The sequence below is a fragment of the Vibrio sp. KUL78 genome (assembly GCF_059725505.1).
In genome coordinates, this window is the sequence record NZ_AP045838.1 from 517,393 (window position 1) to 575,063 (window position 57,671).

The following is a 57,671-nucleotide window of genomic DNA, read 5'->3' on the forward strand; positions in this document are numbered from 1 at the left end:
CCGTGGGCTATGCTCTATTGCAAGCAAAGATGTACTGGGAAAAACCATCCCCAAAGCACGACGCGGTCGCCTGAGCGGACTGAGTGCCAGCCTTTCAGGTATAGTGACTCTGCTTATCACTGGCAGCTTGCTGGCTTTGCAGCAAACTTCCCTCACTTTTATTATTGCAATGCTCGTGACAGCGAGCCTTTGCTGGCTATTAGCCGCACTGAGCTTTGGATTGATAAATGAATATGCTGGTGCAACAGAAGGCGCCAATAACGGATTCAAAGTCGCTATACAGAACCTCAACCTATTGCGAAACGATACGCAATTCCAATGCTTTGTCACTGTACGTGCATTACTGATGGGGTCTGGATTGGTCGCCCCATTTATCGTTTTGCTTGCAACACCTCATACCGATTTTTCCGGTGTTCTTCTTTTTGTGATTTTGACCGGACTTGCCAATCTTGTCAGTGGTTTATTTTGGGGCCTCCTTGCAGATAGAAGCAGTCGCTATGTAATCCTACTGACTGCAACTTTATCAATTTGCATATTTCTGTTCGCAGCCTTTTTCCACACAGTGTTAGAACCCGCTTTGTCATCAATGATTGTATTAGTCGTGTACCTAACACTCTATTTCCTTCTTGCTATCACACATCAAGGGGTTCGCCTAGGTCGCAAAACGTACCTTGTAGACATGGCGGAAGGTAACAAACGAACCGATTATGTATCGGTCAGTAATACGATCATTGGCGTGCTCCTTCTGGTCTACGGGATAATTAGTGGACTCATGGCACAGTGGAATATGACTGCAGTTCTAGTGTTATTCGCATTAAGTAGCTTCGCAGCCTTTATCGTAGCTTTGAAACTAAAAAAGGTTTAAAGCTAACCTAAGATCTAAGAGCCTTATGAGTATCGCGAAAAGACTCCATTGGAATGAAAAGTAAATTACAACAACACCGGGAATGAGATATCATTGAAAGCCTAGTCTTCTTAAATAAACGCTCTACTTTTTCCGAGAGTAAACATGCTTGAAACCTTGCTACAGTCTGACTTAGTTAAACAGCTCGCCATCGCAGTCATTCTGATTGTTGCGTACAAAATAATTGTTAAAGTGGTTCACTCTTGGATTAATACACTCGCGACAAGTAAACAAGTTTCTATCCAACGAAAACAGTTCATCCTAAAAGCGTTTAATGTCGCTGCTCTTATCGTTTTTGGCGCTCTCTTTTTCATACTTTTGGGAATCGGGTTTGGTGACATCGCGCTATTCTTGTCGTCCATTTTTGCTGTATTGGGCGTAGCCTTGGTTGCTCAGTGGTCCATTTTGAGCAATGTGACTGCTAGCGTGCTGATCTTCTTCGTTTTCCCGTATCGAATTGGTGACAAAATACAGGTAGTTGAGAAAGATGCTGACATTCGAGGAAAAATCATAGATATAACGATGTTTCATGTACTTATTCACCATGAAAGCGGGGAACAGATTAGTTACCCAAACAATTTGATTCTGCAAAAAGGCGTCGTAAAGCTCACGTCTGATGAAAGAAGTCAGGTGATGACGCCACAAGCACCACTTCCCAAAGAAGAACCCACGAATACAGAGACGAAGTCGTAAGTTTAATGATTTACTTATCAGCGCGCGCTCGAATGTAGTTATCAAAAAGAATAACAAAAGTATTGGGCGTGTAGTCTCGGTATATACCCGCCTTAAAGTAAGGTCCAACACAGTCCAAGTAGCTCGTTGGACCGACGTAATCGACAACGATGACGTCGTCAATCATGACTTTAAGGTAGCCCTCAGTGCTTGGCGTCCACATTACTTTAATATCAAATTGATACCAACGATCTTTTTCAATTGGCTCACTTAAATAATGGCGGACTCGAGTCATACCCTCTTTGTTGTGTAAGTTCACAGGGAGGTCGCTGGTTTGTCCTCGAATTAAAAAGCGATCATTCCGTAGCTCTATACCTAAATTAGGGCTTCGACTTATCTCCCCCAAGTGTAGATCCGGTGTAGCATGCCATTGGGCGATAAGAGCCCGTACGTCGTCAAACTCCCATTCCTCGGAGATAAGCGTTCTAAATCGATAACGCATTTCCGTATTAAATGGTGCTTTATAGCGCTCATAAACTTCAGCCCGGTAGGCATCACCCGTTCTCGTAGCAAATACATCATCTTCTCGGACTTCTACTCGCAGTACGTTGTGTTCCTCGTTATGCGGATCGGGAACAAGTGTCGCGGAGTGTGCATAGGAGAAGTGCTGCCCCCAATCCGTTAGGTTGGAAAAATCCACCGATCTTTCATATTGTTGGTTCGAGGCATCGTGGGACGTTGGACACGCCAAGCTTCCACTAAAAGCAGACATGGGAGCCCAATAAAGTATCTGCACGCAAAGCAATACTACATATCTAATCATGTTGAGAAGACGCTTTATAACAAACGGTAAATTGGGCTTAATTCTATTAGAAATGCGTCACTAAAAGTAAGTCACATGGCGGATTTTTTAGCATTACATCAACCGTACTCCCCGTCAAAAATCGAGAAACGCTGCCTCTTCTGCATGCCCCCATGACCAGCAACGAGGCTTTATGAACTTTGACTATCTCTGGGAGTGCAAACTCTGGGTTGCCACGCCCAAACACTATCGGTATTTGATGAAAGCCTTTATCTGAAACAAAATCCACAACGCCTCGTTTTTGACTCTCAAGAATTTCACTCTTGTATTCATTGAGGTACCCCGCCACAAAACGACAATACGCAAGTTCGATATTCATATTAAGTAGTTTCGCGACACTTTTACCGGCTTCTACTACGGTCTCATCGACCTTAGCATCTTTATCTTCTCTGTGCAGAGGATCAATGGCAGCTAACGCCGTGCTATTTTGAACCCACGATTTGTCAGTGAGTAGAAGTGCATTTCGATCGGCCTTTGCCAGAACAGACAAAAGTTCAGAGGTAACGCGAATAGAGGAGTGGTCAACAAGGAGTGGCAAGTTCTCTGAGCTCACAAAGTCCGCCAGCATTTGCTTGACCCAATGCCTCCCCTCTAACCGAATCAAATCGAGCTTGCAATCTACACCCTCTTCTTTGGAAATGAGATCAACCTTCTCGAGAACTTGCGCACTCCAACGTAGATAACTGTCACTCAGGCTTTTTCTTCGTCTGTCTTCTGAAAGCAGAAGATCGAGAAAGGTGTGATCTTCACTTCGCTGATAGTCTTTAGCAAAGATGCAGATTGAGCTTTGTGTGGCAGCAGCTAGCGTTAATGCTTTAATTAAAACTTTTCGCGATGGGATAGCGGTCGTGTTAGACAGCAACTCAACTCGAGCCATGCAGTACTCCTTAACTAATTTGACCGATTATCAATCGTGACTTTTGAGAGTAAATTAATAGGATACTTAAACTATAGAGCAGCCAGAGCAAAGGTAGGGAAATAGTCGTCAAAACTATCTGATAATGAAGATAACTATTCTTTATCGAAACTACTCTTTATCAAAACTATCGACGACAATCGCACCCATGGAAGCTGGCATTGAAATCAGAAGGACTCGTTTGAAAGCAACCGCTGGATCATCCAATATAGGTAGCTTATCAAGGCATATCAGTATCAACGCAACAACAACCATGGTAAGCGCATAAGCCCAAAACACACGAGACACAAAAGCCAGCTTACGCATGACAATGTTGCGTTGAAACACTGCTTCATAGGTGTACAAAGTAACAAAGCATACCGACAACAACACAATCATTAGCAAGTTGATTGCGGGGAGCGTTGCCCCTAGGTACCAGGCCTCTTCTGAAAAAGAAATGGGCATACCAAGGGCGAAAGCGCCAACAAGTAATTGACTCACATCTTCAAAGTTAAAACTAGGCTTCATGATTCACCACAAGTGTTTAAAGGCAGTCTAACACGCTAATTATTCAACATTCAGTTGTCAAAACTCTCTGATATCATGAAGCCTAGCCGATAGAGGTTAAGTTAGCGACTAAAAACTAGGCTACACCTTTTAATCCACACGCATCTCTTTCTGGCTCAAATAAAGCTTGGTGTACAACACCGAGCGCTTGTTGATACTCACCTTCTTCAACAACATATTGCACGCTGACATTACGCACCGGAGCATGCAAAGCAACGGGTGATATACCAGCCTCTGCGAGCGCTCTTGTTCCTATAGATAGCGTCTCAGTCGAGTCTATTCTTGTACCAATAGCCGACACCATAGACACAACCCGGCAGGAAACTTGCGCTTCTGGGTAGTTCTTTTTTAACCGCTGCTTAACCTTATCGATTGTTGAAGCAGAACCGCATAAATAATAAGTCAGCGAGTTAGCCGTCATTTCTTTGCTAATGACTTCAAGCGTCATTGGCTCGATGATTGTCATCAAATCCAGGCTCACTTTATCGATATGGCAAGCGTGGCTCTGATCGAATAACTGTAAAGCATGAACCTTGGCTTTTCCTGCGACAATTTCTACACTTTCATCGTCTGAGGTGTAGTGTTCTGAAATGAGGGTGCCATCGTGGTCAGGCTCAAATGTGTTTTTTATCTGCAGTTCAATACCGCTTTCTCGTAGACAAGCAGCCGCTCTTGGGTGAATAGCCTCCATGCCAAGAGATGCCAACTGGTCTGCGACATCGAAGTTCGTTTCACCCACAGGCTTGACGCTTTCTGCACCCACCACCCTCGGGTCAGCTGAGCTCAGATGATATTCTTTATGGATGATAGCCAGATCAGCATTGGTAACGCTAGCAAGGCGACTAAACGTCATTTCACTGTAGCCTCTGTCGTATAACGACATCACACCTTGTTTTGACGCTGCATAACCAGTGACAATGGGTAACTCAGTTTTTATATCTATTTTCTCAAACGCTTGCGATATTGCTTGTTCCAAGCTTTCCGGCAAGGTCTCAGCATCCCAAAGAGACAAGTCGACAAACGTAGCGTTGATGCCCATTGACTTGAGTTTCAGCGCAGTATTATAAGCACTGTGAACTTCACCGAGCGATGCCAAAAACTCTCGAATTTCTGGTAAATAATTGCTGAGGTCAAACTGACCATATTGGCACACCTCTAATAGATGCATGATACAACGTCTAGCTTCGGAAGCGCGAGAGCGGATAAACTTGTCTGCTGCCATCCGGTCCATCGGATCGGCAAACATATGGTCATTGGTCAACAGCATGCGTTGCTCAACGGTGTCCAATTCGTTAATCCAGCGCTCATCACCACTTGCAACTAAAGAGTAAACTCCGGGTTTGCCGGTTCTTTTACACTCCAGTAAGGAATCTGTGAGCCCGCCGTACGCAGATACGACGAAAACCCGATTGTAAAGAGAGCCCTCTGTCGCAGGGCGAAGGAGAATGTTGTCCAGAACGGTGTCAAATGCGGACATTGATGTACCGCCGATTTTCTCTACGGTATAAGTAGTCATAATTAGCCTATTTTGTAGTTTATTGGGATAAAGATGAAATGTTTTCGCTCAGTCAACGAGGGGGTAAACCCCGTTTTCATCATGAGTTTCTTTCCCAGTAATTGGCGGATTGAACACACAGGCCATGACCATTTCCTTCCCCTTATTTGCCTTGAGAAAATGTTCATCGTGCTTATCCAAGACATAAAGTGTTCCCGGTTTTATTGAATAAGTCTCACCGCCTACGATCTCAATTTCTCCCTCACCTTGAATACAGTACACTGACTCCAGATGATTCTTGTAGTGAATGTGCGTGGTTGTGTCCGCGTAAATAGTCGTGATGTGGAACGAAAAACCCATGTTGTCATCTTTGAGTATCATCCTCAAACTTTCCCAAGTCTCAGACGCTACGCGTCTCTCGCTATCACGACACTGCTCTAATGTTCTAACTATCATGATTTTCCCCCGTTATGATGCGTTTTTGTAGTGCTTGGCAATGACAGAGTTAAACGCGGACTCAAACCGATTTAATCCTTCCTCCAGCTCTTCCGCCGTTATGGTTAGAGGGCAAAAGAACTTGACGACCTCATCATTTGGACCGGCAGTTTCAATCACCAAACCTTCTTCAAAACAGGCTGTGGACACCTCTTTTGCCAAACGTTCTGAGTGAAACTCAATGCCCTGCATCAAGCCCTTACCTTTTCTTCGAATCACATAGTTTGGGAAACGCTCCAGTAATCGATCAATGAAACTTGCGATGGTCTTGGCGTGTCCGCCGATGTGCTGTGAAAACTGGTCATCAAGCCAATAGGTTTCTATCGCTTTGGCCGCCGTGACAAAGGCGTGATTATTGCCTCTAAAGGTGCCGTTGTGCTCGCCGGGTTTCCAAATATCGAGATGTGGTTTCAACAACACAACCGCCAACGGTAAACCATAGCCCGAGAGAGACTTTGATAGCGTAACAATGTCAGGCTTTATTCCTGAGGTTTCGAAACTAAAGAACGTACCGGTTCGGCCACAACCCGCCTGAATGTCGTCCACAATGAGCAGTACATCATTTTCTTTGCATATCTCAGCTAGTCGCGAGAGCCACTTATCTGATGCGACATTAAGCCCACCTTCCCCTTGAACCGCCTCGACTAAAACAGCAGCAGGCTTGTCCAAGCCAGAAGAGTTATCGGCGAGCATGGTACTGAGTAGTTTTAACCCATCGATGTCAGCGTAACCTTCAAACGGCAGACGCGTGACATTGGCTAACCCTGTACCGGCGCCATTTCGATGGTGTTGGTTGCCTGTTGCGGCAAGCGCTCCGCTGGTGCAACCATGGAAGCCGTTAGTAAATGCCACAATGTTGCTACGCCCAGTTACATTTCGTGCAAGTTTTAAAGCTGCCTCGACGGCATTAGTACCAGTCGGTCCGGTAAACTGAACTTTGTAAATGAGCCCTCTCGGCTGCAGAATGTGCTGCTTTAATGCCAGCAAAAAGTCTGCTTTCGCGTTGGAGTGCAGATCAAGACCATGGGTGAGGCCATCTTTTTCGATGTAATCAAGCAGTGCCAATTTCATCACTGGATTATTGTGCCCATAGTTCAATGAACCTGCGCCAGAAAGAAAGTCGAGATACTTGTCACCCGTATCAGTTTCAAGCCAGCTACCTTTAGCTTTGTGAAAAATGACCGGAAAGTGGTTTGAGTATGAGCGAACGTTGGATTCTTGCTTGTTAAAAATATCCATAATAAGTGCTGTAGTTATCTCCTTTAGTGAGTGTTTTTAAGTAAGATTCGATAGAGATGTTCGGTTTCGTGTTGACCTTCAAAATGTACGTCATGATCGAGGAAGACTGAGACATTCCCCTGCTCCCCTTTCTCTTTTTCAATCCCACGAAACAGTGACCAAGACGCTAGATTGTCTTCCGTAATGGTGGTTTCTATCGCGTTGATTGAATGAAGGTTCTCGCGTTCCAAAAGACGACTAAGCATCTTCTTAGCAACGCCTTGACCTCGAAAATCGCGATCAACCACGACCTGCCATATGAACAACGTACTTGGCTGGTTCGGTTTCAAATAACCCGACACAAAACCAGCGAGGCGACCTTTGTAAAAAGCAGCAATCGATGTGTCTTGGAAATGTATTGCCTGTAGAAAATTGCAATACGTTGAGTTGTCATCCAGCGCTTCGGTCTGTGCCACCAGCTTGTTAACCTTCAAGCCATCCTCGGCACTTGGTGCTTGTAAACGCCAGAGCTGCTCATTTTGATCCGTTTCCGTATCAACCAAACCCTGTTTGATAGCCTTGTTAGTAAACTGCATCCCACCCTCAATTTGGTTAGTGCTCTAATGTTTTTGATTACTAAATACTTCGTACACTAAGCATTTAGATAAATCATTATGACTGCTTTATTGCGCATAAAATCAAACGAAAACATGAAAAACGTGACGCAAGTCACACTTTTTAAACTAGAAATAATACTTAGATGTCTAAGTAATTTCGAGATGTTACGATCACGCGAGCATTGTGCTAAACAAACACCTGACTATAGTAAAACTAACTAAACACAAAACCGGGAAGAAGAGATGAGATTACTCTTGATAACAATAATGCTAACGCTCCTTTGGCAAGGTCCGGCTCTGGCACAATCCACAAAATACTCTGATTCTGAATTGCTTGATCGCCCCCTGATGGAGCGATACATACTCGATGAACTCAAATCACTAAGACAAGACCAACAAGAACTTGAGAAAAGACTAGTCGTTCAAATCACTGACCGAGAGCTAGCAGTGGCTGATAAGTCACTGAACTACGCCAATGTCACTGTCACCTACTTCTTCTACATCATTGCTGGCGTAGCTTCTTTAATCGCGTTTGTTGGATGGCAATCACTGCGTGAATTTAAGAACAACACGAAAGAAATGGCAGACAAAAGGCTCGACGCTATTGCGAGCGAATATGAAAAGAAATTTAGTGCGCTAGAACGAGATCTGAAGCGAAAGACTAGAATCATCAGCGAGAACAACAAAGAGATTGAGCGAATCAATGAGATACATAACCTTTGGTTGAGGGCTCAGAGTATGCCAACCGCTGAGCAGCGTATCGATGTCTACGATGAAATCTTAACGATTCGCCCCGGAGATCTTGAAGCACTCACCTATAAGGCTGATGCTGCTATGGAAATTAGAGAATATCACTGGGCACTCAGTCTATGTAATCGCGTCCTCGACTTAGACAACACCAATGGCCCTGCACTCTATCAGCGAGCCTGCGCGTATTCTCGCCTTGGTGTTGAAGAACAAGCGATAGAAGATTTAGAGCTTGCTATTGAAGCGAGTCCATCGATTCGAGAATTGATCAACACAGAACCCGATTTGGAAGGACTTCACGGTAATCCGAGATTTGATGCGCTATTAGAACAAACGAACCTATTAGAGGGACATGGTCAGAAGGGCAACTAGTGCTAAATTGAACAGTGTCCATGAAGAAGCGATTAATAGAGGTGGTTAGTCGAACGACATGACACTGTCCAGTTTGTTGTTTCAACGTTGACCAAAGCCGTATCACCCAAAACTTACATTTGTTGGTAAAGCTCTTAGAACGAGGTGGGCTACTAAGTGATCATATTTGAAGCTCACTTATTGTAGTAGAGTGAAATACTCCCTCCGCGAAGAGAAGAGCCGTAGTTCAAGTTGATACCTACTCCGACATTTTCCACCCAGTCTAGGTCTACTGGGTTATTGAACAGCCAACCAACTGACATCTCGTAGTAATGATTGGTAGAGAGTTCGCTCTGGAGGTCCTTTGATAAGTCGACACGCTTCAAACCGATAAAGGGAGTACTAGAGCCATCGAAGTAATCTCGACTCCAAGTAAGCTGGTTTGTTACATACCAACCCATAGGTTCACTGATATGCCCCTGATTGGCGTGTCCCCAAGCATAACCTCGAAAATAACTCCAGGTTGATGCAAGCGCCCAATCCCCCCAAGCCACCGGAACATCGTACTCAAAGCGCACAGAGGGCTCAACAATGGTCGACCATGCTGAAGTATTAAAAAGGCTACCATCAAAAAAAACTTCAATGCTCTCAGACTGGATGCTATTAGCCGAAAATTGATTACTGTAATGCATAAAATGATTGTTAATCTTGGACGTTACGCTGAAGTTCTCATTCCATTTGTATCGATAGCCATAACCCACGGCCAACCCCAAAATTGCTTCGTCGAGCACATCCTTTGCCCCCGAGTCATCGAATAGGCTAAATTCGCTTTTGGTTCTGAGAGAGTACGCTCTCAGAGAAAGGATGTGAGCCCCCTTGGAACTACTAGAGTCGAATGTTCTTTTATAAGGTAGAAGATATAGAGACTTGTTTTTTCGTTCAGCAAGAGCTTGGTCACTACCTAAGTTTTCATTGTTCGTGTTAACGATATCGTTCGGATTAAAACTGCCTACACCAAACTCGATCGCTTCACTATCTGTCAACAACACGGCTGCAGAAAACCTTTGAGCAAGAATATCTGCAACTTCATCAGAAAGTGGAGAAGCTGTAACACCTTCGAACCATGTAAACACCAACAAACAGGTGGCCACATTCAAATTGCCAACAAAATGCACATGTGCCTCCTTGCACAGTAATCAAGGTAAATTCTACTAGCTCCCCCCACCGAATCAGTTATTCTTCATCAGTGTCGTGTTGAAACTCTAATAGGTCTCCTGGTTGACAACGAAGATGAGTACAAAGAGCGTTCAGCGTAGAGAGTTTTAACGCCTTCGCTTTACCATTTTTTAATACAGACAAGTTTTGTTCGGTGATTCCAATGAGAGCAGCTAACTCTTTAGAGCGCATCTTTCGCTTGGCTAACATAACGTCAATATTGAATACTATCATTACTTCTATCCTTCAGACCTTATATCGTCAGCTTATTTTCTTCGTTGATCTTTGTCGCAAGCTCCATGACTCTGCTTACACAAAGAACAACCAATCCTGTAATAAAGCTCGTTAAATCGTTATCTGAAGGATGGATTTCAACACTCCAATCACCGTTTACATAAGTTAGAGCGATCGACAGCGAAACGTCCGAAATAACCGTAACTACAGGTGTTAAGAGTAACAGTATCCCCACTCGTTTGATAAGTTTGGCATTGTCCAATTCAAAAATCAGTTGTTCTGCATAAAGACCAAACAACTTAGCTAAAGTTACGAATATCATCGCAAACTGAAGTACAGGTAACATCGCGGGAACCAAGCCCCAAAGCGACCTTTCCAAGCCAATAGGGGTAGATATATCAACAGGGAAAGAGGCATCTATCCAACTTGGTGAGACTAATGTTGCCATAAACCATAAGAAAACGCTGCTGATGAGGGCTAAAGCGACCAAAGCATATATCGCAGTTCTTGTCACTTTTGCCAGTTTCGTTATTGAAGATTCCATTGAACCTTGAACCTTTTTAGAGAATATACTCATAAAAGTCTGACATCTAAAACCATACAGTCAACTTAAAAGTTAGACTAAACAGTGATTCAAGCCGACTTAAATTCCAGGCTGAGTATTCAGAAGACAAAAAATGATTCACAGATGTAATCTTAGTTTTCATATGCAAAAGGCATTCATTTCAATCAAAGATGCACTCGTTCACGCCTAAGAAAAAACTGTCTAAGGTTTGACCCACTTCGTCTCAAAGAATATGAATCAGTCGCATAAATCCAACTTCATCATAAATATTAATCAAAAACAATGTGTTACATATATACAACCTTTACCTCTCACCCTCGTAATGATGTCACGTTTCTATCTCTTGTAGCTCATAAGACACTGGCAACAGGTTTACTTATGTAGCCCTAGTTCCTCTCCCCCCCCCCCCACTATTTTTAACCATCATTACTAATGACAACCATAAACTCAGTAAAAAGTTATTGCATTGCGATAATTTTTTACCTAAAGTGCGCTCACATCAGGTACAAACTTCGTCAAATTACGACGAACAAATCCTGGCTAGTAGCGAGGGAGTAAGTAGCAACCTAGAAACAAAGAAAAGCATCAATATTTAAAGACCGTTCATTGGATGACAGCCTTAATGGTGTACACGTGAAGGACTTGGGTTTTTTGACCCAACTACTAATCAATGCATTTACTTATAGGAATCGCATCACATGAAACTGCTATTAATATTAACTATTCTCGTATTTCCGATCGTATCATTCGCTAAAAATGTGAATGATTTTGACTTAACTTTTTCTGGCTGGAGTCATCACATACAAAATAAAGGCCTTAATCAAGACAATCAAATAGTTGGTTTCCGCTATAAACAGCTTGAAGCATTTACTCTGATAAATAGTTTTGAACATAGAGCCTATGGGGTAGGATGGTATCCTCAATGGGCTATAAATGACTATATAAACATGGGTATTCAAATGGGTGGAATGACTGGCTACACAAAAAAAGAAAACCGATTTCAAGTCGGTGGTATAACACCATACTTTGCCCCAGCTGTAACTTTTCGTTATAAGCATTTTGGTACAGAGGTGGCTTTGTTCAATGATGTGTTGGTTTTCTCTGCAAAATTAATGATCTAATTTCTACTGTATGAATTTCTAACGTAAGCTTTATTAAACTTTAAAACAATAGCTATTAAAGAGCAATACACTACAAATGATGGCTCTTACATTATTAGCATTTAAAATAACAAACAGCAATCAGAGAACAGTATATAGATATTAATATTAAGAGTAACTTAACATCATCCCTTTTAATAATTTAAAAATCAAGACATAGATTAAAACCTATGCATTCAATCATTACAGTACAATTTGATAATAAATTTTTTTCAAGGAAATACTATGAACAAATCATTGATCGCACTCTCTCTTTTATTTTCGGCGGGTATTCAAGCAGCTGAAACCGGATTAAACGGGGATCAGTTTTCAGGTTTACACGTGGAACTACTCAAAACTGGATACACTGCTAAAAGTGACTTGGAGGGCGGAGCAAAGGTTCAACCACTTATGGGTTGGGGTCTGCAGGCGGGTTACGAGCTAAACGGTATGCACGATTTTGTCGCTTCCATTTCTCGCCAAGATGGCGACCTAAATGATGGCACTCACACCAATGTACGCCTTGGCGGTAATGCTTATAAATTGGCGTGGAACTCTGGGTACACCTTTAATGTTCTTCCTAAAGTTCTGTCAATAAAGCCTTATGGCATTCTTGGTTGGACATGGTTAGACGGCTCGGCAAATGGCGGCGGCGAAACTTTCTCTGATAAAGAAAGTTCATACACTTATGGTATTGGTGTTAAGGCGAATGTTTTTGAGGACTTCACATTGGGTGCCGAGTGGTCACGTGGGGAATTCTACAGTTCAGACATGGATACGATTACCCTTATGGCTGGTCTTAAGTTTTAATTATGCTCAAGCTTGTCCCTTTACTAATCTTAACTACGCTACCATGTCACGCATTTAATGACGATCCAGACCAGTATACAGGGTGGAATATTGAGCTACTTAAATATGGAACTGTCACAGAGGCAAAGCTTCACGACTTCGACCATGAAGCAAAACCTTTATTTGGGTGGGGAGCTCGTATTGGTTATGAATTCGATGGTGTCAGCACCATTCGGGTCTCCGCAGCAAAGCTTGATGGTAGCATTGATGGGAGTGGATTTGCATTACACGATACCGACTATCAAGCAGACTGGGTAATCGGAAAAACGTTTGACATATTTCGAGGACAGCTATCATTTAAACCTTATGGCTTCGCAGGGTGGCATTGGGGGGAAGGTGAAGTATAATAACCAAGTACAAAAAGACTCTGGTTTTACTTACGGATTAGGATTGCGATTTAATGTTATGAGAAATCTTATCTTAGGTGCTGAATGGAATAAAACTAAAGTCGTAAGTGAAAAACTAGACTCCGTTGTATTGTCGGTCGGATTTAAGTTTTAATTCTTTATTTTTGTAGAGATTCAATTCCACCCTTCAGGGGGTGGTTCCTAGTTATGCTACCGACTTAACAACCAATCATTTTAATCCGTTACAGCAAAGCGCACCTCATTCTTGTTTTTGAGAAATGAGTTCGCATTCACCAAGTGTTCCATAACCTATAGTTTTAATAACCCACTAGTAAAAGAATGAATGATATGAATAAAAGAATACTCTCGCTCCTTATCGCCACCTGCTGCTCAGGTTCGTTCGCACAAACAGTTCCCTACGGTGATCAGTCCATAGATCTCAGTGACAACATAAACCCCGGCTCTGACTTCAACCAGTATGTTAACGCAGATTGGGAGTCAAATGTAGACATACCATTAGGCTACCCATTCCGCAATGCTTTCGTGGATGTTCACCTAAAGACACAAAAAAATTTACGTACCATTGTCGATGAGCTGATTACTTCCCAAGTATCCGCCCTAACTCATGACGAAATGAACATCGTTGACCTGTATAAAAGCTACATGGATGTCGAAGAAATAGATCGCCTTGGTCTCTCACCTGTAAAAAAGACGCTTGAGGAGATTGAAACTATTAGCACTAAGGAAGAAGCCGCTGCATTTATGGCGAAAGCTAGTGTCGGTTCTTTTGTAGACATGATGGTCTCTCAAGACGAAAAGGAGCCAACAACCAATCGGCTGCACATTATGCAAGGTGGCCTTTCAATGACTCGCGCTTACTACGTCGACAAGGGTGAAAAAATGGACCGTATTCGCAACGAGTACTTATCTTATATCGCCACGATATTTAAAGCGCTCAACTACCAAGACGCCGCTGAACGCGCACTGTCAGTCTTTGAACTTGAGACGGTCTTAGCGCAAGGCTATTGGTCTAATGCCGAAATGCGCGATGTTGAAAAAACGTACCGCCCTCTGAGTCAAAAAAAGCTACAAGATCTTGCTCCTGATTTTCCATGGGCTTTGTATTTTGATGAGTTAGGCCTCAGTGAGAAAGCTCGAGATAAAATCATTGTGATGACCGACAGTGCCGTGCAGCATTTAGCTAAGGTCTTTGATGGTTCAGATATGGGTGCATTACGAGCTTATCTAGAGTTTCACTATGTCAATGCATACGCTCGCTTCCTACCAGAGCCAATATCTACAGAACACTTCAAGTTTTTCAGTGGAGTGCTTAATGGTGTAACGACTGACAAACCCCGAAAAGAGACGGCACTTCGAATCATCGATGAATTCTATGGTGAGAAGCTGGGTATGATTTACGCAGATCGATACTTCCCAAAAGAAAATAAACAAGAGATGACGAAACTTATTGGATACCTGCAAGACGCATTTGCTGAACGTTTCGCGGCTAATGAATGGATGGATGCAGAAACGAAAAATGAAGCGATTCAAAAATTAGATCAATTTACCGTTAAAATTGGCTATCCCGATCAATGGCATGATACTTCGGACGTTAAGTTCTCTGCAAATAGTTTGGTCTCTAATATTGAGAGTATTAAACAACGAACAGCCAAAATACAATTAGCTAAAGTCGGCAACCCTGTTGATTCCTGGGAATGGGATATGCTGCCTCAAACAGTAAATGCATACTACACACCAACGTCCAATGAAATTGTATTCCCCGCCGCAATTCTTCAGCCTCCGTTCTACTCTCCGAATGTCGATATGGCATTTAACTTTGGAGCAATCGGAGCAGTTATCGGCCATGAGATTGGCCACGGCTTTGATGACCAAGGACGAATGTTTGATGGCCGTGGCGTATTGCGAGACTGGTGGACTAGAACGGCAAGTAAACGCTATAAAGTAAAAACAACGCAACTGGATAAACAATACAGCGAATTTGAGTTTGATGGTCTGAACATTGATGGAAGATTGACACTTGGCGAAAACTTAGGAGACCTAGGCGGCCTAACAATCGCGCTTGAAGCATACAAACAATATTGCAAAGACACCTATCCAAATGGAAAAGCACCGGTGATCGCTGGCACAACTGGCGTTCAACGCTTTTTCTTAGCATGGGCACAAGTCTGGCGTGAGAAAGCTACCGTGGAAGCAATTAGGTCAAGAATCCTCAGTGACCCCCACGCTCCCAATCAGTTCCGTATCAACGGTATTGTTAGAAATATTGATGAGTGGTACGAGGCGTTTAACATCACTGAAGACAGTAAAATGTATTTAGAGCCAGATGCTCGTGTGAGAATCTGGTAGAACGTAGAATATGGAAGGCAAAGGAAAGCCTCCTCGCTAATGAACAGTGTATTTCTCTATTGCACCATTCGAACAGAATACCAAATCGCCTTAACTTGAAATGTTTTGAGGCAACATACCGCGCTTCACGCACACCAAACCTTAGAAGCACGTTCAGCGCTCTCAACCAATCAGAAACTAGTTCACACCTTTCTCACTAGTCTCTTGTTCTACCGACGGTGCATCGTCTGCGCGATTGCGCCAAATCTTATAGCCGCGGGCCTGCATACTTTTACCCAACAAGTGGGCTGCGACGGGTGCAGTTAGGACGATAAACACCATAGTGCCTATCACCCGTGATAGCACTGTCAAATCATGAATAGACAAGGCAACAGAGAAGAGTATGGCAGCAAGCCCAACAGTACCTGCTTTCGTTGCAGCATGCATACGCGTATAGAGATCGGGCATGCGCAGAACGCCAATACTCGCGACCAGAACTAACAGAGTTCCGAATATTAATAGTAGCGCGACAACCACTTGCATTACGACCCTCCTGCTTGTTTGTCTTTAACAATTAAACGAGCAAACGCGATTGTGCCCAAAAAAGCGACCAATCCTAAAGTAATCGCAATATCAAGTAGCGACGTTTGCATCGTATCGAGGGTCACTATGGCAATGAATCCAATGGTAATGAACGCTATTAGGTCCAAGGCAACGACTCGATCTGCCAATGTTGGCCCCTTGGCAAGCCTCACGAAAGACAACACCAAGCTCACTAACAAACCCACATAGGCAAACTGGATACTCATTTGAACGAACTCACCCACGGGTCACCTCCAATATTCTTCTCTCCATACCTTGCTTAATACTTTGGATAACCTCTTCATGCTTTGGTGCAAACATCGCGTGAACCACAAGATGCTTCTTGTCCTTCGTAACATCGAGACAAAGACTACCTGGAGTTAACGAAACCATATTGGCAAGTAAGGTTATTTCCACGTCACTCGTGGCATCCAATGGGACATAAACAATGTCAGGGTCACTTAAGTGCGTTGGCGTAATGACATCCCACATCACTCTTGCAACTGACACTATCATCTCGTAGATAAAATAAACAAAGAGAGATAGCGCCGCCGTAAAGCGGCTGAAATAACTCGTTTTTAACCCAAAAGGCTGGCTAAGGCGCAAAGCAAAGAAACCGACAATAAATCCAATAACAAAGTTACCGCTGCTGTAGCTACCGTTAATAAGCATCCAAGCGAAAGCAAGAAACAAGTTAAGCAAGAAGTAACTCATAATCGGCCTCCTAACACGGCATCTACGTAGGCACTGGGTACTAAAAGCTGGTTTGCAGCCCCCATGGCGAATTGAAAAAACGGCTCTGCGGCGAAGCCAATCACCAAGCTGGTTGACGTCAAAATAATAATGGGGGTGTAATACAAGAGTTGAACAGCCTTGGGCAGAGTCACCGATCTCGTCTCCTCAGGCTGAGGCTTCCAAAACGCCTCACTCCAAATCTTGGTCATCGAAAAAATGGTCAACAATCCGACGACTAGAGCGGTTGCAGCGAGCATGTAGTGTTCCGTATGAAGGCTGTCTTTGATAACCAAAAACTTGCCCCAGAAACCAGATAAGGGTGGAAAACCTGCTAATGAGAAGGCTGGAATAATAAATAAGAAGGCCAGCAGAGGCATTGACTTATACACACCACCAAGCTTGGACAGTTGACTGGAGCCATATCGGCGCTCGACAAATCCACCAATCAAGAACAGGTTGGCTTTCACTATGATGTGATGAACAATATAGAAAATCGCCCCCGCTAGTGCTAACGGCGTGTAGATAGCTAACCCCATGATCATGTAGCCAATTTGACTGATGATATGAAACGATAAGATGCGCTTAATATCGAACTGAGCGGCAGCTCCCAACACGCCCGTTAACATGGTTAAACCTGCTACCCATATGAGTAGCGGTTGCCATCCACTCTCCGCCAGTGGAAATACCAAAGTAAACAGTCGAATAAGCGCGTACACCCCTACTTTAGTCAACAAGCCCGCAAACAAGGCAACCACTGCATTCGGCAAAGTGTGGTATGACGCAGGTAACCATGAAAAGAGCGGAAACAATGCCGACTTAATGGCAAACGCAAACAAGAACAACACTGAGAGCAGAGCTTGGGTTTCGGTTGGTATTGCTTGCGCTTTGGTGTGTAAATCTGCCAGATTGAGAGTGCCCGTTGCACCATACAATAACCCTATCGCTAGCAAGAAGACCAACGTAGAGACCAGATTAAGCACCACATACTTGACTGCCCCATCGACCTGAACTTTTCCAGCATCCAGAACCATCAGACCAAATGAGGCTATCAGCATCACCTCAAACCACACATAGAGGTTGAAGATATCTCCGGTGAGGAAAGCGCCATACACCCCCGCGAGCAAAACATGTATCAGCACGTGGTACATGCCGTATGAAGGTTTATCTCTAAGATCGGCCATCGCGTAGAAGACACAGACGGCCCCTATTATTGCTGTCACTAAAACCATGGCGGCACTGAGCAAATCAGCTACAAACACGATTCCAAAAGGTGCTGCCCATTGCCCGAATGCCACCGCTTGAGGCCCACCATTGAGCACACCAACTAGCAAAGCTAACGCGATACAAAACGTGATGCTGACGCTGATGCCGCTCACGTAGTCCAAAACACGTAAATGGCGTCGAGCAAAGAATGTCAGTATCGATGTCAGCAGTGATATGACAACGGGTAACGTCAAACCTAGCTCTGTCATGAATCCTCCTCAGAGCGGGTTAGTTGCTCAACATCTGCACTCCCTGAATCCTGATAAGAGCGGTAAAACAGTAACAAAGCAAACACCAGTAAACCAAATCCAATCACGATCGCAGTCAGAACTAAGGCTTGTGGTAATGGGTTTGCGTAGCCCTCTGGCGGCAATACGTCATTTGCGTCGATAAGCGGCGCCACGCCGAAAGTTAGTCGACCGCTAGTAAATATTGCTAGGTTAACGGCACTGCTAAGTAGTATTAATCCGAAGATAACTCGCAGATAGTGGCGCTCCAACATCAAGTAGATACCGGCTGCGACAAAGATACCTATCACCCCACTCCATAGTATTTCCATCAGTCGAGCTCCTCATTCACTCGTAGCAGCATCCCCATCACTCCACCGATAATCGCCAGGTAAATACCGACATCAAATAGCAATGGCGTTCCAAGCGGCACGACTTCTTTCCACCACAAACCCGTGAGGTACGGCAGACCCACTAATAAACTCATTACGCCAGACAAAGCACTCACTGCAATGCCCACCATCGAGATGCCAAACGGTGAGTAATACAAGCGTTCCCTTACGTAACTTGGCGATTCAGCAAACATAAGTAGAGACAGACCAATAACGGCGATAAGTGCGCCGATAAAGCCGCCTCCCGGTGCGTTGTGACCTCTCAGCAACAGATAGAGTGAGAACACCAGCATAAGCGCTGCGACAATGTGCGCTGTAGTGGCGAAAATGAGCGAGTTGATCTTGTTCATTTTATGAGCGCTTGTGTTGACTAAACTTGCGGCTGATAGCCCCGCGATAACAACAACCACCACCTCGCCAAAGGTATCGAAGGCACGAAAATCAACCAAAATCACATTCACAATATTGCGCCCATGACCACCAGGCACACTTTGCTCTGCAAAAAGAACTGCGATAAGCTCGTATCTATAGGCTGGGAAGTGATCGTAACTAGCAACATAGTGACTGCAAAGCCAATGAAAATAGCGACGACTGCGTGCAGTGCTCGACGTCGACGTGGATGTTTAGGAACGGTTGAGAACAACGGTAAATGGCGCATTAACAGTGCAACGAAGACCACCAGCAGCGTCTCTACCAATAAGAGAGTTTTGGCGACATCCGGCGCGCTGTAGAGCATAAAAACCAATGTCGTCATAAAGCCAATCACACCTAATGACGCGACCGCTAAAAGACGAGAGGTCGAAACAATACAAAGCAGTGCAGAGGCAATCATGATCGCAGCAATGACGACCTCGAAATAGCTAAGTTCAGTAAGATCAGATGACCAATTAACATTCCCCAACGAGATATGACTGAACAGCAAGATCGCGAGGACAGCAAATGAGGTGAGCACGTAGCCACTCAGCTTTTTATGTTGAAGTAGATTAGTTTGCCATTTAGCAACGCCGACCAAGTATGCCATGAATCGATGGAACACAGAGTCAGCCACGGGTGTTGTTACGCCACCCCTATCCCACCATGTTTGTGCACGGCCTGATAACTTGTAAAACAAGACCCCTAAACCCAAAGTAAGCCCGCTGAGGATCAGAGGAAGGTTTATGCCTTGCCATAGTTTGACGTCGCCGACTAGAAGATCGGGTGAGACAGTTTGCACGCCAGGGGCCACAATATTGCTATTAAGCCAACCAAGAGCCAACACAGGTAAAGCGATGCTACCCAGTGCTAGTAAGGCTGGCGGTATCCAGAGCATGAAACTCGTCTCTACCGGCTTTGCTACTGCAGCTCTCTTTTCTTGAGAACCGTGAGGTTTTGAAGAAAGAAACGGTTTGAAAATAAGTGACATTGCTAGCGACACCATAAGTGCGTTGACAACAAGCAGCACCAGCAAAATCCATGTGTTGACCTCAAGTAGCGCCTTGTACATGTACTCCTTGCTCAAGAACCCCATAAAGGGTGGGATACCAGATTTTGATAATGCCGCAATAGCAGCAGCAATTAACGATATAACCAGCACGCTTTTCAAACCGCGAAGCAGCCGAATGTCTCGTGTCCCTGTCGCTTTATCTATATTGCCCACGACCATAAACAGTGCTGCTTTATAAAAAGCGTGAGCAATAATCAACAGAAATGCTGATACCAACGCGAGTTCGCTACCGATACCCAGTAGCAGCACCAGCATGCCCAACACTACATTGGTACTGTATGCGAGCATCAGTTTGAGGTCCGTTTGCCTTACTGCCAGCAGCGCGCACCATAAAGCGGTAAACCCACCCACTGTTGTTAGGGTATAAAACCAAACGTCTGATTCCGAGTAGACCGGTGACAATAAAGCTAACAAGAATACGCCCGCTTTCACCATGGTCGACGAATGCAAATAGGCACTGACTGGCGTGGGTGCTGCCATCGCATTTGGCAGCCAGAAATGAAATGGAAACTGAGCAGATTTCGTTAATGCGCCGAGCATGACCAAAACCATCGAGGCGTGGTAGATCGGCGCTTGTGTAATCGCCGCTTGCTCAGAGATGATCACACTAAGTTGAAAACTGCCTGCGGCTTGCCCCAATAGGATGAGTCCCGCAAGCAAAGCAAGCCCACCAGCACCAGTAACGATCAGCGATTGCAGTGCATTTTTTCTCGATTGCTCCTTTTCATGGTTAAAGCCGATAAGCAGGTAGGAAGTAAGTGTGGTCAGCTCCCAAAATACGAACAACAGAAGGATGTTGTCACTCACCACAACACCTAACATGGCGAGCATAAACAGCGTTAGATAGCTGTGAAACAACCAACGATCTTTTGCCCCTTTTAAGTAGGCATAAGCATAAAGCTGAACCATTACGCCGACACCAGAGATCATTGCCGCGAACAGATAAGATAAACCAGTGAGCCTAAAGCTAAGATCAATCCCTAAGCTAGGCACCCACGCTACTGTCCAGCTCAATCCTGATGGCTGATAACAATAAGTCAGTGCAACCAGAACCCCCGCTGGTAGGATGGCAAAAATCCAAAGCGGTTCTTCCCTTGCTGCGGACTGCGTAACAGGTACTCGATTTATCCCATTGCTCATCATCTTGCTGCACTGTGCTCCTAGTAAACATCGAGTAGCTAGTGCACACGGAGGCTCACTAGCTTTCTTGGTGTAATGGTTATCAGTATTTAGCTTTCAGCATCAAACTGAAGAGAATGGCATCAGAAAACTCTATCGGTAGGGCCTGAGGCAAGTGTATCTGGGTGGGGAGCGATCAAGGTTTTAACGAGCTCGTTGTGTTGCTCCATCAACTCGAAAGCGTTGTAGGTGCATTCACCTATGTCGTTTCTTGGGCAAACGTGTGTTTGATGGCGTTCTATCAGTTCAGTATTACAATGTGGACAGTAGTGCTTCATGATATCCTCCTGTGATTACTCACAAAATTGTGTTGCCAAGTCAGTGTTACTACGCTTGATTAACTCAGTTCTCCCTCTGGTTCTCAAAGATGTTATAGGTGCTTCAGCTTTCTATTGGTGTCTTGAAGCCCTGCGGCTTGAGTGCGACCAACGAGCAGTGGATCGATTGAAGTACGTTTTCTGCCGTGTTACCGATCACAAATCCAGATATACCCGTTCGAGCGACAGTACCCATCACTAACACGTCTACATCACGCTCTCTTACACACGTTGGAATCTGATCATCCGCTTTTCCGTGAAGATGGTGGATGACAATACTTCCTTTTATTCCCGATTCATCAATCAAAGCTTGAAGCGCGTCTTGATGTCGAACTCTCTCTTCTTCAACTTCTTTCGCCACATCTTCATGCTCGATCTTGATCCAGGTGTTTCTGTCTATATAATTTTCCATGTAGTGTTGCCAGCACGAAATAACATGAAGCCTACTGTCGCAACTATCCGCGATCGAACGCGATAGTTCTAACAGCCGCAGGGCTAAGGCATGTTGTTCCTGTGACGTAGCGACAGGGTCAATCGCAACCGCTACCCGTCGTTTCTGCTTGGGCTTGGAGGTAGGTCTATGAAGCCACACCGGGCTTGGACATTTACGCAGCAACGTCATGTCGATCGCTTTGAAACCATCGCCACCATCGGTGATTGGTTCCGCTTCTTTGATGACTAAGTCGTTGTGGTTGTTGAGAACATGCCTAATGATGCAAACCGCGGGCTGTTCGCTACTTTGAACCTCAATCGGAAAAAGCACCTCATCATCTGACAGACCAACGTCATTTTTGGTTTTAATCACGCTTTGGTTCAGTGAGTCTTGCAACGAGCTCTCATAAGCATGCTGATATTCGGAGAGATCATCTGGAAAGGTGGGACTGGCAATCAACCCCTTAACTGGAACGCGATTGTTGGCCGCCAGCATAATCGCCTGCGCCAGTGCATCACTGTGTCCCGGCAAACCTTGGGTAGCAAATAGTATGTTCTCAAATCGTCTCATACACTCCTCCTTGGTTGCACAAATATTAACCAAGCCTACCCCTTAATGGCTAGTTAACAATTGTAACCATAAATTAACAAGTAATAGTCATTCTCATTAAAAGACTGATTGTATGAGACAAAAAATTCCGTTGGTAGAGTGTAAAAACCAAAAAAGACAGGCCTCAGCTTGTCTTTTTTAGTTGGTCTTTTTAGCGTTTCTTACCGCGATTAGCGTGTATCTTTAGTTTCGCCTTCATCTTGCGCTTATCTGCGCCTCGACCTCTTCGGCGTGGTGCTCTATCAGGATCTATTTCTGATTCTGGGCTTGGTTCAAACCCTGCTAGCCATTCTTGAGGTAAGCGATTGTCGAGCAAACGCTCTATCGCCTCTAACAAGTATTGTTCATCGTGGCTCATCAGCGAAACGGCAAGACCTGCCTGCCCTGCGCGTCCTGTACGACCGATGCGGTGAATGTAGTCTTCGGCTTTATACGGTAAGTCGTAGTTCACCACTTGCTCTAGCTGTTGGATATCCAAACCACGCGCTGCAACATCGGTCGCGATCAATGCTCTCACTGCGCCCGACTTAAAGTCGTCTAGCGCTTTTTGACGTGCTCCTTGGCTCTTATCGCCATTAATGGACACCGCTTTAATACCATCTAACTTGAGCTCTTTAGCAAGTGCATCACTGCCTTGCTTGGTTTTAGTGAACACAAGGACCTGCTGCCAGTTACGGGAGCCAATCAAGTAGGCAAGCAATTCGTGCTTACGCTTCTTATCAACGGGGTAAACCATCTGTTTTACTGTGTCTGCCGTCGAGTTCGCTGGCGTAACTTGAACCTCTACTGGCTGATTCATAATACGATGCGCAAGCGCTTTAATACGCTGCTCAAAGGTCGCCGAAAACATCATGTTTTGACGCTCTTTTGGTAGCCGTTTTAGGATACGGTTAAGGTCCGGCATAAAGCCCATGTCTAACATGCGGTCAGCTTCGTCTAGCACTAGGTATTCACACTCGGCGAGCGTCAAGTTACGAGTGTGCTGATGGTCAAGGAGACGACCCGGTGTTGCCACTAGAATGTCGGCACCACCACGAAGATTCTTAGTCTGCACACCGATGCTAGTGCCACCATACGCGACAACCACTTTTAAATCGGTTGATTTGGTGAGCTGAACCAGACTATCAAAAACCTGTTGAGCCAGTTCACGCGTTGGCGTGAGTATCAATGAACGGATTACCTTACTCTCTGGCTCTCTCGCTTTAGGCTCATCCAGCAACTGCTGAATCAATGGCAATCCAAACGCTGCGGTCTTACCCGTACCTGTTTGTGCACCTGCCAGTATGTCTTTGCCGTCCAATACAAAGGGAATGGCTTTTTCCTGAATCGGTGTCGGCGACGTGTAGTTTAGGTCAGCAAGGTTTTGCTTTAACGTATCGTTAAATGCAAAAGCATCAAAAGAGGACTGCTCACTGGCAGTATCGAGTAAAGTCTTGTCTGTCATAACGTCGCCAACAGGAAGTATTCAAAAGGGTCGCGAGTGTAACAGAAACCAAGCGCTAGGTTAATGCTATTCTCGCCTAACTACTTGCGAGTTTGTTGTTTTGCCTTCTCTAGCACCTCAGGGTACAACTGATTGAAAAACTCTGAAAATTCTTGATAGTGCATTTCAAGTTGTTCACCACACTCTGCCAATGGTGCCATGCGCATGCTACGCAAGGACATACGCTCCAAGGCAAACTTGATGTTATCGAACTCTTGATACGACTCTAGCCAGCGCCCTTGCCACATATGTGTACTCATTCGAACAAATCGATCAGGTAATGGTGCAGGTGTCCGCTTAATGGTCAGTTCAGCATTATCAACAAACCGAATGAGAGACTGGTGATGAAATCGAGACCAGTGTTTTGCAAGGCAGTGATCCCAAAACATATCCATCGCAATCGGGGCGAACCGTTTTAAGTCAGAGTCGAACAAGGTTTTACACTGCTTCATAATGAAATGGTTGTCAGTGTATGAATCTACAAATCGATGCAACATGATGCCTTGGGCAATATCGTCTTGATAGTGCTTTGTTGGGTCACCTTTGACAAAGTCTCCCAATAAGTTGCCTAATAAGCTACTACTGCAATGCTCTGCGATGTGTAAGTGTGCGAGAAAGTTCATAGCTCTCCATATATTAATGCTTTACATCATTGTGAGATGCTAATCTATCGACGTCAAATGAAGGTATGCACTCGACTTCGCATTCAACCGTTATATCGAGCAAAAACCTCGAAAAAACAGAAGTCCCCAAAAGCACGCAAATTTGCCAACTTCGCTTACCATTTGTTTTTTAAGGACTTTCATAAAATATTACAGATAACCACAACCAATTGAAACCGACCTCACATTCATTTGTATGATTAAATGTTTCAGCCGTTACATTTTTGAAGTACATCACACCAGTGAATTCTTATAGGATCGCCGCCATAAATTTATGGCTCGCTAATGCTGCCATTTTCAAAGACTTATCTGGTGTAATTAATGGAACACTTTTCATATCTGATTTCTTTTAATCATTTATTGTTTTCAATGGTGGCTGTTGTCATCATGGTTCTGCTTTCAAGAACCATCGTCGCTAATACTAAGTACTCAGCTGTTTTAGTTATCGTTGTACTTGGTCTGCTTATGGGTACCTTGTTTGTAAAAACAGGTCTTGCTACCCCGGGACTTCAAGAGTTCCCAGCTATCGTGCTTTTGAGCCAAACGACCGTCATTGCCTTGATCGCAACATTCTTTGTCGGTGGACAAGAAATCCGTCGCCTGCTTTCAAAGGAGACAGGTCACGTTGATGTGTTAGCTGTCCCTGCAAAGAATGAAGTTTTCTTTGGCACCACGAGTACTCAATTCGTATACATCATTCGCGCGTTTGTATTGCTGATGGGTATCGAGATGATTTCAGCGTTACTAACAGGTCGCAGTGCTTCTCACCCAATGGGTGAATCCTACCTTGCGATGGCGTACCTGTGTATCGGTGTTGCCATCATCTTCGTCGATAGCAAAAAAGAAGTCGCTAAGATGCGTACCTACCTATTCAAGGGTGTGGTCGAGGTTCTGACGATCGTCATCATTATGATGTTGTCGCTAAGACTCTCTCACCTAGTTGCTAGTGTGATTGGTTTGCCGCAAATCTTCTTCGCGATGATCATTTCATCTGGCTTAGGTATGTTGCTTCCACATTGGAAAGCAGGCCCGACACTGAACTCACTGTTGTTTGCAGGCATCCCAGTTCTACTAACCGGTACTTTCTTGGTTGGTGGCTCACACATGCTTGAAGCATTTAGCATTCCAGGTCTACAAAGCGTTATCGTTTATGGCTTTGCAGGTCAAATGTTCTGGATGTTTGGTGGTCTAACTATCCTTATCTTCCTAGCGAAAGCGAACCACGTTCGTAACCTAGCACCAGGTATGGCAGGTGGTTTATCTCACTCAGGCTTAACAGGTGCATGTACTGCTGGCGACTTCGGCTACACGGCAGCAGCGCGCGCTCCAATCATGATCAACATTCCATTCCTTGGTCATATCTTTGTATTTACTATTCTTGCAGCAAGTGCAGAGCGTGGCGCGTTGCTTGTTGGTTGGACACTGCCTCTCGTGCTTGCAGGATTGGCTTGTGTGTACCTTGCAACCAAGAACCTTCGCAAAGCAAATGGTGACCATGCAGTTGAAGTAAAAGGTCTGATGCAGTTCTCGTTTGGCTGGCAAATTGTTGCGGTATTCGGCAGCTTCACGATTCTACACTTCGCAGGTATGCCTATTGAGCACGCATCGATGGCAGCAGCTTCTGGTCTGTCTCACTTCGGCTTGTTCGCGGCAACACAAGGTGGAATGTTTGGCGATAGTGCGGCAAGCATGATCACCTTCATCTTCGCGACACCATTCTTGGTGCATCCGTTGGTATTTGGTCTGTTTGGTAAAGCAACTGAGAACAACGGTGAAATGTCGAGCAAAGCGGTACTTATTATCTTCACTCTTGGTACGATTGGTGTGCTTTACTCAGCACTTTCGATCTAACGCTACTTTATGGACCTAACCTTCGGGTTAGGTCCTCATTTACGTTTTACATTCAAACGAAAAGCTCTGTTTCTGTGACTAAGGATTTCACTTCTTTAATATAAGAGGGTTCTGATGTTTTCTACTTTGCATTTTGTCATCACCACTTTACTCGCCATCACCTGCGCTAAAGCGATTGGTGTTAGTGATGGTGATATCTCTGTTCTCGCATTAGTCATTCCAGCGCTATGGATACTGCCACGTAAAGGTGCCAGTGGACTTGTGCTTCTTGCTGGAATGCTCTGTTACGGGCTCACGCTACCCCATCAATCCATCTCTCTATCTGTGACGCAATGGACGCTGTTCCCACTGCTCTTCGTCGCATTCTCAAAACGCAGCAACCGTAACGTCCGAATCATTACCGCCGCCATCGTTAGTGCCTTACAAACGGGCATCATGGTCAGTCAGATACTCGGAACACTCGATGGCTCTCCACTGATTACTCTGGTTCAAATGGTCTCTATTTGTGTCATCTGGTGGGCGGCGAGACGCAAGAACACTTCTCGCAAGCAAAATTGGTGGGTATTGGCACTCATTTTACCGCTATGGTTTACCGATCAGGCTTATACCATCGTCGTCGCTCTTTCCATCACTGGTATTATTGCGTCACTTGAAAGCCTATCCGAGCTAAAAGGCTTTCGCTGGAGTAAGCTCATCTATTGGACTGTGCCAGCGGTTGGCTTTGCAACCTTGGTGGTATGGTCAAAGGTCGAAGTACCCCATCAAGTTGTTGTCGTATGGATGTGTTTATTGGCAACCGCATGGATGACAGATTACATTCTTCGCAGTATGGAAGTAGAAGCTAGACGGGGCTAAAACAGCCTCGTTAGCCACCTCATGTGTAAATCTAACGAAACACTCATTAAAAATCGAAAATTCGCCACGTTATCGACATAAGTATCCATAGAAGGCTAACATCGCCGCCAATCATTTGTAACAACACGCCCCTTTTGGCGTCTATAAATTGGAATTTTCTTTATGGATAAAGATCATAGCCTGCGCGAGAATTTGCTCGCCCTAACGCTCGGGAGTGCTTTGGTATCTCTAGGCGTTATCTTCTTTAATCAAGTTGGCTTGTTAACAGGCGGAACAGCGGGTCTTGCCTTGTTTATTACTAAGGTCACCACGCTTAGCTTCGGACAGGTATTTTTCGCATTAAACCTGCCTTTCTATATTTTGTCAGTCACCCGCATGGGGTGGCAGTTCACCATCAACACCTTTATCGCGGTTAGTATCGTCTCTTTCGCTGTGGACCACTTACACCACGTCATTCAGATCTCGCACATTGAGCCTATATATGCCGCGTTAATAGGTGGTGGGTTAATCGGTATGGGCATGCTTGTCATCTTTAGGCATAAGATGAGCCTGGGCGGGTTCAATATTCTGGCGCTGTTCTTACAAGAGCGATTCGGTATCCGTGCGGGCAAAGTGCAAATGGCACTGGATTGCTCCATCGTTGTTCTTTCCCTATTCGTCGTCGATATCTATCTGATTGCACTCTCTGTGTTGGGTGCTATCGCAACCAATCTTATCTTGGCGATGAACCACAAACCTGGGCGTTATCAACCCGTACAGAGCGGCGCATAAATGCTAAATAGATGGGCAACGTCAGACCACAAACTGGAACTGCGTTGTCCACTCTCCTTTGGCATCTTTGCTCACATCCATTTGCAGTAAATCTCGCTCACTTCCGCCCCACCACTCGTTACCTGTTTTGCCTTTCAGATAAAGTTGCGTCGTCAACAACTCTCGTTGATTCTGCCAAAGTTTTACATGTATGTGCGGAGGTCTGCCTGTGTAGGGGACTGGAAATAGAGTCCTAAATTGAACCTGCCCTCGTTCATCACTTTGAAGTGCGCCAAAACCTGCGAAGTTTTTGTCGAATCTCTCAACGTTAGGTTGCCGTGGATGGTCATAAACCCCTCTTCCATCACACTGCCAGATCTCAACTCTCACATTAGAGATTGGATTGCCTTGAGGATCTACGACTCTCCCAACCAAATTCATGCTTTCACCTTCGACTTCATCGCTCTCTATAATCAAATCTGAGCGAACGGGAATAGTCGTCACTGGGTAAAAGGGACCTTCTGCTTGAGATGGCGTTTTTTGTAGTTTTGTGTTTGCCAGTACCGGGCTAGCAACAAACACAGAGCACAATGCTAGGAAATCACGTCGTTCCATCTGTCCAAACTCCACATTAATGATAATAAAAGTGTGGTACGGATTTAACCTCTTCGCGAGTTCAAAATTGCTTAAGAATCTATCAAGTAGAACGTGAGCGCCGAGTTGCCCTACTATTCGAAATGTTTTTCTGTCATTATGAACAAATGAAAAGCCTGACTAGTAGTGGTAAGGCAAACAATGTCACGAGACTGAACATTTTGGCATCGACTCACTTTTCATGCCTAGTCAGTGACGATAAAAACATCCCAGTCGAAGGAGTAGAATCAGCGATGACTTACGAAACAAAAACCATGGAAGTACCTGTTGCTATCGCAGACCGTGTACAGGCGTTGATCGACGGCTACATTGCCAAAGAAAAGTTTAATGCTGAGCGACGCGAGGTCGTAAACAACCTACTCGCTATGGATGGACTGAGCTGTGAGATGGCGGTGTACAGCTTACCTCAAGATGAACTGATGGATACGCTTCGTTTTGTGTATGAGTTGTCTGGTACCAACAGTCGATTCGTCAAAAACATCCTAACGCAAACGCGTGAAAACCCAACGAAGAAGCTTTCTGACTCTCAGCGTTCTTCAGCAAAAAGCTTACTGTTCAACCTACTTAACGACCCGTCAGTGGTCTCTGCAATGAAAGAAATGCAGTAATTGAGCTTTACTTTAACGAAAGGTGGCAGATGCCACCTTTTCTCTTCTTAGCGCCATTTCATAAACCTTCCTAATTCCCCCAAAAAACTACCTCCAATTAACTAACGAAATTCGTCACTATTTCCTGTAGACTACGCCCTCACTTTTTCTAGGGGTATGGTCGTGACACGAGATCAGTTTGAGTTATTAGCACCGGGCGGTGATGTAGAATCAATCAAAGCAGCAATTGCAGCGGGTGCTGATGCGGTCTACTGCGGTCTGGATCGTTTTAACGCGCGTAATCGCGCCGCTAACCTGACACTAGATAACTTAAATGGCGTTCTCGAACTGGCTCACGCCAATCAATGCCAAGTTTTCCTTACCCTTAACGTCCTAATTCTCGAGAGTGAAATTGCAGCGGTAATGAGGCTACTCGCCCAGTTAGTCGAAACAGACATCGATGGCGTTATCGTTCAGGATCTTGGCTTAGCCTATCTTCTAAAACGCCATTTCCCTACGTTGGATGTTCACGCATCAACTCAGTTAAATACCCACAATACAGGGCAAATTGAGTACCTTAAGAAGATGACCGCGAGTCGCGTCAATCTATCCCGAGAGTTGAACATCGATGAAATTGCTCATCTCGCACACTTTGGTCATCAACATGACGTTTTGATGGAAGTGTTCGTTCATGGCTCCTACTGCATCGGTTTTTCTGGTCTTTGCTATATCAGCTCTGCTCGCAATGGCGCCTCAGGCAACCGCGGTCGATGTAGCCAACCATGCCGAGAGCAGTATCAAACCACTAAACAAGGTTATGACTACCCGCTAAACCTCAAAGACAACTCCGCATTTGGCGATCTACAAGCGCTTGCCGATGCTGGCGTGTATTCGCTCAAGGTGGAAGGCCGAATCAAAAAGCCACATTACGTTTACACAGTCGTCGACAACTGGCGTAAGCAGATTGATCGACTGTGTGACGGTGAAACGCTATCGCAAGACACAACTGAACTCTACACAGTGTTTAACCGCGATTTTTCAAACGCGTTTTTGAAAGGGGATTTTGGCAAAAGCATGTACATTGATAATCCAAGAGATAATGCCGTCACGCATTTCTCAAAGGTCTATCAATGCACCAGTACCGATGATGTTCAAAGCGTTAAAAAGCGTCTGTACGACAAGAAAACCGATATTATCCAACATGTTGATGCCGAGATCGCTAAGATGGACATCAACTCAGATCGCCCGAAAGCCAGCTTAAAGGGAGTCATCGAAGCTCCAAAACTGGCAACGCTTCCGAATAACCCTGAGCTAACCGTGACCAAGCCTCTCTCTGTATTGATTTCAGAACGAGAGGATGTAGTACTCGCGCTTGAAGACAATGTCGATGTTTACTTTCAGCTCCCTATGGGGCTAAAAGCAGAGCTGCCTGCGATGATGGCTCTGTTTGAGAGTAACCCGAGATTAAAACCATGGTTCCCTGCCATTTTGATCGGCGATGATTATGAAGCGGCGAAGGTGTTTCTCGAGACTATCAAGCCCTCTTTGCTCATTACCAACAACTCCGGTGTTGGCTTTTATGCGCAAAGCAATGGCTTGGCGTGGGTTGCCGGTCCACAAATGAACACTACGAACTCATACACACTCAAGTGTCTTGAAGAAGAATACTCGGCCGCTGGCGCATTTTTATCTAACGAGTTGAGCAACAAACAGCTTCGCTACATTCGCAGACCTAATCAAATGCGTACCTTCTACAGCGTGTACCACCCAAATACGCTTTTGACTAGCCGTCAGTGCTTGTTCCAACAAACTGAAGGCTGTAAGAAGATCAAAGTCAATAAGGGTTGCTTGCGACGCTGTAACAAGCGCACCTCTATCATCAACCTGAAAGACAATCCTTACGTGGTTCAAAAACAAGGAGGCTCGCACAACTCTATCTACAGTGATTTGAACACGTTAAATTTAGATGTGCTTAGTGATCATCGTGATCTCATCACGGATGTATTTATTGACCTACGAGACATTCAAACCGAAACCAAGGTAATAGGTAGTAAGCTTGATATCATCAGTGCATTCCAAACAGAGTTGACTCGAAGCGTTGATGAATCATCGAATGCTGTCACAACGCTGATCGCACCGACAAGAAACCAACAGTATCAGAAAGGCATCTAGTTCGGCGTGTCCAGCTACTAACGGCTAGCTACTAACGACTAGCGACAAAGCCTTAACCTACTGAGAATCGGAAGTAGAGAGCTTTTTAATATGAACAAAGAGCTCCTCTGCCTCCGCTGTGAGTTTAGAGTACATCCTGATATCGCCATTTCTCTGAGCACGCATCGCTTGCTCTAGCAACATTGAGTGTCTTTTCTTTAGTTTTCTCGCTGGATCTCGTTTTAAGAATGAGAACATCGTTAACTCCGTTTGATTGTGTTGTCTGATTTACGAAGCTTTATCACAAACAGATTCATCTCCAACGATAATCACGCTACTTTCTCTATATCTCGTGCACTCGTGCTGGTTGAATTTATTGCTCTAATCGCTTGAAGGAGCGAGAAAAAGAGACCATCATGGACTGTAGGGTAAACAGAGATACCACCAAACACCCCAACCCTACCTATTCAAAATTTTTTCCAAGAGCGAGATACCCTAAATGGTTGATTTCACCAAAGGCACATGGATTTTTGAACCCGAAACCAGTCAAGTGACGGACACGTCTGTGTCGATTACCACAGAGCCGGAAACAGACTTTTGGCAGCGCTCATATTATGGCTTTAGGAACGACAACGCCCCAGCATTATTGCTTGAGTCTAGTGATAACTTCTCATTCACCACAAAAGTGAGCTTTCAGTATCAGTCTCAGTTTGATCAATGTGGGCTAATTATCTATTTGGATAGTGAAAATTGGTTCAAAGCATCCATCGAATATGAAAACGAGTCATTTTCTCGACTCGGCAGTGTTGTGACCAACCTTGGTTATTCTGACTGGGCGACAACGGATATCCATCTCCCTAGTGAGATCTGGTACCGTTTAAGCCGACGTGGTCCTGATTTTTTAATCGAATCCTCGCTTGATGGCGTACATTTCAAACAAATGCGTATTTTTCATCTTCATAAGCTAGGAGAAACAACGACAGAAATGGGTAAATGCAACCCACCAATGCCGACGAAATCATCGGTAAAATTTGGTGTGTATGCGTGCAGCCCGACACCATCTTCGTTTACCGCAACTTTCACTGATTTCACTCTAGAGCCAAGTCAGTGGCTTGCTCACCCAGCTTGATATAACATTATGATATTCCTATTTATTAGGAAACACTTGGACCTTCTATTAACAAGGAGACTTCATGTTAAATTCTGAAACGGCGAAAGCAGTCATTGATCACGCCCTCTTTCTCGGCGCTGATTTCGCAGAGCTTTTCGTCGAACACCATCAAACCAATTCTGTCCAGATCGCGTCTGGCGAAGTCGATAAAGTGAACTCTGGTATCGATTTCGGTATTGGTATTCGTCTCTTCTTTGGTCACAAAGTGTTGTACGGCTACACCAACAACACTGATGAGGCTGAACTAAAGCGCGTAACGTCACTACTCGCAGCAAAAGACAAGAGAGAGCAAATCGCAACAGCGGGCGCTTTGAATCTAAACCGCTACCCAGTTCAACACGGGTGCCGCTTGCCACTGAGCAAAGACGCCAACTTGGACTCAAAAATTGCGTTTCTACTAAAAACCGATGCAGCAGTTCGCGCAGAAAGTGAATACATCACGCAGTTTATCGGCAGCGTTCTGCAGCGAGAGCAGCAAGTATCTATCTTCAACTCAGAGGGCTTACACGTTGACGATACACGGCATTACATCCGCGTGTCGGGGAACTCCGTGGCTCAAAAAGGTAATGAGCAATCCTCTGGAATGGAAGGTCCAGGCGCACTAGCAGGCTGGGAGTTTAGTGAGCAGGTAGATGCGAAAGAACTCGGCCAGACCATCGCCCAACAAGCACTCGTTAAACTCGGTGCCGACGCCTGCCCATCTGGTGAAATGCCTGTAATCATTGGTAATGGATTTGGTGGCGTTATCTTCCACGAGGCCTGTGGGCACTTACTCGAGACCACCTCTGTCGCCAAAAAAAGCATCCGTCTTCCATGACAAAATGGGTGAAATGATTGCGCATACAGCGGTAAGTGCCGTTGACGATGGCACGATGACTAATGAGTGGGGCTCTATCCATGTCGATGATGAAGGCATGCCAACGCAGCGTACTCAATTAATCAAAGACGGTCAGCTCACTAGCTTTATGGTTGATAAAATGGGCGGCATGAAAACCGGCTTTGAGCCAACCGGCTCTGGACGCCGCCAAAACTACAAGTTTGCGCCAACGTCGCGAATGAGAAATACCTTTATTGAAACTGGCGAACATTCACTAGACGACATGCTAGCGGGCGTAAAACGCGGCATTTACGCAAAAAAATGGGTGGTGGCTCAGTTCAACCAGGTACTGGAGAATTCAACTTCGCGGTTCGCGAAGCGTACTTGGTGGAGAACGGCAAAATCACTAAACCGCTTAAAACCGCGACCCTTATCAGTACTGGTCCTAAAGTACTCAAAGAGATCAGCATGGTAGGTAAAGACATGGCGCTGGCACCAGGTATGTGTGGCTCTGTTAGTGGTTCAGTACCAACAACGGTTGGTCAGCCTTCGTTAAAAGTGGACAACATTCTAGTGGGAGGCGGAAACTAATGAGCCAAGACAAACAACTTCTCAGCGCTGTTGATTACGTCCTCTCAGAGGCAAAACGCCAAGGTGCAGAAGCCGACGTTATCGTCAATCGCAGTAACAGTTTCTCACTTAAAGCCAACCAAGGTCAGCTAGATGAATACAAAGTCAGTTCAAGCCAAGTACTTGGTGTTCGAGTTGTCAAAGATACACGTATTGCAACTAGCTATTCTGAATCATTAGAGGAATCCAGCCTAGATTTGATGCTCACCAACGCGCTTCAAAGCGCTCGTTTCTCCAAACAAGATGAGCACCAAACGATCAGTTGTGTAGATAGCAAGATCACCACGGATATTGCAGAAATCGCGCAACAAGATACAACGTCTGCAGATGACAAAATCGCTCTGTCTCTTGCACTTGAAAAAGGCGTTCTCGCCTTACCTCATGCTTCAAGCGCTCCTTATAACGGTTATGCGGATGGTGAAAGCCAGCTGATTCTTGCCAACACTCAAGGCACGCTATGTCAACACTTTGAGCGTTCGTTTAGTTGCTACGCTTACACTTTGTTCGAGAGAGACGGCAAGCAATCGATGGCTGGTAAAGTGTCGGTTGGTCGACGCTTTGACGAACTAGATCCTAACTACTGTATCGAACAAGGCTACAACCTGGCACGTGACCTCCTTGACGGCGCACCGGTTGCTACTGGTGAATACTCTGCAATTTTTGATGTTGGTGCACTAAGCAGCCTATTCGGTGCCTTTGGCAGCGCGTTCTCTGGTGTCAGTGCAATGAAAGGCATCACACCACTAGCGAATAAGGTTGGTCAGTCTGTTGCCAGCGAGCTAATCACACTAACCGACGCAGCGTACATGCCAAACGGCATGGCCATCGCCGCGTTTGATAGTGAAGGCTTTGCAACGCAAGACAACATCCTAATCGCTAACGGGCAATTAAGTACCCTACTTCACAACAGCCACACCGCCAGCTACCTTGGTGCAGTCTCAACGGCTAGCGCGGCGCGCGGTGCAAAATCGAGCTTAGATGTTTCCACAAATCACAAAGTGATTGCTACCGGTCAAAGTAGCGCCTCTGAAGTGAAAGCTGGAGAGTATTTAGAGTTGGTTGAACTGCAAGGCGTGCACTCTGGTGCTGATGTGGTCAGTGGCGATTTCTCGTTTGGCGCTAGTGGTTTCTTATGCCGAGATGGTAAACGAGTACAACCCGTTCGCGGTATCACTGTAGCGGGTAACTTCTACAAGATGCTGAAAGAGATCGATGCAGTTGGGGATACACAGCTTGCGAATGATAGCCGCAGTTTCTTTGCACCTGATGTTAGGTTTGCAAGGTTGAGTATTGGGGGTAAGTAGTAGATTGAATGGCTTAGTGGCACAAGACCGTTTGCCACTGAGCCTAACTTGATCAGTAAATAGCCCAAGATATCGTCATTCCTGCGCAGGCAGGAATCTCCTCACAACGAGCGCCAACCTGTTTGAATAACTCAGTTTTAGACTACGTCGTGTCAGCACCGCTCAAACCTCTGTGATGTGACCTCTTTTACCTTGCTTAAACCTATTGACTTTCATACGCTTTGAGCGCTTGTAGCAACAAAGGCTTAACGACGGGATAGATTTGATTCAAGCGCAACTGATAGAAATCAAACGCTTCCTTCCATGACTCTTCGTCCTGCCAGTTAAGAGTGATTGTAGGAAGTGAAATTCTTAGCTTATCTGGGATAAATTCAGCACCCTCAGGCAGCAGTGATATCAATGATTCTCGCCTATTGTACAAGAACTCAAACAAATATTGTCCGAGCGAGTCATTTCTAAATCTAACAAAGACACCCACCTCATCGGGTTTAGAGCGGTAGGTAGTTATCCAACTGTTGTACGTCCGTGGTGGTAACTCAAACCATAGGTGCCCCTGAGTCGAAGGAGTTGGTAGCCTAACACTGGTATCTTCAAGCTCAAGATAATCAAGCAATGCACTCCAATACTCATAGGAATGGCCAGAACTCTTATTTGTCGCCATTTCATTTTGCTCGTCGGAGGATTCCAATTTCTCAGTAATTTCACCACTTACTTGATTAAACGAAATCACTCGACGCTCGGTAATTTCAGTCTTGTGCATGACTTGAGGGTTCACCAGCAGTTGTTCACCTGCCATGTGGAAAATCTGCATCTCAACCATGGCAAAGGAAAACTCCATAGATGCATTGGCATTAAGAAAGTCTTTTATTTCGAAAGCCCCCTCTCGAATACCATCGCCCACAACCAATAATAAGAAACGACCTTTCGAGAGGTTTCGTTGAACCGCATCAATGAATGGGGCTTCCGAGACTTTATGCCCACCAGACTTAACCACTTCAAAAAGAGACTGCCCACCATTAACAGCACCAACCTTAGTATCGAGATCGTTGTAGCTCCAATTCATCAAGTCTTTAGCGTAATCGAGTATCTGCCCTATTACTTCTCTGCGAGATTGAGGGTTCCGATAGAGTTTAGTTTCCACGATGACCAATCGACCCGACGGCGTCACATAGATGCAGTCCACTCGCCCCGATTTCGTGGCTAGCTCCATACACACTGGTACGGCACCAGTGTAATCTGAATCAATTTCGTAAAAAGGTAACAGGTCAGCGTTAGCAAATATAAGTCGCTGTAACCATTTTTCGTCGTAGACACCTGTAGCTTGCAACTCAACTCGTTGAAGCCTATGAACACCATTGTCTAGAGATACTATGATTGGACCACTGTTCACAAAACAACTCCGCTGTTAACTAAAAACGTTAAGGATAACAAACCATAAGGTTAGCCCAACTTGCTACTTTGTGGCGTTTGGGAAGTCTCATTTTGCTATCTGACTTACTTATTTTATTGGTCAGCGAGCAGTGCAACACGCTTATACAGTCACGCTCTTGGACTATCATTATGCAAAGGTTCGTAAATCAACTCACTTTTAGTCGATTCTAAGCCGACTGATGTGCCTAGCTCGGCTCTGCCCCAAATCAAGTTGAGCGTCTCTAATCACACGCAATGCTCTTAACTGGCTTAATTTTTCTTATTGCTCTCTAGGCTTATATCATACCCGAACGTTACAAAGGCCTATACTGTTGGGGTGTTAAGCATTTTGTGAGAAAGCATCGATGAGAAAAGAATTCGAACGTTGGATGGTAAAACAAGAACGGAAAAAACCCAATACGGCTTATCAATATGCACAATCTATCGATAAGGTATCTAATCACTTCTCTACCCACACCCAACAAAACATTGATCTATATAGAGTTCTTGATGTGGAAATATTGAGAAAGATTAAAGATGACTATTCCTTGCATGGAAAGTTTAGCGAGTTTGGAGGAAAGGGAAACGGAACAATAAGAAATGCAGTCGCCACCTATTACAGGTATCGTGTTGAATGGGCGCTAAACTCATCGATTACTACAAATGCGGCTGAAGAGGACTCTGTAGCTTCAGATAGCGAAAGTAAAACTTCAGAAGATGACTTAACGTTCAATCTTTCATACGAGCGTGATCTCCAATCCTCAATGATTCTTCAGATAGACGCTCTATTTCCCGAGTATCAAATTTATGGTGGGGAGAGCTTAGAAGGCGTTGAATTTGCAATAAACGGAAAAAGGATCGATATCCTACTAGAGCACAAAGAGAAATCGGAGCTATTAGCCATTGAGCTTAAAGCAGGTATTGGCGATTTTAAGGTCTTTGGACAAATTGCTATGTATCTTGGTCTATTAGAAGAAAGGTTTCCAGACCTCGATTGCTGTGGAGTTATTGTGTGTGGCCAAGTCGATGAATCGTTAGCGCTTGCTTGCAAAATGAGCGATCGCGTCTCTTTAAAGCAATATGAGATGCAGCTTGTCCTGACAGATTACAACCCTGGTTAATCAAGTGATTCAAAATTAAAATTGGTCAATAAGCGTGCTGACTAATGAAACACTCCTCTGCCCCATTATGAGTTACGAAAAATCGTACCTTGTGACTTACTATGAGTGTTTGCCATAAGAAACCAAATCCATAGATGGATTATTGCGCCCGGCTTTGTACCGAGAACACTAACCCCGAACGAATCTAAGGTAGAACGCACAATAAAATACGATTTGGTACTTAATGGACATCTAACTCCAGTCAAATGGTGATCTGAGAGCTATCGATCTTTTAGTTTAAGTACTTCATCTATAAAAAACTGCATCGCTGAATTAACGGGCTTTTCCGTCCGCCATATCAGGTCAGAGTACCAGTGTGCTGTGTCTTCGATCTCTAAATTAAACTTGTCTATCTCGCTATTTCCTAGTGCTTCACCACATAAAAATAGCGGCATAATCGCCCAGCATGAACAGTGTTTAACTAGCTCCAACATCTCATGTAAGTTGTTACAATAGGTCACTTTATTACTTATGTTATGCCCCTCACTCAACCTTAAATCTTTTAGGAAGTTTACTGATATCTGTCTTAGGCCACGAACCTGATGCATGGTTAATCGCTTGCCTCCCAGTTCAAGATCTCGAGACGCTACATTGGCTATTTGAAAGCTAAATGCTCTAGCAAAAGAGAGTTCATGAGGTATGGAAAAGGTACCGATACTGAAGCCAATATCTGCCTGACCAGTCAATACCCAGCTCCGAACTAACAGGGGATCACCAGTGAGTATTTTGACCTCAAGTGTCGGGAATCGAAGAAAAAGTTGCTTGTAAACTTGCGATAGCTCGGCCCCGCGCAGCGCGGTATCGATTGCCAGAGTAATTCTGCTAGGCTCGTCTTCTAATAGACTGCTTGCTTTCGCATCAAAATGCTCTAACTCGCGTAATACAGAGCGTGCATGGTCGTAGAGCTCTTTTCCTTTTTCGGTCAGTTCAAGGGAGCGGGGCTTTCTAATAAAAAGCTCAAAGCCTACCTCACTTTCCAAATTTGCGACCAATCCACTGATGGTTACAGCGTGTTTTCCCAAACTGCGGCTGGCGGGCTTAAAGCCACCCTTATCTATGGTTTCCACAAACGCACTGAGTTGTTCAATTGACGTGGGCATTGGGCACCTTCATCATAAAAGCTTTAGGGTAGGTTAAACCTATCCTTGGGGGCGTGGAGAGTCAAATCAAAGTGCATAATAATCTGTCTCATCCAAAGAGTTGCTTCAATAGGTGAAGTAACGGTAATTAATCCAATAGGTATCAAGATGGCATTATCACGCACTTTTAAGTTTGCACCAATTGCTCTAGCCCTAGTAGCTGGCAGTGCACTAGCAGCAGATTTTTCTCAAGAAGAGTTGGCATACATGCCAGCTAACACTCAAATTGAGCTTTTCAAATCTGGGATGATCACTCCTGTTGATGTAGTTGAAGCGCAAAAAGCTCAATACGACGCAACAAACGACGTTGTAAATGCAGTGACTTACGAGCACTGGACTAACGCACTAGAAGCTGCTGAAGAAGCGACCAAACGATACCAAGATGGTACCTACCGGCCGCTCGAGGGGGTAACTTATGCAGTTAAAGATGAACACCACGATAAAGGCTGGAAAGTAACTTTTGGTTCTAAGTTACATATGGACGATGCGCCTATGGACCATGCTGACCCGATGGTATCTAAGCTAAACGAAGTAGGTGCAATTCCAGTAATTCAAACAACAGTTCCTGAGCTGTATTTCAACTGGGTAACCAGCACTGATGCATGGGGAACATCACGCAACCCATGGAACCCAGATTTCGCTGTAGGTGGGTCTTCTGGTGGTTCTGGTGCAGCGGTTGCAGCGGGTTACGCGACTATGGCAACGGGCTCTGATATGGGTGGCTCTATCCGCATTCCTTCTTCTTTCAACGGTCTTTATGGCCTGAAACCGGCTGCATTTAGCGTTCCTAATGCAACACTTTACTCGTACTTTTCAGGTAGCGGTCCAATTGCGCGTAGCTTTGAAGATATGGTGATGATGTATAACGTGATGTCTGGCCCAGATGCGCAGTGGTCGGTACCAACGGTAGGCAAACAAGAGAAGTTAAGCAAAGACATTGAATCGTTGAAAGGGATGAAGATCGCTTACATCGGTGATATGGGGACTAGCCCAATGGCTGACTATGTTGCCGAAGGTATGAAAGAAGGCCTAGAAGTACTTCGCAAGCAAGGTGCGACTGTCGATGTGGTTGATTTTGATTTCGAAATGCAAATGGGCTTGCTAGAAGGTATTTCTAACCTAGCATTCTCTGGCGCTATGGGCGCACCAATGATGGATGGCTACACTGGTGTAACGGACAAAATGACTACCTACACTGGCAAACTACTGCAAAAAGCAATCGATCACCGTGAAGATTACGATGGCCGTGCTCAAGCTAAAACTGAAGCAGAAGTTCAGCGTATGTGGACTAAGCTATCACAAGAAATTTACTCTCAAGGTTACGACCTAGTGATTGCACCAACAATGCCTACAGTATCTGTACCAGCAGACTACAACTTCATGACTGATGAGCCAATCAAAGAAGATGGTCACACCTATGACAACGCAGTTGGTATGATGTACACCCTGCCATTCAACCTGCTAGGTTGGTTGCCAGCGGCTAGCGTACCAGCAGGCCTAAGCCCAGACGGTGTTCCATTTGGTATGCAGATCATTGGTAAGCCAGATGACACAGCAACAGTAGTAAAAGTTGCAGGTGCATACAGTAAAGGTGCTCCTAAGTTCTTTACTAAAGACCTAATGCCAAAAGGCGTTAAGTAAGCCGAGTAAAACTTAAGAAGCAGCCTCGCCAGTATTAGCGAGGCTGTTTGTTTGATTCTAAGAGTTATTCAAGGTGACTAACTTCAGTGGTAACTCTGTGAAGGTTTTGTCCATCAGCGGTCAAGTCTTGCTTTTGGCTAATTGTGATTTGTTATAACTTAGCTAATCCGTTTCTAGCTAATTTAGCCACACCTAAAACACGGAACTGTCCAGAAACGTTTTTAAAATTGATCAAACTCTACTGTCCTCCGACAACAATGGCCAGATAAAGAGCGAGCATAGGGTCAGATAGAGTTTAAAAGTAGGCAGTGGTTAGGGGGAGTTGGTGATCTTAATTACACATCCCTGTGTAACGTTTTCTGAATGTCAGTTGGCTTTAAATCGCTTTATAAATTTACTTAAGCGTGGAATCAGGCTAGGCACAGTCGGCGCATCGGGAATCTCATTTACAAAAGTCATAAAGCGCTGCGCTTTACTTTTATCGCCTTGAGCAGTCCCTGCTAATATTGCTTGAGCTAAAATTACATGCTCAGCAGTAACGTCCTTATTCGAAAATTCGTGAATCAACATAGAAAATCCTAATAAGTATAAATACAAATGCAATAATACAATATATTGAAGTTTGTATCGATAGCTTATGGCATTCATCAATGTCAGATTTGTGCAAAAGCAAGACAGTGAACTTAGTGACTTTCCATACTTATACTAATTCGTGATTTGCTAATACTAGGTTCGCCGAAACTCATTCTGTCCAAAAGCAAGTTGAAAGCCTCACGCAACACCAGTTCGCACATTTTAACTTTGGGCGCCCGCGTTAACTAGATTCCGCACCAAGTGCGGAATGACGATCAATTCAGCTTGAGTGCTTCTTCCACTTTGGGTGTACTTTGCACTAATCACATTTCTTGCCTAAGCAGTGGATATTGTGTGCCTACGACGAACAACTATAATGCGTCACCCCACCCACATCGAAAAGTTCCAACGGTCTCAATCGATAAAACTTCCCTTCAACCTCTTTCGATTGCTCCCCATAAGGTTCACCAAACAAAGCTTGCAACTCATGAATCAAACCAAACTCCCCTTGTTCTGCTTGTTTATACGCTGGCACAACTAACCACTCACGCCAAGTATACTTAGGGTTCACGCGCTGCATTTGCGTCGATAACTCCTCCTCACTAAGGGACGTATCAAGCTTGCTTCTCCATTCCGTTAACCAGTCACTCCAATGGTTCATCAGTTCTTTATCTGGAGACGTATAGAAACTGGCTTCAAGCTCAGTAATGGCAGTCGGAAGGTAAGACAGCTGACGGAAGAAGATCGTGTAATCCACATGTGTCATCATCATAAGTTTAAACAGCTCTTGAAGAAGATCACCGTCGAACTCTACAAGCCCTAGCTTTGCCGTCCACATTTCGCTCAGTTTATCGTGCATCACTTGTGCGAAATCATCTTGAATCTGGCCCAGCTGTTCTAGCGCTACCGAATCATCACGAATCAAAGGCATTAATGCCGAGCAAAAGCTTTCGAAGTTTTTCTCCGCAGCTTGAGGCTGGTTGAAGAATGAAAAATGACGACCACCGCCAGTCCAAGGCTGGTAATAGGGTTCAAAGCGCTCAACAAAACCAAACGGCCCGAAGTCGAGTGTGAATCCCCCTATCGCACAGTTATCACTATTGAAGTTCCCCTGGCAGAATCCGACCCGCATCCAGTGAGTCACTAACGTTGTGAGTCTGTCACGAAAAGCCGAGGCAAAGGCGAGTAGTTTTTCTTCGGCAGGTAATTTGGTATCGATTTGATCTGAATACTCACGCTCAATAGCGTGATCGACGATCATCTCCAGTTCACGCATCGCTTCGGGGTGAGCGTCGCTGCGAGCTCTGCGTCCAAACAGCTCTAACTGCCCTATTCTTAGAAATGACGATGCCACACGAGTCGATATCGCCACTGGGTTGGAAACCATAATATCTGGGTTTTCTGAATGAGAACCCTCACGATACCAAGGTCTATCAACCTTTTCTGACTGAGAGGCAAACAAGCAAAGTGAGCGCGTTGTGGGAATACCTAAGCTGTGCATGAGTTCTTGAGCAAGAAACTCTCTCACGCTAGAGCGAAGTACCGCGCGTCCATCTGCGCCTCGACAATAAGGAGTCGGACCGCCGCCTTTCAGTTGCATCTCCCATCGCTTATCGTTGAACACCCCTTCAAAGATAGACATAGCGCGTCCGTCACCGTATCCGTTACCCGTTTTGAATGGGCATTGTTCAATGTACTCAGTACCGTAGATAGAAAGCGCGTATCCCGTCGCCCAACCAAACTTTTCCATTGGTTCCGGTACCTGGCTCAACTGGCCTGAGAAAACGTTTCGGAACTCGTCAGTGAGCGCTATTGCATCATCTAAACCAAGTTCTTCAAATAGTGTATGACTATGAGCAATGTAGATTGGTTCAGCAATAGGTGTGGGTTTTACTGGAACAAAATGTCCTGTAAATACCTGCCTTAGACTATGGTCATTTCCAGTGCCATCAGAGTCAGGATCGCGGTTAAGCGACATCATCAATGAGTAGTCTGCACCTTTGGCAAACTCTTCAATAGTAGTGATTGCTTTGATCGACTTTTTCTGCGCTCGTTCACTCATCCTAACTCTTTAATCCCTTTGATAATTTTCAATCTCTGCCAGCATCATACGGACAGTCTAGCAATAAGTATGACTTTTATCTTAATAACTAGCCAACACTCAGTCTATTAGCGTAATATGTCATACAAAATTCCCTCTCCTTTCTGCCATTTAATACGGAATCTCAATGACTCAAGGAATTCGCTATAAAGTCATTCTTCTCGCCTGCCTGATCATCAGTGTTGGTCAACTTAGCATGGGCTTAGTCTTTCCCTCTCTGCCTTGGATCGCGAAAGATTTCAATATCACTCTAGATGAAGCACAGTTACTAGTAGGTATCTACCTTCTGGGCTTTGGACCTTCACAATTTTTATATGGACCTATTTCTGACGCTATCGGTCGAAAAAAGGTATTGCTGACCGGTTTAGTTATCGCTCTCTTAGGCTTAGTGATGATCATCTTGATGCAAGACTCTTTCAAAGGCATGGTGCTTGGTCGATTCTTGCAAGGGGTGGGAACGGGTTGCTGCGCGGTACTTGCTAGGGCGTCGACGCGAGATCAGTTCAGCGGAGCGGATCTACCGCTGGCTATGTCATACATTGCAATGGCAGCCTCGATTACACCGGTTATTGCGCCTGTGCTTGGTGGATTTATCAACTTTCACTTCGGCTGGAATATGGTCTTCGTGTCGCTGTTTAGTTATGTGGCACTAGCATGGGTTGCAATCGCGATTCTGTTCAAAGAAACAGTGGCAGAGAAGTCATCCATACCCTCTCCTAAAAAGATGATTATTCAATATGGAGAGCTTCTACGCTCAAGTTACTTTATGAGCTTTGCCAGTATCGGTTGGCTCAATTTTAGCTTGATGATCACTACGGTCTCCGTCATGCCGTTTATCATGCAAAATCAAATTGGAATGAATTCCGATGAGTATGCGTTATGGGCACTGATCCCTGCCCTCGGTATGATTTGTGGCACTACAATTTGCAACCGTGTCCGTCCAATCATCGGCAGCAAAAAGATGCTGTTGTGGACACCTGCTTTGCATGCCACCGCAGCCCTGTGGTTACTATTCTGTCCACTAGAGCCTATCTACCTCATGCTGGGGCAACTGCTTATGATCTTAGGGAATGGTATTGCGCTGCCTTGTGCACAAGCGATGGTTATGCTGCCTTATAAAAAACAAGCGGGCGCAGCGGCTGCGTTATCAGGTGGTGGACAAATGATCGTCTCTTCGATTGTCAGTATGTCATTGGTACAACTTGGATTGAGCCAACCGTGGCACTTATCTATCGTCATTGCGGTGTTCGCGGTGATTACGCTAAGCAATGTTATTAGAGGGTTCAAGGTCGCTCAGCCCGCTTAAGGCTGAGCTTAGACTAAAACTAAATGGTTTTTACGCTGTCGCGTACCACTAATGACGGCTCGAGTTGAACCACATCAGGAGCAAGATCTGTCTTATCGATTTTCGCAAGCAAGGTTTCAACCGCTGCTTTACCTAGTCGGTATTTGGGTTGGTGGATAGTTGTAAGCGATGGTGTCATGTATTTAGCGATGTGAATATCATCGTAGCCAATTATAGAGAGTTCATTGGGAACCTTAATACTCTTGGCATGAGCAACATTTAGCGCCCCCATCGCCATCATGTCATTACAGACAAATAGTGACGAAGGCAGAGGCCCGCGCTCAATCAAGGTTTCAAGCGACTTAGCGCCACCATCACACTCAAAATCTGATTCGATGATCCAGTCTGGATTAATCTCAAGATGATGCTCTTTCAGGGCTTTCTTGTAGCCCTCATAACGCATCAAGGCTTGATGGCGGTTAAGTGGACCAGTAATACACCCTACTTCTTTATGACCATTCTCGATCAAGTGTTTTGTCGCAAGGTATCCGCCCAGAAAGGAGTTGTCTTGGATCTTGTCACTTTCGAAATGCATCGGCCCCCAGTCCATAACTACAACCGGAATTGACGGATACTGCTCAAAGATATCGAGCTTCTCACCCGCTAGTGTCGCACACATCAAAATCAGTCCATCTACACGCTTTTGAAGCAAAGTATCGATAGAGGCTTTCATGCGCTCAGTATCACCTTCGGTATTACAAAGGATGAGGTTGTAGTTTTGATGATAACAGCTGCGTTCGACCCCTTTTACTACCTCTCCAAAAAACGGGTTGGTTGAGGTAGTCACTAACATTCCAATTGTTCGTGTACGATTCATTTTGAGGCTACGTGCCAACGCAGAGGGTGCGTAATTGAGCTCTTTCGCTGCGTTGTTCACGCGCTCAGAAATCTCTTCACTCACGAATCGTGTTTTGTTGATGACATGACTCACGGTCGACGTTGAAACGCCCGCGAGCCTTGCTATGTCCTTCATCGTTGCCATTGGGCAAGGGTCTCCACTGCTTCTTGTTATGTTTATACGCTTAGAGTATGCCGCTAAGCTTATTGAGCTAGAAACTCTTTTACTTCATTCAGGGTAGGAATGGAAGTCTGGGCACCAAATCGAGTCACTGAAATCGCTGCCGCAGCGTGAGCGAACACAATCGCTTCTTCGATAGGCTTTCCGTCGATGAGACCAGTAACTAACGCGCCGTTGAAGGTGTCACCTGCCGCTGTTGTGTCTGTCGCCTCTACCTTGAAGCCAGGGATACGCTCACCACGACCATTTTGGCTAAGCCAAACGCCTTTTGAACCAAGGGTGATCATAACGATTTCGATACCCTTGCGATGAAGCGCGTTTGCAGCTTCTTGTGCTGAATCATCGTCTGTAACGGTAATGCCCGTTAGGACTTCGGCTTCGGTTTCGTTTGGTGTGATGACATCAACACAAGAAAGCAGAGAGTCTGGTAGAGCTCGAGCTGGTGCAGGGTTAAGCACAACGTTGGTCTTTGCTGCTTTAGCGACTTGCGCTGCGTATTCAATACCTTCGATTGGTGTTTCTAGCTGCGTGAGTAGGTAACTCGCGTTTTCTAGCAGACCTTTGTGTGGCTCTACACGAGCTTTTGTTAGCTTGGCATTTGCTTCTGCTGAAATACAGATGCTGTTTTCACCACTGTCGGCTACTTGAATCATGGCAATACCCGTCGGTGTGCCTGGTTCTAATTGAACACCCGCGATGTTGATACCATCAGATTTGAATGCTTCGCGAATATTGATACCAAAAGCGTCATCGCCCACACAAGCAATGAAACCCGTATCGCCGCCGAGTCTTGCAGCAGCAACCGCTTGGTTAGCGCCTTTGCCACCTGGGATGACTTGATAGTTTCCACCATGCAATGTTTCGCCTGGGCGAGGGAAAGAAGGAACTTGCAGTACATGGTCTGCATTCACACTACCCAACACGATGAGTTTATTCATACTTTGTTCCTTTTTAACTCTTTTATGTAGATAACTTGGGGTTGCCTTTGGGTGGCAAGCCGAAGGTATCTGGTTGTTTATTGCGATGCGTAGCTAGCGTTAGTTCTCCCCCTTGATAAGGGGGAGCTACAGGGGATAAAAGCGCTGAAGCTTAACTCACACGCACTACTCAAATTTGCTTCGCAAATTCAAGAGCACCCCTCCTAGCCTCCCCTTATAAAGGGGAGGAACATTAGGCTGGCTCCTATCGTCGCCTCGCCTATTCATTAACAGCTCTTAGCTCTCCCCCTGATAAGGGGGAGTTGGAGGGGGTAAATGCGCAGGAGCTTAACTCACACACACCACTTAAATTTGCTTCGCAAATTCAAGAGCACCCCTCCTAGCCTCCCGGCTACGCGCCCCGCTTTCAAGGGGAGGAACTAAAGGCCAGCTCCTATCGTCGCCTCGCCTATTACTCAGCTACAACTTTAAGAGGTACTGGGATGTACTCTTCTACTTTCTCGCCTTTCAGTACTTTATCAGCTGTTTCCACACCTAGTGCACCGATCATATCTGGTTGCTGTGCAATCGTAGCTGCTAGCTTGCCGCGTTTAACCGCCGCCATGCCATCTTCAGTGCCATCGAAGCCAACGATCATTACGTCTTTACCCGCAGCTTGAACCGCACGAAGTGCACCCAGTGCCATTTCGTCGTTTTGTGCGAATACCGCTTGTACATCTGGGTTTGCTGCTAGAAGGTTTTCCATTACGTTCAGACCTTTAGTACGGTCGAAGTCAGCGGGCTGGCTAGCAAGTAGATCCATTTCTGAACCTTTAACTGCGTTCATGAAACCTTCACCACGCTCACGTGCGGCTGACGTACCTGCGATACCTTCTAGTTGGATAACTTTCGCCTTCTCACCTACTTTTTCCATGATGTAGTGACCTGCCATTTCGCCACCAACTACGTTGTCTGATGCGATGTGACTTACTACGTCACCACGGCTAGCGCCACGGTCAAGCGTCAGTACAGGGATGTTCGAGCGGTTTGCCATACGGATAGCATTCGATACTGCATCAGAATCAGTTGGGTTGATAAGAATTGCTTTAACGCCACGAACCGTCAGATCTTCGATGTTTGATAGCTCTTTGCTTGGGTCATTTTGCGAGTCCAAAACGATTAGGTTGTAACCTAAATCCTTGGCTTTCGCTTCCGCACCTTCTTTCATCGTTACGAAGAACGGGTTGTTAAGCGTAGAGACAACAATCGCCATCGTGTCTTGTGCTGATGCAGCTGTAGACATAGAAGCAGATAACACGGCAGCAGAGATTAAAGTGGCTAGTTTTTTCATCGTTTTAGTCCTTTGTGTAGGGGGGCGGCTCAACTCATTGTCGAGCCTGTTATTGTAAATAATCTAGTGTTAATCGAGGTTACTTGTTTTTGTTGTCCACCAGTACCGCAAGCAAGATAACCACTGCTTTTGCGATCATTTGGTAGTAAGAAGAAACATCCAATAGGTTAAGAGCGTTGTTCAAGAAGCCGATAATCAAAGCACCAATCAGCGTACCCATAATTCGGCCTTTACCACCCATCAAGCTGGTACCGCCGAGAACAACCGCTGCAATAGCGTCGAGCTCGTATCCCATACCCGCTGTAGGCTGAGCCGATGACAGGCGAGAGGTAACGATAATGCCAGCCAGTGCAGCAAGCAGACCACAGATGGCGTACACACCAATCTTCACTTTGTCGACATTGATACCAGACAAACGAGTAGCGGATTCGTTGCCGCCTAGCGCATAAACGTAGCGACCAAAGCGAGTGTGGTTAAGTAGGTACCAAACAGAAGCGAATACGACGACCATAATCCAAACTGGAACTGGGATGCCTAAAGCGTAACCCGTACCAAACCATGCGAACGCATCAGCCGTATCGGTAAAGCCTGTAGAGATTGGACGACCGTCGGTGTACACCATGGTCACGCCACGCAGAAGGGTCATAGTCACCAAAGTGGCGATAAAAGCCTGAACCTTACCTTTGGCAATGATAATACCGCTGATTGCGCCAAGAGCGGCACCAGCTAGAAGCGCGGTTGGAACCGCGATCAATACCGGGACTTCCATCGCTATCAAACTGGCAGCAAATGCACCACAAAGCGCGAGCACTGAGCCCACGCTCAAGTCGATACCTGCGGTTAAGATGACCAAAGTCATACCCACTGCGATAATGGCATTCACAGAGGTTTGGCGAAGAATATTCAGAATATTATCGACGGTGAAAAAGTTCGGGTTTAGAAAAGACACCACGATAATTAGGAAGATCAGCGCAATCAGTGATTTTTGCTCAATCAACCATTCTTTATTGAAAAGAGGCTTCTTGTTTTCCATCTCGACGCTCATCTCTTTGTTGATGGTTTTGTTGTTCATGCTGCTTCCTCACTTACATTTTTACCGACAGCGCATGCTAGTAGTTTCTCTTGGTCTGCATCTTGAGCCATAAACTCGCCGCTTATATGCCCTTCATGCATCACCAAAATTCGATCGCTCATGCCAAGTACTTCTGGCATTTCAGATGACACCAAAATGATGCTCATGCCATCTGCTTTAAACTTGTTGATTAGTTGATAGATTTCTTTCTTGGCACCAACATCCACACCGCGAGTTGGCTCGTCCAGAATAAGCACCTTAGGTTTAGTCATTAACCCTTTGGCAATGGCGACTTTCTGTTGATTACCACCGGAAAGATTGCCAATGATTTGGTCTCGAGTTGGCGTTTTGATGTTGAAGAGCTTGATAAAGTCTTCTACCGCAATCACTTCTTCACCATGCTGTATCTGCATGCCTTTAGATAGCTGCTCAAGCGCGCAGATCGACATGTTTTCTTTGACGGACAATCCGAGTACTAAACCATCGCCTTTACGGTCTTCTGAGATATAAGCAATACCGTTTGCCAAGCCTTCTTGAGGGCTATCTGGATTAATGGTTTTACCATTAAGCATCACATCACCAGACTGGCGTTTCAGCGCGCCATAGATAATTTTCATTAGCTCTGTGCGCCCTGCTCCCATCAAGCCGGATACACCAAGGATCTCTCCTTGATCTAGGGTAAAGCTCACATTATCAACGCCTGGGCCCGAAAGATTTTTTACTTCGAGGCTTGTTTTACCGTGGACGGCATCAATACGAGGGTACTGCTCATCGAGCTTACGACCTACCATCATCTCGATTAGGGTGTCTTCATCAGTTTCGGCAACGGTACGCTGACCGATGAACTTGCCATCACGAAGTACGGTAATGTCATCGCAAATCTCAAAGATCTCTTTGAGGCGGTGGGAAATGTAAACAATGCCGCAGCCTTGTTCACGAAGCTCATTAATGACACTGAAAAGGGATTCGGTCTCTGTATCTGTCAGCGCGTCGGTTGGCTCGTCCATGATGATAACTTTCGACTCAAACGACAGAGCTTTCGCAATCTCAACCATCTGTTGTTCGCCTAAACTCAACTCACCCAAAGGCGTTTTCGCACTATGTTTCACGTTGAGCCTGGCCAGCAATCGGTCTGCTTCAGCGTACATTTCGGACCATAAAATACGTCCAAACGCATTGGTCTTTTCACGACCTAAGAAGATATTCTCGGCGATGGTGAGCTCAGGGATAAGATTGAGCTCTTGGTGAATAATACTGATGCCCGCTTGTTGAGAGTCTCGCGGTCCCTTGAACCCAGTTTCTTCGCCTTGATAGCGAAGCTCTCCGGAGTCTTTCGAGTAAATGCCTGTCAGCACCTTCATCAACGTAGACTTGCCAGCACCGTTTTCGCCAAGCAGTGCCATCACTTTACCTGGGTAGACGTTAAGGCTCGCTTTATCCAAAGCCTTAACACCAGGGAAGGCTTTTTCAATCTCGCTGAGTTGTAAAATTGGTTGCAGCATGAGGATGTCCTGTATATTTCGCTGAACTTAACTCGTATTTCGTGGCGGCTTAAAACACGACGCCAGCTTGGAAAATCACATTGGCATAAGGTGTACACTCACCTGTTCTAACGACTGCTCTTGAATCAACAGTTTTGGCTTTAAACTCTTCATGAGTAACATAACGAACAGTAATCTCTTTCCCCGTATTAGCCTGCTCTTGCTCTATCACTGCGAGCAATGCGTTGTGAAGCTCTGGGCTCACTGCTTTAAACTCTTCAGCTAGAATCACACCTTCAATCTGAGCTTCTGATAGATAGACTTTAACGGTATCGATGAAGGCTGGTACGCCGTGAGTTAGGGCTAAGTCGATACGCTGCACTTCATCGGCAATCGGCAAACCTGCATCGCAGATCGTCACCTCATCGGTGTGCCCCAAGGTTGACACCAAATAGGAAAGTTCTGAGTTAATTAGGGCGCTTTTTTTCATTGTTAGTACCTGCTTCATGCGGCTTTATCGAGACTGTAGGGCTTGATAAAAATTCTTGGTCACTTTGCTGTTATCTTTTGTTGATAAAACAATCATCGAAACGTTTCGATGACAATCCTAGCGTAGTCTGAATAAAGATCGATGCAAGTTGCATTTAAGTGTGACTCAGATCGCCTCATCGAAACGTTTCGATGCATTTTTCGTGAAAGGTCTCAAATTGTAAATAGGGTGTCTTGGGGAGGAAATAAATGAAGAACTAATCAAACGGATTGGCTAGATAAGCATCACGTTGATTAAACGGCGTGTTCCAGTTTCATACAAGATGAGATATGCGGCCCAGAAGCAAAATGACAACCAATGAGTTTCAGCGATTCTAGTTGCCCTTCTGTCTCGACGCCTTCAGCAATTGTCTCTATATTCAATACTTTAGCTAAGCTAACAATGGCTTTTGCGACCTGCTCGACTGATTTGTCTTGCGCGATCTCAGCGACTAGCTGCGCACCAACCTTGAGCTTTTGTATTGGCAACTCACGGAGTTCAGAAATGGAAATGTGCCCCATTCCGAAATCTGCCACGGTTATCTGACAGCCCAGTTCGACAAGCTGATAGAGCTCATCGACACAGCGTTTCTTCGAGAGCATGTCTTCAAATACTTCTAGCACTAGGCAGCGAGGTGGTAAGTGATACTTTTCGAGAATATCGGTCACTTCTTGAGTAAAGAGTCCATGTCCGAAGTTCTTCGAGGATACCTTAACCGCGACAGTTTTTAGCTCGCCAACTGAAGCGTACTTACAGGCTTGTTCGATAGTAAATAGATTAAGCTTGCGAATCAGCTGGGTTTCTTCTGCAATAGGAATGAACTCGAATCTATCGACCTCGCCAAACATCGCATCGCTCCACTCAAGGCGGCTCTTGTAAGCAACGACGTTTTTTAGCTCCAGATCGATGACGGGTAAAAAACTCACCTCGAGCTTGTGTGATTCTATGGCTTGAGCAAGACGTTGCGCCATAGCAGTTTTGCGTCCCCACTGCTCACCCATCGCTTCATCGTAACTCATCCAAGTCGTTTGACACTGTTTGGCACGGTACATCGCGAGATCGGCTTGTTTAAGTAACAAGCTAGTAGGAATCGTCCTACTTATATTCGTTGTAATCCCAACAGAGGCTGAGCCACGCTCGGATTTGTTGCCCACCTCAATAAAGGCAATCGCATCCACAATATGTTGTGCATAGTGCTCTGCGCGCTTTTTCCCACAATTAGGGAGCAAAGCCACGAACTCATCACCGCCCAAACGCGCGACCAAACCATTGTCACCAACCGCCGTTTTAAAGCGCTTGGCCACGTTTTGCAGGAACAGGTCACCAAAATCATGCCCTTTGCTATCATTGATAGACTTAAACTCATTAAGGTCGATCAACAGTAGCGAATATGGATGCTTGGTAGACTGCTCATCGACTAAGAAACGTTGCAGGTGTTCAAAGAAAGACGTTCGATTTGGAAGTCTGGTAAGGGCATCAAAATAAGCAAGATCACTAAGTCTATCCGTTAGGTGCTTTTCAGAGGTCACGTCTCGCTTAACAGCAATGTAGTAAGACTGTCCAAGGTAGTCGAAGGGGCTAATGTGGGCATGCTCGATAAACAGAGAGCCGTTTTTCTTTCTGTTTACCAACTCTCCATGCCAATCCTTACCGGTTACAAGCTTGGACCACATATCTTGGTAGGTGGCAGAGGAGGTTTGTCCCGATTTGAGGAACTTGGGGTTTCTGCCAATGACTTCATCGCGAGTATAACCTGTCAGTTGAGTGAACTGTTCGTTGACGTACTGAATATTTGCAGTGTCATCAGTAATAATGACGGCAACCGAAGCGCTTTTCAGTGCTGATTCCATCAATCCTAACGACAACTCAAATTCCATAAAACGTAACGCCTAGTCTAACTTCTAACAGTCAATATCGATAAGTAAGGGAAACATAATAAAATTTAATGGAACCAACATCAAACAAAACGTCAAAAACTTGCTGTTTTGACAACATTTTTTTGACGCACTAGAAACTAATCGTCTTTGAGACTGCGACTTGAAGAGCATAGTCGCCTAACATTATGACGGTTAGACGAACTATGTATGGAAATGCAGAAGTGAAGAAGCGTTTAAAACGCGCTAGCCATTATCAATCTGTTTAATGACGCGACATGGATTACCTACCGCTAAACTATTCGCTGGAATGTCTTTAGTCACAACGCTTCCCGCACCGATCACGGCATTGTCACCGATGGTTACTCCGGGACAAACGATCGCGCCACCGCCAATCCACACATTACTACCTATCTTAATTGGTAACCCGAACTCAACTTCATCTTCAACTCGACCTTTCACATCGAGTGGGTGTCCTGCGGTATAGACCTGTACATTCGGCGCAAACAAAACGTTATCACCAATCTCAACCACATTAACGTCTAGGATGACGCAGTTAAAGTTGGCGTAAAAGTTTTCACCAACGTGGATATTCTCACCATAGTCGCAGCGAAATGGCGGTTCTAAATAAAGACTACCCTTTCTATTGGGAATTAAGGCTTCTTGTGCTTCTTTCCACTCAGGTGTGTTAGGGATACTATCGTTCAACTTCTTGAGAATGTGGCGACATTGGACTCGTGAAGCCAGCAACTCCTCATCCCATGCTAGATAAGGTTCGCCAGCAAGCATTTTTTCACGTTCAGTTTTGGTAGACATCGATTTCTTCCACTTATTGTAATTACTGATAGCATTCAATGATTAACAATCTATGACAATGTCAGAAATTTGTCAGATAAGCGCGGTTATTTCATGGTATCGCTAGCGTCGTCACACTATGTGTTGGAGTCTAATTATTGGCAATCAAGTTCAGAATTGCTTGCGCAGCGGCTCGCGAGCTAGCGGGGTTTTGACCAGTTACCAGCTTGTCATCAATCACAACATATTCTGCCCAATCTTCAGCCTTGGAATACGACGCACCGAGTTTTACCAGCTCATCCTCGAGAGAGAATGGAACCACATCAGAAAGACCGACAGCGGCCTCTTCTGAGTTGCTAAACCCGGTTACTTGACGACCTTTAACCATAGGCGTTTCGTCTTCATTAGCGGCATTAATCAACACGCCTGAAGCATGACATACTGCCCCAATGGGCTTATCATCGCTGTAGAAATCATCAATCAAAGTAACGGAGTCAGGATCGCAGGTAAGATCCCAAAGAGGCCCATGTCCACCTGGGAAGAATATGGCGTCATAATCGCTTGCGCGTACTTCGACTAGCCTCAAGGTGTGCGACAGGTGTGTTTTCGCGACATCATCATTTTCAAAGCGTTTTGTGGCTTCTGTTTGATAGTCTTCGTCTTGGCTCTTGGGATCGATGGGAGGGTGACCACCAGCAGGAGAACACAATGTGATATGAAGACCCGCGTCTTTAAAAACATAATACGGGGCGGCAAACTCTTCTAACCAAAATCCCGTTTCTTCGTTGGTATCACCCATACGGCGATGCGATGTCAGGACCATTAGGATTTTCTTTTGAGCCACTCGATACTCTCCACTAAATGTATACATTAAACCTAGTGAAAAGCTGAGAAATTTCAAATACAAGGGGAGCCGATAACCGACTCCCCTATCATATTGCTGGGCGACTTAACCTTGTAGAGCAGGTCTGGTTGACACTTTATCAAACCAACTTTTGATGTTCTGATTAGATTCAAACACTTCAATCTTCAGTGCATTGACCGCAACTACTACAAGGATATAAGCGCTGATATCGGCGATACTATAATTCTCTGTTGCTACGTAGCTTGACTGCCCGAGTTGCTTGTCTAATTTAGGTAAAAACAGTTCCACTCTGTGCTTCGCTTCTTTACCCCAATCCTCAACACAATTTTCTCGGTCGCTGTATAAACCAGTTAAGTTTCTGAATGCTTGAAACGCATTTTGAATACCATCGATTTCAACGATGCGGTTCCACATTTCTACCTTGGCGCGCTCTACCGTATTCTCGCCAAACAGGTTCAAGTCATTAGGTGTGATTTCATCAAAATAGCGACTGATAGCCACGGTTTCACTTAAGTGCGTACCATCATCAAGCTCTAACAAAGGCACTTTACCGTTCACACTTTTGTCTTGGTAACCCTGCTCTAAGTTATCCCCTTCCCTAACGTTAATTTCGACGCGCTCCAAATCCGTGACACCGATTTCACGCAAGAAAAGGTTAAGGCGTTTACAGCTTACCGTCGCCGCTTGTTCGTACAATTTCATGGTTCGTCCCTTTTATCTAACCGATCGTTTAGATATACTCTATGCAATAACTAAACGATCGGTCAAGAATTAATTTCCGTTTCTGTTCAATATGCTTGTACAATACAAGCTGCAGTTTGGCAGTAACGAAATGAGCGTTTTATCTGGGGTTTGTATGGCAAGAAAAGCTAACTTTTGTAAACAAGAAAAGCTTGAGCAAGCGATGGCTCTGTTCTGGAGCAAGGGCTTTGCCAATACCTCCATTAACGACCTGACTGAAACGCTCGAGATCAACCGCTTTAGCTTGTACAACACCTTTGGTGATAAAGAGACTCTGTATTATCAAGCTCTCGACAACTACCTAAGTTCGATCTCCTTTCCTAAATTAGAGCCTTTGCGAGCTAGAGATGCGGGTATCGATACTCTAGAAACCTTCTTAGTAGGCTTTGCTGAAAAGCAAAAAGAGAATACGTGTGGCTGCTTTATTCAGAATGCCGTAGTCGAACATGCCGGCGAGAATCAAGAAGTCTTAAAGCGCAGCGATGCGCTATTCAACACCCTACAAACTGCAATAGTAGAAGCAATTAAGAGTGCCCAACACCAGTCCCAGATAAGCCTAAAACTAGATGCTGAGTCACTGGGACAGTTTGTCCTCTGCCAGATGCAAGGGATGCGAGTACTTGGCAAAGCAAAACGCTATCAAGAAATTGATACCGCCACACAGGTGCTGCTCCAATACTTAAAAAGCGCATAAAAAAAAAGACGCCTTTCTACGCGTCTTTTTCTTTCAAAACTCATTCTAGAACTAGGCGAGCACGCCCATAAAGTAAGGGATAATGAACGCGTTAGCCAAATCAATGAAGAATGCGCAAACCAGTGGAACCACAATAAAGGCTTGATGCGAGTTACCGTACTTTTGCGCTACTGCTGACATGTTTGCCATCGCCGTTGGTGTCGAGCCCAATGAGATGCCACCAAAGCCAGAACAAATAACCGCTGCATCATAATTTTTGCCCATCGCGGGGAAGATGATGAACAGGTTCACCAAAATAGCGACGATGAACTGGGCACCCAATATCGCAAAAATCGGTCCAGCCAAATCAACCAGCGTCCACAGCTGCATACTCATCAGGGACATTGCCAAGAAAGCACCCAGAGACATATCCGCAATCAAAGCGACTGCGGGTTTATTGGCAGGCCACGTAGTTCCTGTAATGCGCGGATAGTTGTGCGGTACGATGTTAGAAAGAATAATACCTGCGAACAGACACGTTACGAATAGCGGTAATTGAAGCCCAAGGTATTCAACACCCTCGTTAAGGAACACACCAACAATGATACAAGTGTGAATCGCCAGCATGGCATCTAGGAAGTCGTAAGAGGTAATTTTCGGCTCAGGTTTATCGTCGGCGACACCAACGTCTAAAGCTTGATCCTCAGCAGGCTTCAAGTCATGACGTTTAATTAGAAACTTAGCAATTGGACCACCCATGACACTTGCCAGTATCAAACCAAAGGTTGCACTCGCAATACCAATTTCCATCGCAGTATTCAGACCGAACTCTTCTTGGATCCTAGGAGCCCACGCGATTGCTGTACCATGACCGCCGATCAGTGAAACCGTACCACTCAATAGCCCCGCCACAGGCTCTAGACCAAATGCTGTCGCCACCGTAATACCCGTCAGGTTCTGTACAAGCATATAGCCAACCGTGATCACCAATAGAATGATAAGCGGCTTACCACCCTTCATTAGATCACCAAGGCTTGCATTAATACCAATCGTCGTAAAGAAATAGACCAGCAGCACGTCTCGAGCCATTAAATCAAACGACACTTCAAGAGACGTAGCCATGTGAAATAGAGCGAACAGTACCGAGAATACAATACCGCCTGAAACAGGCTCGGGGATACTAAACTCCTTTAGAAACCCCACCACCTGGTTAAGTCTGCGTCCGACAAATAGAACAATAATGCCCATCGTCACCGCTAGAAAAGAATCAATATGAATGACACCGTCTTCAATGATCATAAATCTACATCCTGTAACAAATTTCTAACTACAG

53 protein-coding genes and 2 pseudogenes (1 of these 55 running past the window's edge) are annotated in these 57,671 nt (G+C 45.1%); 19 read left to right on the forward strand and 36 right to left on the reverse strand.

Annotated features, from left to right (window positions below; translation table 11 throughout):
• Nucleotides 1-865: the 3' portion of an MFS transporter gene (locus AC6I8Y_RS18965; protein ID WP_498022664.1), read on the forward strand. It extends 434 nt beyond the left edge of the window; 865 of the gene's 1,299 nt are visible here — the last part of the coding sequence; its start codon lies beyond the left edge, outside the window; its stop codon occupies nt 863-865.
• 144 nt (nt 866-1,009) lie between these two features.
• Entirely contained in the window at nt 1,010-1,597 is a 588-nt protein-coding gene (locus AC6I8Y_RS18970) for a mechanosensitive ion channel domain-containing protein (RefSeq protein WP_498022666.1), read from the forward strand.
• A gap of 10 nt (nt 1,598-1,607) precedes the next feature.
• Here AC6I8Y_RS18970 and AC6I8Y_RS18975 read toward each other — a convergent pair whose 3' ends face one another.
• From AC6I8Y_RS18975 to ectA, 7 genes are all read right to left on the reverse strand, one after another.
• Nucleotides 1,608-2,348: a polysaccharide lyase family 20 protein gene (locus tag AC6I8Y_RS18975; protein WP_498022668.1), complete on the reverse strand. Its 741-nt coding sequence runs from the start codon at nt 2,346-2,348 to the stop codon at nt 1,608-1,610.
• Nucleotides 2,349-2,445: 97 nt separating this feature from the next.
• Complete coding sequence (locus tag AC6I8Y_RS18980) at nt 2,446-3,315, reverse strand: universal stress protein (RefSeq protein WP_498022669.1); 870 nt, start codon at nt 3,313-3,315, stop codon at nt 2,446-2,448.
• A gap of 150 nt (nt 3,316-3,465) precedes the next feature.
• A complete protein-coding gene (locus tag AC6I8Y_RS18985; RefSeq protein WP_498022671.1) occupies nt 3,466-3,861 on the reverse strand; it encodes a DUF2391 family protein in 396 nt (131 codons plus the stop codon).
• 115 nt (nt 3,862-3,976) lie between these two features.
• Nucleotides 3,977-5,416 (reverse strand): aspartate kinase, encoded by a 1,440-nt coding sequence (locus AC6I8Y_RS18990; protein ID WP_498022673.1) that lies wholly within the window; start codon nt 5,414-5,416, stop codon nt 3,977-3,979.
• Between the two features lie 48 nt (nt 5,417-5,464).
• Nucleotides 5,465-5,851 (reverse strand): ectoine synthase, encoded by a 387-nt coding sequence (locus AC6I8Y_RS18995; RefSeq protein ID WP_498022674.1) that lies wholly within the window; start codon nt 5,849-5,851, stop codon nt 5,465-5,467.
• Nucleotides 5,852-5,863: 12 nt separating this feature from the next.
• Nucleotides 5,864-7,129 (reverse strand): diaminobutyrate--2-oxoglutarate transaminase, encoded by a 1,266-nt coding sequence (ectB, locus tag AC6I8Y_RS19000; RefSeq protein WP_498022675.1) that lies wholly within the window; start codon nt 7,127-7,129, stop codon nt 5,864-5,866.
• Between the two features lie 23 nt (nt 7,130-7,152).
• The gene (gene ectA, locus AC6I8Y_RS19005; RefSeq protein ID WP_394151171.1) at nt 7,153-7,704 is read right to left on the reverse strand and encodes a diaminobutyrate acetyltransferase; all 552 of its coding nucleotides are present in this window, start codon (nt 7,702-7,704) and stop codon (nt 7,153-7,155) included.
• 264 nt (nt 7,705-7,968) lie between these two features.
• Between ectA and AC6I8Y_RS19010 the strand changes: the two genes are divergently transcribed.
• Entirely contained in the window at nt 7,969-8,844 is an 876-nt protein-coding gene (locus AC6I8Y_RS19010; RefSeq protein WP_394151172.1) for a tetratricopeptide repeat protein, read from the forward strand.
• Between the two features lie 173 nt (nt 8,845-9,017).
• Here AC6I8Y_RS19010 and AC6I8Y_RS19015 read toward each other — a convergent pair whose 3' ends face one another.
• The 3 genes from AC6I8Y_RS19015 to AC6I8Y_RS19025 are packed head-to-tail and all read right to left on the reverse strand — an operon-like array spanning nt 9,018 to nt 10,816.
• Nucleotides 9,018-9,998 (reverse strand): Solitary outer membrane autotransporter beta-barrel domain, encoded by a 981-nt coding sequence (locus tag AC6I8Y_RS19015; protein WP_498022676.1) that lies wholly within the window; start codon nt 9,996-9,998, stop codon nt 9,018-9,020.
• A gap of 58 nt (nt 9,999-10,056) precedes the next feature.
• Nucleotides 10,057-10,272: a helix-turn-helix domain-containing protein gene (locus AC6I8Y_RS19020; RefSeq protein WP_394151174.1), complete on the reverse strand. Its 216-nt coding sequence runs from the start codon at nt 10,270-10,272 to the stop codon at nt 10,057-10,059.
• Between the two features lie 19 nt (nt 10,273-10,291).
• Nucleotides 10,292-10,816 (reverse strand): DUF2975 domain-containing protein, encoded by a 525-nt coding sequence (locus tag AC6I8Y_RS19025; protein ID WP_394151175.1) that lies wholly within the window; start codon nt 10,814-10,816, stop codon nt 10,292-10,294.
• 719 nt (nt 10,817-11,535) lie between these two features.
• On the opposite strand from AC6I8Y_RS19025, the gene AC6I8Y_RS19030 reads away from it, so the two are divergent.
• The 4 genes from AC6I8Y_RS19030 to AC6I8Y_RS19045 all read left to right on the forward strand — a co-directional run bounded on the left by AC6I8Y_RS19030 (nt 11,536) and on the right by AC6I8Y_RS19045 (nt 15,539).
• Complete coding sequence (locus AC6I8Y_RS19030; RefSeq protein ID WP_394151176.1) at nt 11,536-11,958, forward strand: hypothetical protein; 423 nt, start codon at nt 11,536-11,538, stop codon at nt 11,956-11,958.
• Nucleotides 11,959-12,222: 264 nt separating this feature from the next.
• On the forward strand, nt 12,223-12,786 hold the full coding sequence (locus tag AC6I8Y_RS19035; RefSeq protein ID WP_394151177.1) for an outer membrane beta-barrel protein: 564 nt from the start codon (nt 12,223-12,225) through the stop codon (nt 12,784-12,786).
• A 2-nt stretch (nt 12,787-12,788) separates the two neighbouring features.
• Complete coding sequence (locus tag AC6I8Y_RS19040) at nt 12,789-13,172, forward strand: hypothetical protein (protein ID WP_498022677.1); 384 nt, start codon at nt 12,789-12,791, stop codon at nt 13,170-13,172.
• Nucleotides 13,173-13,520: 348 nt separating this feature from the next.
• Nucleotides 13,521-15,539, forward strand: coding sequence for a M13 family metallopeptidase (locus AC6I8Y_RS19045; RefSeq protein ID WP_498022678.1), 2,019 nt, complete (start codon nt 13,521-13,523; stop codon nt 15,537-15,539).
• A 177-nt stretch (nt 15,540-15,716) separates the two neighbouring features.
• Here AC6I8Y_RS19045 and mnhG read toward each other — a convergent pair whose 3' ends face one another.
• From mnhG to AC6I8Y_RS19090, 9 genes and pseudogenes are all read right to left on the reverse strand, one after another.
• Nucleotides 15,717-16,061, reverse strand: a complete 345-nt coding sequence (gene mnhG, locus AC6I8Y_RS19050) for a monovalent cation/H(+) antiporter subunit G (RefSeq protein WP_498022679.1) — start codon at nt 16,059-16,061, stop codon at nt 15,717-15,719.
• Nucleotides 16,061-16,327 carry a monovalent cation/H+ antiporter complex subunit F gene (locus tag AC6I8Y_RS19055; RefSeq protein ID WP_394151343.1) on the reverse strand — a complete coding sequence of 89 codons (267 nt, stop codon included), beginning with the start codon at nt 16,325-16,327 and terminating at the stop codon, nt 16,061-16,063. The genes mnhG and AC6I8Y_RS19055 overlap by 1 nt, the downstream gene beginning before the upstream one ends.
• A gap of 10 nt (nt 16,328-16,337) precedes the next feature.
• Nucleotides 16,338-16,814 (reverse strand): Na+/H+ antiporter subunit E, encoded by a 477-nt coding sequence (locus tag AC6I8Y_RS19060; RefSeq protein WP_498022680.1) that lies wholly within the window; start codon nt 16,812-16,814, stop codon nt 16,338-16,340.
• Nucleotides 16,811-18,307 carry a proton-conducting transporter transmembrane domain-containing protein gene (locus AC6I8Y_RS19065; RefSeq protein ID WP_498022681.1) on the reverse strand — a complete coding sequence of 499 codons (1,497 nt, stop codon included), beginning with the start codon at nt 18,305-18,307 and terminating at the stop codon, nt 16,811-16,813. The genes AC6I8Y_RS19060 and AC6I8Y_RS19065 overlap by 4 nt, the downstream gene beginning before the upstream one ends.
• Nucleotides 18,304-18,657 carry a Na+/H+ antiporter subunit C gene (locus tag AC6I8Y_RS19070; protein WP_498022682.1) on the reverse strand — a complete coding sequence of 118 codons (354 nt, stop codon included), beginning with the start codon at nt 18,655-18,657 and terminating at the stop codon, nt 18,304-18,306. The genes AC6I8Y_RS19065 and AC6I8Y_RS19070 overlap by 4 nt, the downstream gene beginning before the upstream one ends.
• Nucleotides 18,657-21,241, reverse strand: a pseudogene (gene mbhE / locus AC6I8Y_RS19075) (hydrogen gas-evolving membrane-bound hydrogenase subunit E). Before mbhE ends, AC6I8Y_RS19070 begins: the two are co-directional and overlap by 1 nt.
• A gap of 519 nt (nt 21,242-21,760) precedes the next feature.
• Entirely contained in the window at nt 21,761-22,699 is a 939-nt protein-coding gene (locus AC6I8Y_RS19080; protein ID WP_498022683.1) for a universal stress protein, read from the reverse strand.
• A gap of 190 nt (nt 22,700-22,889) precedes the next feature.
• Entirely contained in the window at nt 22,890-24,182 is a 1,293-nt protein-coding gene (locus AC6I8Y_RS19085) for a DEAD/DEAH box helicase (protein ID WP_498022684.1), read from the reverse strand.
• 80 nt (nt 24,183-24,262) lie between these two features.
• Nucleotides 24,263-24,844, reverse strand: a complete 582-nt coding sequence (locus tag AC6I8Y_RS19090; protein ID WP_394151186.1) for an acyl carrier protein phosphodiesterase — start codon at nt 24,842-24,844, stop codon at nt 24,263-24,265.
• Between the two features lie 360 nt (nt 24,845-25,204).
• Here AC6I8Y_RS19090 and AC6I8Y_RS19095 point away from each other — a divergent pair, with 360 nt between their 5' ends.
• The 3 genes from AC6I8Y_RS19095 to AC6I8Y_RS19105 all read left to right on the forward strand — a co-directional run bounded on the left by AC6I8Y_RS19095 (nt 25,205) and on the right by AC6I8Y_RS19105 (nt 28,360).
• A complete protein-coding gene (locus AC6I8Y_RS19095) occupies nt 25,205-26,734 on the forward strand; it encodes a hypothetical protein (protein ID WP_394151187.1) in 1,530 nt (509 codons plus the stop codon).
• 111 nt (nt 26,735-26,845) lie between these two features.
• Entirely contained in the window at nt 26,846-27,589 is a 744-nt protein-coding gene (locus tag AC6I8Y_RS19100; protein WP_394151345.1) for a VP0952 family biofilm-associated protein, read from the forward strand.
• Between the two features lie 162 nt (nt 27,590-27,751).
• Entirely contained in the window at nt 27,752-28,360 is a 609-nt protein-coding gene (locus AC6I8Y_RS19105; RefSeq protein ID WP_498019049.1) for a DUF6198 family protein, read from the forward strand.
• 21 nt (nt 28,361-28,381) lie between these two features.
• Here AC6I8Y_RS19105 and AC6I8Y_RS19110 read toward each other — a convergent pair whose 3' ends face one another.
• Nucleotides 28,382-28,954 carry a dioxygenase family protein gene (locus tag AC6I8Y_RS19110; protein ID WP_498022685.1) on the reverse strand — a complete coding sequence of 191 codons (573 nt, stop codon included), beginning with the start codon at nt 28,952-28,954 and terminating at the stop codon, nt 28,382-28,384.
• A gap of 272 nt (nt 28,955-29,226) precedes the next feature.
• Here AC6I8Y_RS19110 and AC6I8Y_RS19115 point away from each other — a divergent pair, with 272 nt between their 5' ends.
• Together AC6I8Y_RS19115 and AC6I8Y_RS19120 are read left to right on the forward strand one after the other, a co-directional pair.
• The gene (locus tag AC6I8Y_RS19115; protein WP_234497839.1) at nt 29,227-29,601 is read left to right on the forward strand and encodes a hypothetical protein; all 375 of its coding nucleotides are present in this window, start codon (nt 29,227-29,229) and stop codon (nt 29,599-29,601) included.
• Between the two features lie 162 nt (nt 29,602-29,763).
• Nucleotides 29,764-31,752 (forward strand): U32 family peptidase, encoded by a 1,989-nt coding sequence (locus AC6I8Y_RS19120; protein WP_498022686.1) that lies wholly within the window; start codon nt 29,764-29,766, stop codon nt 31,750-31,752.
• A 57-nt stretch (nt 31,753-31,809) separates the two neighbouring features.
• Here the strand turns inward: AC6I8Y_RS19120 and AC6I8Y_RS19125 are convergent, their stop codons facing one another.
• Nucleotides 31,810-31,989 (reverse strand): DUF6435 family protein, encoded by a 180-nt coding sequence (locus AC6I8Y_RS19125; protein WP_498022687.1) that lies wholly within the window; start codon nt 31,987-31,989, stop codon nt 31,810-31,812.
• Nucleotides 31,990-32,230: 241 nt separating this feature from the next.
• On the opposite strand from AC6I8Y_RS19125, the gene AC6I8Y_RS19130 reads away from it, so the two are divergent.
• From AC6I8Y_RS19130 to AC6I8Y_RS19140, 3 genes and pseudogenes are all read left to right on the forward strand, one after another.
• Nucleotides 32,231-32,860 carry a DUF1349 domain-containing protein gene (locus AC6I8Y_RS19130; RefSeq protein ID WP_498022688.1) on the forward strand — a complete coding sequence of 210 codons (630 nt, stop codon included), beginning with the start codon at nt 32,231-32,233 and terminating at the stop codon, nt 32,858-32,860.
• Nucleotides 32,861-32,924: 64 nt separating this feature from the next.
• A pseudogene (locus tag AC6I8Y_RS19135) lies at nt 32,925-34,310 on the forward strand (TldD/PmbA family protein).
• The gene (locus AC6I8Y_RS19140) at nt 34,310-35,653 is read left to right on the forward strand and encodes a TldD/PmbA family protein (protein WP_498022689.1); all 1,344 of its coding nucleotides are present in this window, start codon (nt 34,310-34,312) and stop codon (nt 35,651-35,653) included. The pseudogene AC6I8Y_RS19135 and the gene AC6I8Y_RS19140 overlap by 1 nt, the downstream one beginning before the upstream one ends.
• 202 nt (nt 35,654-35,855) lie before the next feature.
• On the opposite strand, the gene AC6I8Y_RS19145 is transcribed toward AC6I8Y_RS19140, so the two are convergent.
• Nucleotides 35,856-37,043: a hypothetical protein gene (locus AC6I8Y_RS19145; protein ID WP_498022690.1), complete on the reverse strand. Its 1,188-nt coding sequence runs from the start codon at nt 37,041-37,043 to the stop codon at nt 35,856-35,858.
• A 385-nt stretch (nt 37,044-37,428) separates the two neighbouring features.
• On the opposite strand from AC6I8Y_RS19145, the gene AC6I8Y_RS19150 reads away from it, so the two are divergent.
• Nucleotides 37,429-38,184 (forward strand): PDDEXK family nuclease, encoded by a 756-nt coding sequence (locus tag AC6I8Y_RS19150; RefSeq protein ID WP_498022691.1) that lies wholly within the window; start codon nt 37,429-37,431, stop codon nt 38,182-38,184.
• A gap of 260 nt (nt 38,185-38,444) precedes the next feature.
• On the opposite strand, the gene AC6I8Y_RS19155 is transcribed toward AC6I8Y_RS19150, so the two are convergent.
• Nucleotides 38,445-39,323, reverse strand: a complete 879-nt coding sequence (locus AC6I8Y_RS19155) for a LysR family transcriptional regulator (protein WP_498022692.1) — start codon at nt 39,321-39,323, stop codon at nt 38,445-38,447.
• Nucleotides 39,324-39,470: 147 nt separating this feature from the next.
• On the opposite strand from AC6I8Y_RS19155, the gene AC6I8Y_RS19160 reads away from it, so the two are divergent.
• Nucleotides 39,471-41,003 carry an amidase gene (locus tag AC6I8Y_RS19160; protein WP_498022693.1) on the forward strand — a complete coding sequence of 511 codons (1,533 nt, stop codon included), beginning with the start codon at nt 39,471-39,473 and terminating at the stop codon, nt 41,001-41,003.
• Nucleotides 41,004-41,369: 366 nt separating this feature from the next.
• Here the strand turns inward: AC6I8Y_RS19160 and AC6I8Y_RS19165 are convergent, their stop codons facing one another.
• Nucleotides 41,370-41,573: a pyrophosphatase gene (locus tag AC6I8Y_RS19165; protein WP_252014866.1), complete on the reverse strand. Its 204-nt coding sequence runs from the start codon at nt 41,571-41,573 to the stop codon at nt 41,370-41,372.
• Between the two features lie 361 nt (nt 41,574-41,934).
• On the reverse strand, nt 41,935-43,638 hold the full coding sequence (locus tag AC6I8Y_RS19170; RefSeq protein ID WP_498022694.1) for a protein adenylyltransferase SelO: 1,704 nt from the start codon (nt 43,636-43,638) through the stop codon (nt 41,935-41,937).
• A gap of 166 nt (nt 43,639-43,804) precedes the next feature.
• Here AC6I8Y_RS19170 and AC6I8Y_RS19175 point away from each other — a divergent pair, with 166 nt between their 5' ends.
• Nucleotides 43,805-44,983: a multidrug effflux MFS transporter gene (locus tag AC6I8Y_RS19175; protein WP_394151197.1), complete on the forward strand. Its 1,179-nt coding sequence runs from the start codon at nt 43,805-43,807 to the stop codon at nt 44,981-44,983.
• A 19-nt stretch (nt 44,984-45,002) separates the two neighbouring features.
• Here AC6I8Y_RS19175 and AC6I8Y_RS19180 read toward each other — a convergent pair whose 3' ends face one another.
• The 10 genes from AC6I8Y_RS19180 to AC6I8Y_RS19225 form a co-directional block, all read right to left on the reverse strand.
• Nucleotides 45,003-46,004: a substrate-binding domain-containing protein gene (locus tag AC6I8Y_RS19180; protein ID WP_498022695.1), complete on the reverse strand. Its 1,002-nt coding sequence runs from the start codon at nt 46,002-46,004 to the stop codon at nt 45,003-45,005.
• A 59-nt stretch (nt 46,005-46,063) separates the two neighbouring features.
• Nucleotides 46,064-46,978 (reverse strand): ribokinase, encoded by a 915-nt coding sequence (gene rbsK, locus AC6I8Y_RS19185; protein WP_498022696.1) that lies wholly within the window; start codon nt 46,976-46,978, stop codon nt 46,064-46,066.
• A gap of 451 nt (nt 46,979-47,429) precedes the next feature.
• Nucleotides 47,430-48,308, reverse strand: a complete 879-nt coding sequence (gene rbsB / locus AC6I8Y_RS19190; protein WP_042470265.1) for a ribose ABC transporter substrate-binding protein RbsB — start codon at nt 48,306-48,308, stop codon at nt 47,430-47,432.
• A gap of 79 nt (nt 48,309-48,387) precedes the next feature.
• Nucleotides 48,388-49,380, reverse strand: a complete 993-nt coding sequence (gene rbsC, locus AC6I8Y_RS19195) for a ribose ABC transporter permease (RefSeq protein WP_042470263.1) — start codon at nt 49,378-49,380, stop codon at nt 48,388-48,390.
• Nucleotides 49,377-50,882: a ribose ABC transporter ATP-binding protein RbsA gene (gene rbsA, locus AC6I8Y_RS19200; RefSeq protein ID WP_394151200.1), complete on the reverse strand. Its 1,506-nt coding sequence runs from the start codon at nt 50,880-50,882 to the stop codon at nt 49,377-49,379. Before rbsA ends, rbsC begins: the two co-directional genes overlap by 4 nt.
• A 49-nt stretch (nt 50,883-50,931) precedes the next feature.
• A complete protein-coding gene (rbsD, locus tag AC6I8Y_RS19205; RefSeq protein ID WP_394151201.1) occupies nt 50,932-51,351 on the reverse strand; it encodes a D-ribose pyranase in 420 nt (139 codons plus the stop codon).
• Between the two features lie 293 nt (nt 51,352-51,644).
• Nucleotides 51,645-53,267: a putative bifunctional diguanylate cyclase/phosphodiesterase gene (locus AC6I8Y_RS19210; RefSeq protein WP_394151202.1), complete on the reverse strand. Its 1,623-nt coding sequence runs from the start codon at nt 53,265-53,267 to the stop codon at nt 51,645-51,647.
• 243 nt (nt 53,268-53,510) lie between these two features.
• A complete protein-coding gene (locus AC6I8Y_RS19215) occupies nt 53,511-54,080 on the reverse strand; it encodes a sugar O-acetyltransferase (RefSeq protein ID WP_498022697.1) in 570 nt (189 codons plus the stop codon).
• A gap of 130 nt (nt 54,081-54,210) precedes the next feature.
• Nucleotides 54,211-54,882 carry a type 1 glutamine amidotransferase domain-containing protein gene (locus AC6I8Y_RS19220; RefSeq protein ID WP_498023060.1) on the reverse strand — a complete coding sequence of 224 codons (672 nt, stop codon included), beginning with the start codon at nt 54,880-54,882 and terminating at the stop codon, nt 54,211-54,213.
• A gap of 126 nt (nt 54,883-55,008) precedes the next feature.
• Nucleotides 55,009-55,626, reverse strand: a complete 618-nt coding sequence (locus tag AC6I8Y_RS19225) for a glutathione binding-like protein (RefSeq protein WP_498022698.1) — start codon at nt 55,624-55,626, stop codon at nt 55,009-55,011.
• A gap of 154 nt (nt 55,627-55,780) precedes the next feature.
• Between AC6I8Y_RS19225 and AC6I8Y_RS19230 the strand changes: the two genes are divergently transcribed.
• On the forward strand, nt 55,781-56,359 hold the full coding sequence (locus AC6I8Y_RS19230) for a TetR/AcrR family transcriptional regulator (RefSeq protein ID WP_498022699.1): 579 nt from the start codon (nt 55,781-55,783) through the stop codon (nt 56,357-56,359).
• A gap of 51 nt (nt 56,360-56,410) precedes the next feature.
• Here the strand turns inward: AC6I8Y_RS19230 and gltS are convergent, their stop codons facing one another.
• Nucleotides 56,411-57,637 carry a sodium/glutamate symporter gene (gene gltS / locus AC6I8Y_RS19235; protein ID WP_498022700.1) on the reverse strand — a complete coding sequence of 409 codons (1,227 nt, stop codon included), beginning with the start codon at nt 57,635-57,637 and terminating at the stop codon, nt 56,411-56,413.
• Between the last annotated feature and the right edge of the window lie 34 nt (nt 57,638-57,671).

Excerpts from the sequence above, each read along its gene's own strand:
- AC6I8Y_RS18970 (WP_498022666.1), top strand. The coding sequence starts at position 1,010 with ATGCTTGAAACCTTGCTACAGTCTGACTTAGTTAAACAGCTCGCCATC.
- AC6I8Y_RS18975 (WP_498022668.1), bottom strand. The coding sequence starts at position 2,348 with ATGTCTGCTTTTAGTGGAAGCTTGGCGTGTCCAACGTCCCACGATGCC.
- AC6I8Y_RS18980 (WP_498022669.1), bottom strand. The coding sequence starts at position 3,315 with ATGGCTCGAGTTGAGTTGCTGTCTAACACGACCGCTATCCCATCGCGA.
- AC6I8Y_RS18985 (WP_498022671.1), bottom strand. The coding sequence starts at position 3,861 with ATGAAGCCTAGTTTTAACTTTGAAGATGTGAGTCAATTACTTGTTGGC.
- AC6I8Y_RS18990 (WP_498022673.1), bottom strand. The coding sequence starts at position 5,416 with ATGACTACTTATACCGTAGAGAAAATCGGCGGTACATCAATGTCCGCA.
- AC6I8Y_RS18995 (WP_498022674.1), bottom strand. The coding sequence starts at position 5,851 with ATGATAGTTAGAACATTAGAGCAGTGTCGTGATAGCGAGAGACGCGTA.
- ectB (WP_498022675.1), bottom strand. The coding sequence starts at position 7,129 with ATGGATATTTTTAACAAGCAAGAATCCAACGTTCGCTCATACTCAAAC.
- ectA (WP_394151171.1), bottom strand. The coding sequence starts at position 7,704 with ATGCAGTTTACTAACAAGGCTATCAAACAGGGTTTGGTTGATACGGAA.
- AC6I8Y_RS19010 (WP_394151172.1), top strand. The coding sequence starts at position 7,969 with ATGAGATTACTCTTGATAACAATAATGCTAACGCTCCTTTGGCAAGGT.
- AC6I8Y_RS19020 (WP_394151174.1), bottom strand. The coding sequence starts at position 10,272 with ATGATAGTATTCAATATTGACGTTATGTTAGCCAAGCGAAAGATGCGC.
- AC6I8Y_RS19025 (WP_394151175.1), bottom strand. The coding sequence starts at position 10,816 with ATGGAATCTTCAATAACGAAACTGGCAAAAGTGACAAGAACTGCGATA.
- AC6I8Y_RS19030 (WP_394151176.1), top strand. The coding sequence starts at position 11,536 with ATGAAACTGCTATTAATATTAACTATTCTCGTATTTCCGATCGTATCA.
- AC6I8Y_RS19035 (WP_394151177.1), top strand. The coding sequence starts at position 12,223 with ATGAACAAATCATTGATCGCACTCTCTCTTTTATTTTCGGCGGGTATT.
- AC6I8Y_RS19040 (WP_498022677.1), top strand. The coding sequence starts at position 12,789 with ATGCTCAAGCTTGTCCCTTTACTAATCTTAACTACGCTACCATGTCAC.
- AC6I8Y_RS19045 (WP_498022678.1), top strand. The coding sequence starts at position 13,521 with ATGAATAAAAGAATACTCTCGCTCCTTATCGCCACCTGCTGCTCAGGT.
- mnhG (WP_498022679.1), bottom strand. The coding sequence starts at position 16,061 with ATGCAAGTGGTTGTCGCGCTACTATTAATATTCGGAACTCTGTTAGTT.
- AC6I8Y_RS19055 (WP_394151343.1), bottom strand. The coding sequence starts at position 16,327 with ATGAGTATCCAGTTTGCCTATGTGGGTTTGTTAGTGAGCTTGGTGTTG.
- AC6I8Y_RS19060 (WP_498022680.1), bottom strand. The coding sequence starts at position 16,814 with ATGAGTTACTTCTTGCTTAACTTGTTTCTTGCTTTCGCTTGGATGCTT.
- AC6I8Y_RS19065 (WP_498022681.1), bottom strand. The coding sequence starts at position 18,307 with ATGACAGAGCTAGGTTTGACGTTACCCGTTGTCATATCACTGCTGACA.
- AC6I8Y_RS19070 (WP_498022682.1), bottom strand. The coding sequence starts at position 18,657 with ATGGAAATACTATGGAGTGGGGTGATAGGTATCTTTGTCGCAGCCGGT.
- AC6I8Y_RS19080 (WP_498022683.1), bottom strand. The coding sequence starts at position 22,699 with ATGAGACGATTTGAGAACATACTATTTGCTACCCAAGGTTTGCCGGGA.
- AC6I8Y_RS19085 (WP_498022684.1), bottom strand. The coding sequence starts at position 24,182 with ATGACAGACAAGACTTTACTCGATACTGCCAGTGAGCAGTCCTCTTTT.
- AC6I8Y_RS19090 (WP_394151186.1), bottom strand. The coding sequence starts at position 24,844 with ATGAACTTTCTCGCACACTTACACATCGCAGAGCATTGCAGTAGTAGC.
- AC6I8Y_RS19095 (WP_394151187.1), top strand. The coding sequence starts at position 25,205 with ATGGAACACTTTTCATATCTGATTTCTTTTAATCATTTATTGTTTTCA.
- AC6I8Y_RS19105 (WP_498019049.1), top strand. The coding sequence starts at position 27,752 with ATGGATAAAGATCATAGCCTGCGCGAGAATTTGCTCGCCCTAACGCTC.
- AC6I8Y_RS19110 (WP_498022685.1), bottom strand. The coding sequence starts at position 28,954 with ATGGAACGACGTGATTTCCTAGCATTGTGCTCTGTGTTTGTTGCTAGC.
- AC6I8Y_RS19115 (WP_234497839.1), top strand. The coding sequence starts at position 29,227 with ATGACTTACGAAACAAAAACCATGGAAGTACCTGTTGCTATCGCAGAC.
- AC6I8Y_RS19125 (WP_498022687.1), bottom strand. The coding sequence starts at position 31,989 with ATGTTCTCATTCTTAAAACGAGATCCAGCGAGAAAACTAAAGAAAAGA.
- AC6I8Y_RS19130 (WP_498022688.1), top strand. The coding sequence starts at position 32,231 with ATGGTTGATTTCACCAAAGGCACATGGATTTTTGAACCCGAAACCAGT.
- AC6I8Y_RS19140 (WP_498022689.1), top strand. The coding sequence starts at position 34,310 with ATGAGCCAAGACAAACAACTTCTCAGCGCTGTTGATTACGTCCTCTCA.
- AC6I8Y_RS19150 (WP_498022691.1), top strand. The coding sequence starts at position 37,429 with ATGAGAAAAGAATTCGAACGTTGGATGGTAAAACAAGAACGGAAAAAA.
- AC6I8Y_RS19155 (WP_498022692.1), bottom strand. The coding sequence starts at position 39,323 with ATGCCCACGTCAATTGAACAACTCAGTGCGTTTGTGGAAACCATAGAT.
- AC6I8Y_RS19160 (WP_498022693.1), top strand. The coding sequence starts at position 39,471 with ATGGCATTATCACGCACTTTTAAGTTTGCACCAATTGCTCTAGCCCTA.
- AC6I8Y_RS19165 (WP_252014866.1), bottom strand. The coding sequence starts at position 41,573 with ATGTTGATTCACGAATTTTCGAATAAGGACGTTACTGCTGAGCATGTA.
- AC6I8Y_RS19170 (WP_498022694.1), bottom strand. The coding sequence starts at position 43,638 with ATGAGTGAACGAGCGCAGAAAAAGTCGATCAAAGCAATCACTACTATT.
- AC6I8Y_RS19175 (WP_394151197.1), top strand. The coding sequence starts at position 43,805 with ATGACTCAAGGAATTCGCTATAAAGTCATTCTTCTCGCCTGCCTGATC.
- AC6I8Y_RS19180 (WP_498022695.1), bottom strand. The coding sequence starts at position 46,004 with ATGGCAACGATGAAGGACATAGCAAGGCTCGCGGGCGTTTCAACGTCG.
- rbsK (WP_498022696.1), bottom strand. The coding sequence starts at position 46,978 with ATGAATAAACTCATCGTGTTGGGTAGTGTGAATGCAGACCATGTACTG.
- rbsB (WP_042470265.1), bottom strand. The coding sequence starts at position 48,308 with ATGAAAAAACTAGCCACTTTAATCTCTGCTGCCGTGTTATCTGCTTCT.
- rbsC (WP_042470263.1), bottom strand. The coding sequence starts at position 49,380 with ATGAACAACAAAACCATCAACAAAGAGATGAGCGTCGAGATGGAAAAC.
- rbsA (WP_394151200.1), bottom strand. The coding sequence starts at position 50,882 with ATGCTGCAACCAATTTTACAACTCAGCGAGATTGAAAAAGCCTTCCCT.
- rbsD (WP_394151201.1), bottom strand. The coding sequence starts at position 51,351 with ATGAAAAAAAGCGCCCTAATTAACTCAGAACTTTCCTATTTGGTGTCA.
- AC6I8Y_RS19210 (WP_394151202.1), bottom strand. The coding sequence starts at position 53,267 with ATGGAATTTGAGTTGTCGTTAGGATTGATGGAATCAGCACTGAAAAGC.
- AC6I8Y_RS19215 (WP_498022697.1), bottom strand. The coding sequence starts at position 54,080 with ATGTCTACCAAAACTGAACGTGAAAAAATGCTTGCTGGCGAACCTTAT.
- AC6I8Y_RS19220 (WP_498023060.1), bottom strand. The coding sequence starts at position 54,882 with ATGGTCCTGACATCGCATCGCCGTATGGGTGATACCAACGAAGAAACG.
- AC6I8Y_RS19225 (WP_498022698.1), bottom strand. The coding sequence starts at position 55,626 with ATGAAATTGTACGAACAAGCGGCGACGGTAAGCTGTAAACGCCTTAAC.
- AC6I8Y_RS19230 (WP_498022699.1), top strand. The coding sequence starts at position 55,781 with ATGGCAAGAAAAGCTAACTTTTGTAAACAAGAAAAGCTTGAGCAAGCG.
- gltS (WP_498022700.1), bottom strand. The coding sequence starts at position 57,637 with ATGATCATTGAAGACGGTGTCATTCATATTGATTCTTTTCTAGCGGTG.